Source organism: Streptomyces sp. P9-A4, from assembly GCF_036634195.1.
GTDB lineage: Bacteria > Actinomycetota > Actinomycetes > Streptomycetales > Streptomycetaceae > Streptomyces.
Genome location: NZ_JAZIFY010000001.1, coordinates 1343914 through 1399027, shown reverse-complemented (window position 1 = coordinate 1399027; position 55114 = coordinate 1343914). Strand labels below are relative to the sequence as shown.

At 72.9% G+C, this 55114-nt stretch carries 54 protein-coding genes and 2 pseudogenes (2 of these 56 running past the window's edge); 23 read left to right on the top strand and 33 right to left on the bottom strand.

The window, feature by feature from the left end:
• Positions 1-55, bottom strand: partial view of a response regulator gene (locus tag V4Y03_RS06255; protein ID WP_332434274.1) — the start only. Its footprint begins 614 nt before the window's first position; only the first 55 of its 669 coding nucleotides appear in the window; the start codon lies at positions 53-55; its stop codon lies beyond the left edge, outside the window.
• Between the two features lie 134 nt (positions 56-189).
• Between V4Y03_RS06255 and V4Y03_RS06250 the strand changes: the two genes are divergently transcribed.
• From V4Y03_RS06250 to V4Y03_RS06235, 4 genes are all read left to right on the top strand, one after another.
• On the top strand, positions 190-1173 hold the full coding sequence (locus V4Y03_RS06250) for a Bug family tripartite tricarboxylate transporter substrate binding protein (protein WP_332434273.1): 984 nt from the start codon (positions 190-192) through the stop codon (positions 1171-1173).
• Entirely contained in the window at positions 1170-1676 is a 507-nt protein-coding gene (locus tag V4Y03_RS06245; protein WP_332434272.1) for a tripartite tricarboxylate transporter TctB family protein, read from the top strand. The genes V4Y03_RS06250 and V4Y03_RS06245 overlap by 4 nt, the downstream gene beginning before the upstream one ends.
• A gap of 3 nt (positions 1677-1679) precedes the next feature.
• Positions 1680-3170, top strand: coding sequence for a tripartite tricarboxylate transporter permease (locus tag V4Y03_RS06240; RefSeq protein WP_332434271.1), 1491 nt, complete (start codon positions 1680-1682; stop codon positions 3168-3170).
• A 204-nt stretch (positions 3171-3374) separates the two neighbouring features.
• Positions 3375-3794 (top strand): DUF6299 family protein, encoded by a 420-nt coding sequence (locus V4Y03_RS06235; RefSeq protein WP_317875990.1) that lies wholly within the window; start codon positions 3375-3377, stop codon positions 3792-3794.
• A gap of 10 nt (positions 3795-3804) precedes the next feature.
• Here the strand turns inward: V4Y03_RS06235 and V4Y03_RS06230 are convergent, their stop codons facing one another.
• Positions 3805-4284 carry a DUF402 domain-containing protein gene (locus V4Y03_RS06230; protein WP_332434270.1) on the bottom strand — a complete coding sequence of 160 codons (480 nt, stop codon included), beginning with the start codon at positions 4282-4284 and terminating at the stop codon, positions 3805-3807.
• Positions 4265-5188 carry a GNAT family N-acetyltransferase gene (locus V4Y03_RS06225; protein ID WP_332434269.1) on the bottom strand — a complete coding sequence of 308 codons (924 nt, stop codon included), beginning with the start codon at positions 5186-5188 and terminating at the stop codon, positions 4265-4267. Before V4Y03_RS06225 ends, V4Y03_RS06230 begins: the two co-directional genes overlap by 20 nt.
• 74 nt (positions 5189-5262) lie before the next feature.
• Between V4Y03_RS06225 and V4Y03_RS06220 the strand changes: the two genes are divergently transcribed.
• Positions 5263-5637, top strand: coding sequence for a GntR family transcriptional regulator (locus tag V4Y03_RS06220; RefSeq protein WP_056566107.1), 375 nt, complete (start codon positions 5263-5265; stop codon positions 5635-5637).
• An 84-nt stretch (positions 5638-5721) separates the two neighbouring features.
• Here the strand turns inward: V4Y03_RS06220 and V4Y03_RS06215 are convergent, their stop codons facing one another.
• The 4 genes and pseudogenes from V4Y03_RS06215 to V4Y03_RS06200 all read right to left on the bottom strand — a co-directional run bounded on the left by V4Y03_RS06215 (position 5722) and on the right by V4Y03_RS06200 (position 9772).
• Positions 5722-6840 (bottom strand): DUF5925 domain-containing protein, encoded by a 1119-nt coding sequence (locus V4Y03_RS06215; RefSeq protein WP_332434268.1) that lies wholly within the window; start codon positions 6838-6840, stop codon positions 5722-5724.
• Between the two features lie 84 nt (positions 6841-6924).
• The gene (locus V4Y03_RS06210; RefSeq protein ID WP_332437117.1) at positions 6925-7689 is read right to left on the bottom strand and encodes a polysaccharide deacetylase family protein; all 765 of its coding nucleotides are present in this window, start codon (positions 7687-7689) and stop codon (positions 6925-6927) included.
• A 248-nt stretch (positions 7690-7937) separates the two neighbouring features.
• Positions 7938-8945 (bottom strand): annotated as a pseudogene (locus V4Y03_RS06205) (glycosyltransferase family 2 protein); the annotation flags it as partial.
• Entirely contained in the window at positions 8942-9772 is an 831-nt protein-coding gene (locus tag V4Y03_RS06200; protein ID WP_332434266.1) for a glycosyltransferase family 2 protein, read from the bottom strand. The pseudogene V4Y03_RS06205 and the gene V4Y03_RS06200, both read right to left, overlap by 4 nt.
• Before the next feature lie 639 nt (positions 9773-10411).
• Between V4Y03_RS06200 and V4Y03_RS06195 the strand changes: the two genes are divergently transcribed.
• Positions 10412-11218 (top strand): SGNH/GDSL hydrolase family protein, encoded by an 807-nt coding sequence (locus tag V4Y03_RS06195; protein WP_332434265.1) that lies wholly within the window; start codon positions 10412-10414, stop codon positions 11216-11218.
• On the opposite strand, the gene V4Y03_RS06190 is transcribed toward V4Y03_RS06195, so the two are convergent.
• Positions 11202-12275: a protein kinase domain-containing protein gene (locus V4Y03_RS06190; protein WP_332434264.1), complete on the bottom strand. Its 1074-nt coding sequence runs from the start codon at positions 12273-12275 to the stop codon at positions 11202-11204. The genes V4Y03_RS06195 and V4Y03_RS06190 overlap by 17 nt on opposite strands.
• A 314-nt stretch (positions 12276-12589) precedes the next feature.
• Here V4Y03_RS06190 and V4Y03_RS06185 point away from each other — a divergent pair, with 314 nt between their 5' ends.
• Positions 12590-12862 (top strand): hypothetical protein, encoded by a 273-nt coding sequence (locus V4Y03_RS06185; RefSeq protein ID WP_030212846.1) that lies wholly within the window; start codon positions 12590-12592, stop codon positions 12860-12862.
• A gap of 259 nt (positions 12863-13121) precedes the next feature.
• Here the strand turns inward: V4Y03_RS06185 and V4Y03_RS06180 are convergent, their stop codons facing one another.
• The 3 genes from V4Y03_RS06180 to V4Y03_RS06170 form a co-directional block, all read right to left on the bottom strand.
• Complete coding sequence (locus V4Y03_RS06180) at positions 13122-14318, bottom strand: CaiB/BaiF CoA transferase family protein (protein ID WP_332434263.1); 1197 nt, start codon at positions 14316-14318, stop codon at positions 13122-13124.
• Positions 14319-14468: 150 nt separating this feature from the next.
• Entirely contained in the window at positions 14469-15248 is a 780-nt protein-coding gene (locus V4Y03_RS06175; RefSeq protein ID WP_332434262.1) for an ABC transporter permease, read from the bottom strand.
• Positions 15245-16183 carry an ATP-binding cassette domain-containing protein gene (locus V4Y03_RS06170; protein ID WP_317878511.1) on the bottom strand — a complete coding sequence of 313 codons (939 nt, stop codon included), beginning with the start codon at positions 16181-16183 and terminating at the stop codon, positions 15245-15247. The genes V4Y03_RS06175 and V4Y03_RS06170 overlap by 4 nt, the downstream gene beginning before the upstream one ends.
• Positions 16184-16245: 62 nt before the next feature.
• On the opposite strand from V4Y03_RS06170, the gene V4Y03_RS06165 reads away from it, so the two are divergent.
• A complete protein-coding gene (locus V4Y03_RS06165; RefSeq protein WP_332434261.1) occupies positions 16246-17010 on the top strand; it encodes a TetR/AcrR family transcriptional regulator in 765 nt (254 codons plus the stop codon).
• On the opposite strand, the gene V4Y03_RS06160 is transcribed toward V4Y03_RS06165, so the two are convergent.
• The 3 genes from V4Y03_RS06160 to hmgA form a co-directional block, all read right to left on the bottom strand.
• Positions 16997-18229 (bottom strand): type ISP restriction/modification enzyme, encoded by a 1233-nt coding sequence (locus V4Y03_RS06160; protein ID WP_332434260.1) that lies wholly within the window; start codon positions 18227-18229, stop codon positions 16997-16999. The two genes, V4Y03_RS06165 and V4Y03_RS06160, sit on opposite strands and share 14 nt — an antisense overlap.
• A gap of 76 nt (positions 18230-18305) precedes the next feature.
• Positions 18306-19055 (bottom strand): GntR family transcriptional regulator, encoded by a 750-nt coding sequence (locus V4Y03_RS06155; protein ID WP_317876363.1) that lies wholly within the window; start codon positions 19053-19055, stop codon positions 18306-18308.
• Between the two features lie 40 nt (positions 19056-19095).
• A complete protein-coding gene (gene hmgA, locus V4Y03_RS06150) occupies positions 19096-20418 on the bottom strand; it encodes a homogentisate 1,2-dioxygenase (protein ID WP_332434259.1) in 1323 nt (440 codons plus the stop codon).
• Between the two features lie 176 nt (positions 20419-20594).
• On the opposite strand from hmgA, the gene V4Y03_RS06145 reads away from it, so the two are divergent.
• The 10 genes from V4Y03_RS06145 (at position 20595) to V4Y03_RS06100 (ending at position 34241) form a co-directional block, all read left to right on the top strand.
• Positions 20595-22805 carry a right-handed parallel beta-helix repeat-containing protein gene (locus tag V4Y03_RS06145; protein WP_332434258.1) on the top strand — a complete coding sequence of 737 codons (2211 nt, stop codon included), beginning with the start codon at positions 20595-20597 and terminating at the stop codon, positions 22803-22805.
• Complete coding sequence (locus V4Y03_RS06140; protein ID WP_443079750.1) at positions 22802-23668, top strand: hypothetical protein; 867 nt, start codon at positions 22802-22804, stop codon at positions 23666-23668. The genes V4Y03_RS06145 and V4Y03_RS06140 overlap by 4 nt, the downstream gene beginning before the upstream one ends.
• Complete coding sequence (locus V4Y03_RS06135; protein ID WP_443079749.1) at positions 23665-25005, top strand: hypothetical protein; 1341 nt, start codon at positions 23665-23667, stop codon at positions 25003-25005. The genes V4Y03_RS06140 and V4Y03_RS06135 overlap by 4 nt, the downstream gene beginning before the upstream one ends.
• 41 nt (positions 25006-25046) lie before the next feature.
• Positions 25047-25799 (top strand): TetR/AcrR family transcriptional regulator, encoded by a 753-nt coding sequence (locus tag V4Y03_RS06130; protein ID WP_332437115.1) that lies wholly within the window; start codon positions 25047-25049, stop codon positions 25797-25799.
• Positions 25800-25877: 78 nt separating this feature from the next.
• On the top strand, positions 25878-28100 hold the full coding sequence (locus tag V4Y03_RS06125; RefSeq protein ID WP_332434257.1) for a molybdopterin oxidoreductase family protein: 2223 nt from the start codon (positions 25878-25880) through the stop codon (positions 28098-28100).
• A 233-nt stretch (positions 28101-28333) separates the two neighbouring features.
• Complete coding sequence (locus V4Y03_RS06120; protein WP_332437114.1) at positions 28334-29779, top strand: CitMHS family transporter; 1446 nt, start codon at positions 28334-28336, stop codon at positions 29777-29779.
• 151 nt (positions 29780-29930) lie between these two features.
• Entirely contained in the window at positions 29931-30581 is a 651-nt protein-coding gene (locus tag V4Y03_RS06115) for a hypothetical protein (protein WP_332434256.1), read from the top strand.
• A 43-nt stretch (positions 30582-30624) separates the two neighbouring features.
• Complete coding sequence (locus V4Y03_RS06110) at positions 30625-31410, top strand: class F sortase (protein WP_332434255.1); 786 nt, start codon at positions 30625-30627, stop codon at positions 31408-31410.
• Positions 31411-31741: 331 nt separating this feature from the next.
• Positions 31742-33133, top strand: a complete 1392-nt coding sequence (locus tag V4Y03_RS06105; RefSeq protein WP_332434254.1) for an aldehyde dehydrogenase family protein — start codon at positions 31742-31744, stop codon at positions 33131-33133.
• Between the two features lie 19 nt (positions 33134-33152).
• On the top strand, positions 33153-34241 hold the full coding sequence (locus tag V4Y03_RS06100) for a Zn-dependent alcohol dehydrogenase (protein ID WP_317875324.1): 1089 nt from the start codon (positions 33153-33155) through the stop codon (positions 34239-34241).
• A gap of 150 nt (positions 34242-34391) precedes the next feature.
• Here the strand turns inward: V4Y03_RS06100 and V4Y03_RS06095 are convergent, their stop codons facing one another.
• The 10 genes from V4Y03_RS06095 to V4Y03_RS06050 all read right to left on the bottom strand — a co-directional run bounded on the left by V4Y03_RS06095 (position 34392) and on the right by V4Y03_RS06050 (position 43376).
• Positions 34392-35336 (bottom strand): PDR/VanB family oxidoreductase, encoded by a 945-nt coding sequence (locus tag V4Y03_RS06095; RefSeq protein ID WP_332434253.1) that lies wholly within the window; start codon positions 35334-35336, stop codon positions 34392-34394.
• Positions 35337-35340: 4 nt separating this feature from the next.
• On the bottom strand, positions 35341-36792 hold the full coding sequence (locus V4Y03_RS06090) for a purine-cytosine permease family protein (RefSeq protein ID WP_332434252.1): 1452 nt from the start codon (positions 36790-36792) through the stop codon (positions 35341-35343).
• Complete coding sequence (locus V4Y03_RS06085; protein ID WP_317875321.1) at positions 36789-37106, bottom strand: Rieske (2Fe-2S) protein; 318 nt, start codon at positions 37104-37106, stop codon at positions 36789-36791. Before V4Y03_RS06085 ends, V4Y03_RS06090 begins: the two co-directional genes overlap by 4 nt.
• Entirely contained in the window at positions 37103-38017 is a 915-nt protein-coding gene (locus V4Y03_RS06080) for an iron-containing redox enzyme family protein (RefSeq protein WP_332434251.1), read from the bottom strand. The genes V4Y03_RS06085 and V4Y03_RS06080 overlap by 4 nt, the downstream gene beginning before the upstream one ends.
• A complete protein-coding gene (locus V4Y03_RS06075) occupies positions 38014-38820 on the bottom strand; it encodes a dihydrodipicolinate synthase family protein (RefSeq protein WP_317875319.1) in 807 nt (268 codons plus the stop codon). The genes V4Y03_RS06080 and V4Y03_RS06075 overlap by 4 nt, the downstream gene beginning before the upstream one ends.
• Positions 38821-38845: 25 nt before the next feature.
• Positions 38846-39403, bottom strand: coding sequence for a DUF6190 family protein (locus V4Y03_RS06070; protein ID WP_317875318.1), 558 nt, complete (start codon positions 39401-39403; stop codon positions 38846-38848).
• Entirely contained in the window at positions 39393-40571 is a 1179-nt protein-coding gene (locus V4Y03_RS06065) for an aminotransferase class I/II-fold pyridoxal phosphate-dependent enzyme (protein ID WP_317875317.1), read from the bottom strand. Before V4Y03_RS06065 ends, V4Y03_RS06070 begins: the two co-directional genes overlap by 11 nt.
• A 220-nt stretch (positions 40572-40791) precedes the next feature.
• Positions 40792-41493: a DsbA family oxidoreductase gene (locus tag V4Y03_RS06060; protein ID WP_332434250.1), complete on the bottom strand. Its 702-nt coding sequence runs from the start codon at positions 41491-41493 to the stop codon at positions 40792-40794.
• Positions 41494-41564: 71 nt separating this feature from the next.
• The gene (locus tag V4Y03_RS06055) at positions 41565-42365 is read right to left on the bottom strand and encodes an MBL fold metallo-hydrolase (protein ID WP_332434249.1); all 801 of its coding nucleotides are present in this window, start codon (positions 42363-42365) and stop codon (positions 41565-41567) included.
• Positions 42366-42437: 72 nt separating this feature from the next.
• Positions 42438-43376: a DMT family transporter gene (locus V4Y03_RS06050; protein ID WP_317875314.1), complete on the bottom strand. Its 939-nt coding sequence runs from the start codon at positions 43374-43376 to the stop codon at positions 42438-42440.
• 123 nt (positions 43377-43499) lie between these two features.
• Here V4Y03_RS06050 and V4Y03_RS06045 point away from each other — a divergent pair, with 123 nt between their 5' ends.
• Positions 43500-44162, top strand: coding sequence for a TetR/AcrR family transcriptional regulator (locus V4Y03_RS06045; RefSeq protein WP_317875313.1), 663 nt, complete (start codon positions 43500-43502; stop codon positions 44160-44162).
• Between the two features lie 42 nt (positions 44163-44204).
• Here the strand turns inward: V4Y03_RS06045 and V4Y03_RS06040 are convergent, their stop codons facing one another.
• From V4Y03_RS06040 to V4Y03_RS06025, 4 genes and pseudogenes are all read right to left on the bottom strand, one after another.
• Entirely contained in the window at positions 44205-44954 is a 750-nt protein-coding gene (locus V4Y03_RS06040; protein ID WP_332434248.1) for a TetR family transcriptional regulator, read from the bottom strand.
• Between the two features lie 213 nt (positions 44955-45167).
• Positions 45168-46082, bottom strand: a complete 915-nt coding sequence (locus tag V4Y03_RS06035) for a DMT family transporter (RefSeq protein ID WP_332434247.1) — start codon at positions 46080-46082, stop codon at positions 45168-45170.
• Between the two features lie 113 nt (positions 46083-46195).
• Entirely contained in the window at positions 46196-46891 is a 696-nt protein-coding gene (locus V4Y03_RS06030) for an ArsR/SmtB family transcription factor (protein ID WP_332434246.1), read from the bottom strand.
• Between the two features lie 260 nt (positions 46892-47151).
• Positions 47152-47788 (bottom strand): annotated as a pseudogene (locus tag V4Y03_RS06025) (TetR/AcrR family transcriptional regulator); the annotation flags it as partial.
• A 70-nt stretch (positions 47789-47858) separates the two neighbouring features.
• Here V4Y03_RS06025 and V4Y03_RS06020 point away from each other — a divergent pair.
• The 3 genes from V4Y03_RS06020 (at position 47859) to V4Y03_RS06010 (ending at position 50103) form a co-directional block, all read left to right on the top strand.
• Positions 47859-49010, top strand: coding sequence for an acyl-CoA dehydrogenase family protein (locus tag V4Y03_RS06020; protein ID WP_317877619.1), 1152 nt, complete (start codon positions 47859-47861; stop codon positions 49008-49010).
• A gap of 71 nt (positions 49011-49081) precedes the next feature.
• On the top strand, positions 49082-49369 hold the full coding sequence (locus tag V4Y03_RS06015) for a YiaA/YiaB family inner membrane protein (protein ID WP_317877618.1): 288 nt from the start codon (positions 49082-49084) through the stop codon (positions 49367-49369).
• A gap of 107 nt (positions 49370-49476) precedes the next feature.
• Positions 49477-50103: a TetR/AcrR family transcriptional regulator gene (locus V4Y03_RS06010; protein WP_317877617.1), complete on the top strand. Its 627-nt coding sequence runs from the start codon at positions 49477-49479 to the stop codon at positions 50101-50103.
• On the opposite strand, the gene V4Y03_RS06005 is transcribed toward V4Y03_RS06010, so the two are convergent.
• The gene (locus tag V4Y03_RS06005) at positions 50094-50555 is read right to left on the bottom strand and encodes a MaoC family dehydratase (protein WP_317877616.1); all 462 of its coding nucleotides are present in this window, start codon (positions 50553-50555) and stop codon (positions 50094-50096) included. The genes V4Y03_RS06010 and V4Y03_RS06005 overlap by 10 nt on opposite strands.
• 127 nt (positions 50556-50682) lie before the next feature.
• Here V4Y03_RS06005 and soxR point away from each other — a divergent pair, with 127 nt between their 5' ends.
• A complete protein-coding gene (soxR, locus tag V4Y03_RS06000; RefSeq protein ID WP_317877615.1) occupies positions 50683-51162 on the top strand; it encodes a redox-sensitive transcriptional activator SoxR in 480 nt (159 codons plus the stop codon).
• A 7-nt stretch (positions 51163-51169) separates the two neighbouring features.
• On the opposite strand, the gene V4Y03_RS05995 is transcribed toward soxR, so the two are convergent.
• The 4 genes from V4Y03_RS05995 to V4Y03_RS05980 all read right to left on the bottom strand — a co-directional run.
• Positions 51170-51784, bottom strand: a complete 615-nt coding sequence (locus V4Y03_RS05995; protein WP_317877614.1) for a hypothetical protein — start codon at positions 51782-51784, stop codon at positions 51170-51172.
• A 149-nt stretch (positions 51785-51933) separates the two neighbouring features.
• Complete coding sequence (locus V4Y03_RS05990) at positions 51934-53199, bottom strand: serine-threonine protein kinase (protein ID WP_332437113.1); 1266 nt, start codon at positions 53197-53199, stop codon at positions 51934-51936.
• A gap of 159 nt (positions 53200-53358) precedes the next feature.
• Positions 53359-54702, bottom strand: coding sequence for an erythromycin esterase family protein (locus tag V4Y03_RS05985; RefSeq protein WP_332434245.1), 1344 nt, complete (start codon positions 54700-54702; stop codon positions 53359-53361).
• Between the two features lie 331 nt (positions 54703-55033).
• Positions 55034-55114, bottom strand: partial view of an exo-beta-N-acetylmuramidase NamZ family protein gene (locus V4Y03_RS05980; protein ID WP_332434244.1) — the end only. It continues 1170 nt past the right edge of the window; only the last 81 of its 1251 coding nucleotides appear in the window; its start codon lies off the right edge, out of view; the stop codon is at positions 55034-55036.

Below are 55114 nucleotides of genomic sequence, written 5' to 3'. Positions count from 1 at the left end.
GGCAGTGCAGTCTGGCGACCATGAAGTCGTCGTCCACCACCAGCACGTTCGTCACGCCGACCCACGCTAGGTCCCGACCACAACGACCACAACGTCCGTTGGTTGCGGAAGAGAGACAGCTTCTTAACGCGCGGGCAACATGTGGGCCACCTCACACCCCCGTTCCCTACTGCCTGAGAGGCGGCACACGTGCGGTTGCGCACCCCCTTCGCCCTCCTCGGGGCCGCTCTGCTCGTCCTGGTGGGTCCTCCGCTGCTCAGTACCGGCAGCGGCTCCGACTCCGGTACGCAGATACCCGGCCTGCGCTTCATGGTCCCCAACACCCCCGGCGGCGGCTACGACATCACCGCCCGAACCGCCGCCAAGAACGCCGAGGAGGCGGGCCTCACCGGAGACATCGAGGTCTTCAACCTGCCCGGCGCGGGCGGCACCGTCGGCCTCACCCGGCTCGTCGGCGAACGGGGCAACGGCCGTCTCGCCATGTCCATGGGCCTCGGCGTCGTCGGCGCCGTCCACACCAACGAGACCCCCAGAACCCTCGCCGACACCACCCCGATCGCCCGGCTCACCGAGGAGCAGGACATCGTCGTGGTCGGCAAGGACTCCCCGTACAGGACGATCCACGAGCTGCTCGCGGCCTGGAAGAAGGACCCCGGCAAGCTGCCCGTCGGCGGCGGCTCCTCGCCCGGCGGCCCCGACCACCTCGCCCCGATGCTGATGGCCCAGGCCGCCGGCATCGCCCCGAAGGACGTCAACTACGTCCCCTTCGACGGCGGCGGCGAACTCCTCGCCTCCATCCTCGGCAACAAGGTCGGCTTCGGCGTCTCGGGCGTCGGCGAGTACCTCGACCAGATCAAGGCCGGCGAACTGCGCCTCCTCGCCGTCACCGGCCCGAAGCGCGTCCCCGGCCTCGACGCCCCCACCCTCCGCGAGGCCGGCCTCGACACCGAGTTCACCAACTGGCGCGGCATCGTCGCCCCGCCCGGCCTCTCCGACGCCGAGCGCGAGAAGCTCGTGGCGCTGGTGACCGAACTGCACGACTCCCCGCAGTGGCGCGAGTCGCTGAAGACCCACGGCTGGAACGACGCCTTCCTGCCGGGCGAGGAGTTCGGCATCTTCCTCACCGAGCAGGACCGCCGCGTCGGTTCCGTCCTCAAGGAGCTCGGCCTGTGAAACCGACCCTGCCCTCCTGGCTCCGCGGCCGCTCCGAACTCGGCGTCGGCGTCCTGCTGTTCGCCCTCGGCGTCCTCGTCCTCACCGACGCCCTCACCCTCGACACCGACCTCACCGGCCGAGGTCCCGTCGGCCCCGCCACCGTCCCCCTCGTCGTCGGCTGCGGCCTCCTCGTCGTCGCCGTCCTCCTCTCCGTCGACGTCCTGCGCGGCGGACGCGGCGAGGCCGAGGCAGGCGAGGACGTCGACCTGACGGAGCCCGCCGACTGGCGCACCGTCCTCCTCCTCGCCGGAGTCTTCCTCGCCTTCGCCGTCCTCATCGGACCCGCCGGCTTCCCCGTCTCCGGTGCCCTGCTCTTCTGGGGTTCGGCCTACGCCCTCGGCAGCCGCCACTTCCACCGCGACCCGCTGATCGCGGCCTGCCTCTCGCTCCTCACCTACGTCGTCTTCGACATGCTGCTCGGCGTCCCGCTGCCCGGCGGTCCGCTGATGGGAGTGATCTGACCCATGGATTCCCTGAACTCCCTCATCGACGGCTTCGGGACCGCCCTCACCCCGATGAACCTGCTGTGGGCCGCCATCGGCGTGCTCCTCGGCACCGCCATCGGCGTCCTGCCCGGCATCGGCCCCGCGATGGCCGTGGCCCTGCTGCTCCCGGTCACCTACGGGCTCGAACCGACCGGCGCGTTCATCATGTTCGCGGGCATCTACTACGGGGCCATGTTCGGCGGCTCCACCACCTCCATCCTCCTCAACACCCCGGGGGAGAGCGCGGCCGTCGTCGCCGCCATCGAGGGCAACCCGATGGCCAAGGCGGGCCGCGGCGCGCAGGCGCTCGCCGCCGCCGCCGTCGGGCACTTCGCCGGCGGCATGATCGGCACGGTCCTGCTCGTCGTCCTCGCCCCCACGGTCGCCGCGCTCGCCGTCGGCATCGGCGCCCCCGACTACCTGGCCCTGATGGTCCTCGCCTTCATCGCGGTGACCTCGGTCCTCGGCTCCTCCCGCATCCGGGGCCTCGCCTCGCTGCTCATCGGCCTCACCATCGGCCTGGTCGGCCTGGACCAGATGACCGGGCAGCAGCGCCTCACCTTCGGTTCGCTCCAGCTCGCCGACGGCGTCGACGTCGTCATCGTCGCGGTCGGTCTCTTCGCCATCGGCGAGGCCCTGTGGGTCGCCGCGCACCTGCGCCGCTCGACCGGCGAGGCCATCCCGGTCGGCCGCCCCTGGCTGGGCAGGGGCGATGTGAAGCGCACCTGGAAGTCCTGGCTGCGCGGCCCCCTCATCGGCTTCCCGTTCGGCGCGATCCCGGCCGGCGGCGCGGAGATCCCGACGTTCCTCTCGTACGTCACGGAGAAGCGCCTCTCCAAGCACAAGGAGGAGTTCGGCAAGGGTGCCATCGAGGGCGTGGCGGGTCCGGAGTCGGCGGCCTCGGCCTCGGCTGCCGGGACGCTCGTCTCCATGCTGACCCTGGGACTGCCGACGACGGCGGTCGCCGCCGTGATGCTGGCCGCGTTCCAGCAGTACGGCATCCAGCCCGGCCCGCTGCTGTTCGAGCGGGAACCCGAGCTGGTGTGGGGGCTCATCGCCTCGCTGTTCGTCGGCATGGTGCTGCTGCTCGCGCTCAACCTGCCGCTCGCGCCCGTCTGGGCCAAGCTGCTGCGCATCCCCCGCCCGTACCTCTACGCCGGCATCCTCTTCTTCGCCGCCGTCGGCGCGTACGCGGTGGGCGGCGAGGCGCTGGACCTGGTCATCCTGCTGGTCATCGGCCTGATCGGGCTCGGGATGCGGCGGTACGGGCTGCCGGTGCTGCCGGCCGTCATCGGGGTCATCCTCGGCCCGGCCGCCGAACAGCAGCTGCGCCGCGCCCTGCAGATCAGCGACGGCTCCCTGGCGGGCCTGGTGAACACGCCGTTCTCGATCACCGTGTACACGGTCGTCGCGCTGCTGCTCGCCTGGCCACTGCTGAGGAAGGTGACCACGGGTCGCGCAGGGCGGTGACCGTACGGGTCGTGGGGCGCGGTTGCCGTACGGGGACGGGTCGCGAGGTTGCCGGTACGGGCCTCGGCAGGCGTGACCGTACGACGATATGCACGGCGGTTTCGCCCAACTCGCCCCCGATAGGGTGAGTTTCGGCCGGGCGGCGGCCGAATCCGGTATTCCTGGCGGGCAGCGCCATCCCCCACCCCGAAGGGACCCCCGCACATGCGCGTCCGACTCGCCCTCGCCGCAGGCGCCCTGCTGGCCGCCACCGCCACGGCCGTCGCCCCCCTCGCCCACGCGGGAGGGGGCGACGGCCTCTCCGTCTACGGATACGGCACCATCGGCGAGGACGGCACGGTGACCCTCTCCGGCACCTACCACTGCCTCGACGACAGTGCGGGACCCGTCTTCGTCAGCTCCGCCCTCGTCCAGGGGAATCGTTCCGCCGGGATCGGCGGCACCCAGGCCGTCTGCGACGGACACCTCCACGAATGGGTCAACACCGCCGTCGTGAAGGATCCCGCCTACCGGCCCGGCGCGGCCACGGTGCGGGCCGCGCTCACGCAGCTCACCACCGGCGACAGCGGCCGTCCCGAACCCGGCACCCTCGCCGCCGAGGACGCGGCCGTCGAAATGAGCTGACAGGAGCGCGCTAGCGCAACAGCTCCACCAGGCCCTCGCGGCCCAGGACCTCCAGCTCGTCCAGGGCCACCACGGCACACGCCGCCGCCTCCGGGTCGGAGGCGGCGAGCCCGCTCGCCGCGAACTCGTCCTCGTCGAGCCGCAGCACCTCGCTCCCGTCCGCCGACACCCACAGGTCCAGGTCCAGGTCCTCGACCACCACCCCCGAGCCGTCGATCACGGCCGGCCGGGTGATGTCGCAGTACCAGCCCTTGAGGGAGCCTTCGGCGGACCACACCTCCTTGACCGTGAACCAGCGGTCGCGCCAGTAGTGCTCCACGAAGACATCGCCCGGCTCGAACCGTACGAAGCCGAAGTCCCGCACCCCCTCGGCCGCCCACGGGGCACGCACCGAGAGCCGGGCGCCGTCCTCCGCGAGCACCTCGGCCGGGTAGCGGATCTTCGTCCGGCCCGCCTTCGTCAGGGTGACCTCAACCGATCGTCCGGACATGCCGTACCTCCCGCGCGCAGACCTCGTAACCGAACCACTTGTTGATCGCGAGCATCGGCTCGTTCCCGGTGTCGTTCCCGGTGAACGCCTCCGCGCAGCCCGCGGCGCGCGCCCGGTGCAGCGACGCGTTCTTGGCGAGCTTCGCGAGCCCACGCCCCCGGAACGACGGGGCCGTGCCCGTCATCCCCGAGTTGTACCGGCCCAGACCGTCCGTCTGCGCCGCGCTGAACGCGGCCGGTACGCCGTCCACGACCGCGACCGTCGTCAGCGCCCGGTCGAACAGCGGGTGGTTCCAGGTGGTCGCCAGCCAGTGCTCGTAATCGTCCAGCTCCGCCCCCACGTCACCCGGCTCGTCGGCGGTCGTCACCGCGTCCAGCTCGAACAGCGGTCGCGGATCGGCCGCGAAGTCCTCGGCCGTACACAGCTCCACACCGACGGGCGGCGCCTGGAGCGGCGGCAGTCCGGCCGCGGCCAGGTCGAGCCGGAGGAAGTACGCGGAACGGCTGGGGGAGTACCCGCGCCGACCGGCCCAGGCCACGTTCTCGGGGGCGTCCAGGACCCAGCTGTACAGGGTCCGCGCACCCCGCTCGGCGAGGTGCTCCTCGGCGGCGCGCAGCAGCAGCGTCCCGGCACCACGACCGAGGTGCGCCGGGTCCACGTACACGTTCACCGAGCCGATCCCGGGCTCCGGGGCGTCATGGGCGATCCGCTGCTGCGCCGTCCCGATGACCTCGCCGTCCTCCGTGACGGCGACGAGCGGACGTTCGTGGCTCTCCGGATGGGCGTGCGCCCAGTCGAACGCGCACTGCTCGGCGCTCGCGAGCATGAAGGGGATGGCCGCACGGCGGACCCGGGCGAAATCCGCGGCGTCCTCGGCCCGTACATCACGGACGATCACTGTCATGTGGTCGCACGCTACGGGCCGGGCACGCTCCGCCGCCTCCCATTTTCCGGTGGGGTGGGGGCAGAATCGGCGGGGTGACACTCACCATCGCCGTGGACCACGAATCCACCACCGCTCCGTACGAACAGCTGCGTGCCCAGATCTCGGAGCGGGCCCGGTCGGGCAGACTGCCGGTCGGATACAAGCTGCCGACGGTACGAGGGCTCGCGGAACAGCTGGGCCTCGCCGCGAACACGGTCGCCAAGGCGTACAAGGCGCTGGAGGCGGACGGGGTGATCGAGACGCGCGGGCGGCACGGCACCTTCGTCGCCGCCGCGGGGGACGCGGCGACCCGCCGGGCCGCCACCGCCGCCGCCCAGTACGCCGAGGAGGCCCGCCGCCTCGGCCTCAGCCGCGAGGCGGCCGAGGCGGCACTGAACGAGGCGCTGCGCGCGGCCTACGACAACTGAGCCCCTGAGGCGAAGGACCCGAGGCGAAGGACCTGAGGCGAAGGCCTGAGGACGGGACCCGCGGGCACGACCTGTGGCCCGGGTCTACAGATACAGGCCCGCCCCCGCCGTGCGGGGTTCCGGGAGCTCCGTCGAGGGCGTGCCGCGGCGCAGGGCGAACAGCTCCGCCAGCGTCGCGCCCTCACGCGGCACGTCCTCCGAGCGCCCCAGCCACTCCACCGACTCGGACCGGCTCAGCGGCCCGACCTCGATCCGGGCCAGACAGCGGCCCGGCCGGACCACGGCCGGGTGGAGCCGCTCCAGGTCCTCGTTGGTGGTGACCCCGACCAGGACGTTGCGCCCCTGGCCGAGCAGGCCGTCCGTCAGGTTCAGCAGCCGGGACAGGGCCTGCCCCGCCGTGTGCTTCGCCTCGCCCCGGATCAGCTCGTCGCAGTCCTCCAGGAGCAGCAGCCGCCAGCGGCCCTTGGCCGTGCCCTCGTCCTCGCCGATGGCGATGTCCATGAGGTAGCCGACGTCGTTGAAGAGCCGCTCCGGATCGAGCACGCAGTCCACCTGGCACCAGTCCCGCCAGGACCGGGCCAGGGTCCGCAGCGCGGACGTCTTGCCGGTGCCCGGCGGGCCGTGCAGCAGCAGGAGACGGCCGGCGATGGAGTCGGGCGTCACCTTCATCAGCCGGTCCATGGACTCGGCCACCGGCGCGGAGTAGTTGGGCCGGACCTCGTCCCACGTGCCCGCGCTGATCTGCCGGGTCGTCCGGTGCGGGCCGCGCCGGGGCGACACGTACCAGAACCCCATCGTCACGTTCTCCGGCTGGGGCTCCGGCTCGTCCTTCGCCCCTTCGGTGGCCTCCTTCAGGACCCGCTGCGCGAGGTCCGCGTCGGTGGCCGTCACGGTGACGTCCGCACCCCGGTTCCAGCGGGAGACCAGCAGCGTCCAGCCCTCGCCCTCGGAGAGCTGCGCGCTGCGGTCGTCGTCCTTCGCCGCCCGCAGCACCGTGGCTCCGGCCGGGAGCAGCGTCGCGTCGGGCTTGACCCGGTCCAGGGTGGTGCTGTGCGAGTGCGGCTGCTCCCCGGTCGCGAAGCGGCCGAGGAACAGCGCGTCGACGACGTCCGAAGGGGAGTCGCTGTCGTCGATGTTCAGCCGGATCGGCAGCGAGCGCTGCGGCTCGGACGGTGCCGGTGGGGTGTCAGCCATGGCGCCCATGATCCGGCAACCGGACAGGGCGCGCACCGGGTTTTGGCCGGGACGCCGCCCCGGCCCTGCGCGTCCCGCCGCCCGACCGGGGCTTCAGATCCAGTGGCCCCGGACCGCGCCCCGGGCGCGTCGGGCGAGCGCGTACCCCTTCGTCATGGCCCGGTCGGCGGCGAAGTTCCACGCGACCGACCGGCCCTCGACGAGCCGGGTGAACTCCGCGAGGCCGGTGGACCGGCGCACCGTCACCCGCTCCAGGGCGTACGGGCCCTGGCAGCGCCTGGCCAGCGCGTTGCCGACGGCGAGCGCCTGGGTGAAACCCGCCTCCCGGACGGTACGGCGGACCCGGCGGCTGGAGTAGCCGTAGGGGTACGCGAACGAGGCGGGCGCGGTGCCGACTTCCTCGGCCACGATCTCCCGGCAGCGCAGCGTCTCGAACCGGAGCCGGCGCGCGTCGAGCTGGTCGAGCTGCGGGTGGGTGTGGCTGTGCCCGCCGATCTCGGTCCGCGCGTCGGCGAGTTCGCGCACCTGCGCCCAGTCGAGCATGGTGTCGAGGGCGCCACCGGTCCCGTGCTTTCCGGGCAGCCAGCCGGTGGAGACGAAGACGGTGCTCGCGAAGGAGTGCGCGGCGAGCACCGGCAGGGCGTACCGGTGCACGCCCTCGTACCCGTCGTCGAAGGTGACGAGCAGCGGGCGCGCGGGCAACGGCGCCCCGGAACGCCAGGCGGCGGCGAGCCCGGCGGTGGTCAGCGGGGTGAACCCGCGCTCGGCGACGACCCCCATCTGCGCGGCGAAGGCCTCGGGGGTGACGGAGAGCCCGAGGGCGGCGGGCGCGGGGTCGAGGGAGACGGCGTGGTACATGAGGACCGGGACGGGGGGACTGGGGGCCGCGCACTCGGTCACGGACGAACTCCGGAGGTCCGGCCTGCGGCTTCGGTCCCGACCCGGGACCCGGCTTCGGTCCCGGCCTCGCCCCCGGCTTCGGTCCCAGCCCTGGCCTCGCCCCCGGCTTCCGTCCCGGCCTGGGGCCCGATCCCAGCTCCGGCCCCGGCCCCCGCTTCGGTCCCGGCTTCGGTCCCGGCCTCAGCGGCGTCGGTCGGGGCGCCCCCCGCCCCCTCGATCGGCCCCCACGAGAACCTGGTGCCGCCGTGTCTCGTCCGTAGTGTGCCCAGTGCGTAGCCGCCCGCCGCCAGTGTCACGCCCGTGACGATCGCCCCGGCCCGGCCCGCGCCGCCCTCGCGTCCGCGCAGTGCGTCGCGTACCCCGCGCAGGACTCCGGCGGGCAACACCCGTGTCGTATAGCGCCGTTCGGACTCCAGGCCCTTCTGCGCGCCGACGCTCCGCGCGACCAGCGCCTTGGACAGGCCCTCGGCGTAGACCCGGGTGCGGAAGTAGCCGAAGCGTTCGCGGGCGGTGGGCACCTTGTGGTGGATGACCGCCCGGTCGTCGATGAGGAGGATCGCCTCGGGCAACGCCTTGGAGAGCCGGATGCACAGTTCGGTCTCCTCGCAGCCGAGGGGCCGCCGGCTGCCGTCCCGCCCGATGCCGGTGGCGAAGCCGCCCGCCGCGTCGAAGGCCGTACGGCGGAAGGAGGCGTTGCCGCCGAGGACGTTGCGCACGGGGACCCGGCCCGGGGGCAGGCCCCGGTAGGTGCAGCCGACGACCCAGTCGAACTCCTCGGGGAACCAGTCCGGCCGGCGGCCCGACGCCCAGGCGGGCAGGGTCCGGCCGCCGACGGCCATGACGCGCGGGTCGTCGTAGGCGGCGGAGAAGTGGTGGAGCCAGTCCCGCTCGGCGACGGCGTCGTCGTCGAGGAAGGCCACGAACGCGCCGTGGGCGGCGGCGATCCCGGTGTTGCGGCCGGCGGACAGGCCGCGGGGGCCCGCGTTGGGGAGCACCCGCACCTCCGCACCGGACGCGGGGGACGGCCGGTCCGCGTACTCCTCGGTGAGCCGGGAGAGCAGCCGCTCGTTGTGGTCGACCACGAGCAGCGTCTCGCGGGCCGGCAGGGACTGCTTCCGTACGGAGTCGACGGCGGCGAGGATGTCCTCCCAGCGATCCTCCGTGTAGACGCAGATCACCACCGAGAAGCCGTACGGGGAGGTGCCGTCGCTCAAGACGCCTCTCCCCGGGGGACGTTCACCGAGAACGGCGCGGGCCGGCGGCGGGCCGCCTTGCTGATGGCCTTCTCCTTGAGGATGACCTTGAGGACCCGGATGCCGTCACGGACGGCGTTGAGGTTGCTGACGCCGTGGATGCGGTTGTACTCGTGGCTGGGCACCTCCTGCACCTTGAGGCCCGCGGTGACGACCCGGATGTTGATGAGGGTCTCGATCTCGAACCCGGTGCAGTCGAGGGTGATCTTGTCGAGGCAGTGGCGCCAGAAGGCGTTGTAGCCGTAGCAGAGGTCGGTGTACCGGGCGCCGAACTTCCGGTTGACGAGGGTGCAGAGAGCCCAGTTGCCCAGTCGGCGGATGGTCGTCATGTCGTCCGTACCGCCGCCGTTGGCGAACCGGGAGCCCTTGGCGAAGTCGGCGCCGCCGACGAGGGCGGAGACATAGGAGACGATCTCCTGGCCGTCGGCGGAGCCGTCCGCGTCGACCATGACGATGATGTCGCCGGTGCAGGCGGCGAATCCGCTGATCAGCGCGTCGCCCTTGCCCTTGCCGACCTGCTTGACGACCTTCACGTCGGGCCGGAGTTCACGGGCGACGTCGACCGTGGCATCGGTGGAATTTCCGTCGACGAGGACGACTTCGTGTATCCATTCCGGCAGCGTCTTGAAGACGTACGGAAGATTTTCGGCCTCGTTCATCGCGGGAATGACGACGCTCACCGGCGGAGTGATCGCCAAATGCGAGGTGATCGCGCGGTACTGGGCGGCTATTCGGCTCGGCTCGGTCAATTCTTGGCCCGTGGCGGTCGGGCGCAGGAACGAGCTCATGGATCCGGTTTCCCTCTCGTCCGGTGGGCCGCCCACCCCTTGGGCGGTCCGATGGTGTGTCCGGTTCGAAAGGGGGGTTCTCGCCCCACCCGCACAGAAGCGATCTCCTTGCGGGACAGGTGAGTTGGCATGTCTGGCCGCGCGGCACCCGCGACTCGGCGCACGTTCGAGCACCGAGCACGGCACCCCCCTACCGCGCCCCGCCCCGGGACCACCAGCGACGCTAGAGCCCTCCCCTGAGCCGCTTTTGCGTGACGGACCGGTGCGAGTGAGGTCTACGACGGTATTGATGAAGGGGACTGTATGGCAAGTCCCTCATCTTCGGCCTGGTTTTCGGCAGTTTGGCGAAGGTTCGACGGTCGGATGTCTAAACGACCGGTCGGATTCGATCAATCCGTCCGCATGCGGGGAACGGTGATTCAAGACCACGCCGCTGTGCATTGCTGTGTGAATGTGTCGCGTTCTCGTCCGACCGCTTCGGTGGGACCGGAGGCTCCGGTTCCTCTCGTGGCCGGATCTCGACGGTCCCTGACGGAGGATCGGAAGACGTTCACCCCCAGTTTTGACATGAACACTTCCGGCGAGGCGGATCCGATGCTACTACCTGGTAACGCAGAGATCCTGCTACAGGGAGGTTCCATGAGACTGCCCCGCTTTACCGCCCTTTCCTCCGCGCTCCTGCTCGGAGCCGTCCTCGCCCTCACCGGGGCGGGCGCCGCTCAGGCCGCCGGGACCGCCGCACTCGACTACGTGGCCCTGGGGGACTCGTACTCCTCCGGTGTCGGCTCGGGGAGTTACGACAGCGCCAGCGGCGACTGCAAGCGCTCCACGAAGGCGTACCCGGTGCTGTGGAAGAACGCGAACGCCCCCTCCTCGTTCGCCTTCACCGCCTGCTCGGGCGCCCGAACGGGTGATGTGACCGCGAATCAGCTCGGCCCCCTCTCGGCCGCCACAGACCTGGTCTCCATCACGATCGGGGGAAATGACGCCGGTTTCGCCGACGTCATGACGACCTGTGTGCTTCAGTCCGAGGCCACCTGTATCGACCGTGTGAATCAGGCCAGGAGTTACGTGGACAGCACGCTCCCCGGGAAGCTCGACGCCGTCTACACCGCGATCCGGAACAAGGCGCCCTCCGCCCATGTCGTCGTCCTCGGCTACCCGCGCTTCTACCAGCTGGGCGGCAGCTGCATCGCCGGCCTGAGCGAGAATGAGCGCACCGCCATCAACGGCGCCTCCGACTACCTCAACGCCGCCGTCGCCAAGCGCGCCGCCAACCACGGCTACACCTACTCCAGCGTGGTCCCGGCCTTCACCGGCCACGAGATCTGCTCCAGCTCCTCGTGGCTGCACAGCGTCAACTGGCTCAACATCGGGGAGTCCTACCACCCGACCGCGGCCGGACAGTCCGGCGGCTACCTGCCGAGCTTCAGGAACGCGGTGTAGCGGTACCGCCGCCCACGCCGTCAGTGGCGCCGGGACCGGCCGGAGCGGTGCTCGTCACACCGCCCGGACCGGGCCCGGTGCCGGGGCCGTCGTCGTCCACCACCAGGTGATACGTCAGGGCCCCCGCGATCAGCAGTGCGCCGAGCAGCCCGGCGACGAGCACGGGCCCCCGGCGGGGCGCGCCGGTCACGCGGGACGCCGCCGCACCCGCCTCCGGCGTCGAGGCCTTGCCGCCCCCACCCGCCCGGCCTCCGCCGTCCCCCTCGTCGCCGTCCCGCGCCCGGCGCCCGTTCCCGCCGCCGTCGGCCGAGGTGCCGGCCCCGCCCTCCGCCGCGTACGGCTCCGCCCGTGCGACCCGGGCCCCGCCCGCCGCCACCCGGCGCAGCTCCCGCTCGACATGGTCCGCCGTCAGAGGGTGTCCGGTGTCGGGGCGCCGCAGTCCCTCCATCACGGCACCGAGTGCTTCGCGCTCGTCGTCCGCCGGGGTCCGGCGGGCCGGGCCGCCCGACGGCGGTGCCCCGGCCGCCGCGTCGAGGAGTTCCCCCAGGGCGCGCAGGTCCCCCTCCGGCCCCGGTTCGTCCTCGGGGGCGGTGCCGAAGCCGGTCACCACGATCCGCCCGTCGTTGGCGAGGAGGACGTGCCCCGGCCCCACGCCCCGGTGCGCCACACCCGCCTCGCGCGCCGCCCGCAGGGCTCCGAGCACCTCCGCGCCGACGCGTGCGGCCTCGCGCGGGGACAGCGGGCCGGCCGCCTCCAGCGTCTCGGCGAGGGTGAGTCCCCGCACCAGCTCCGTCACGACCCACGGCCGGCCGTCCTCGGTGGCCACACCGAGGGTCCGTACGACGGAGGGGTGGGAGATCCGGGCGGCGGCCCGCGCCGCGCGCTCCCGCCGAGCGAACAGCAGGGGTGCCTCGTCGGCGGGGAGCCCGTCCGGGGCCCGGAACTCCTTGAGGGCCACCTCGTGGCCGTCCGTCTCGTCCAGGGCGCGCCAGACGGTGCCGGTCACCCCCTCGGCGAGGACGTCCAGAAGCCGGTAACGACCCGCGATCACCGTCATGGATCCACGGTAGCCGAGGAGGGTCCTCCGGGCGCCGGTCCTTCGGCCCGGAACCGCTCGGACGATCTTGGTGGCGGAGATCACACCGACCCGGGTGTCCGTCGGTGACCACCCTGGGGGCAGGATGGTTCATGACGGTTCGGCAGGTGTTCGATGCCTGTCCAACTCGCCCTGGAATCAGATGGATTCGGACGGTGACCGTCAACCCCCGTACGAGTGCGACGAATCCCGCCGCCGGGATACACGGGTGTCACGGCGGGGCGATAGGGTTAACCTGCCCTGGGTCGGGTGCCCTTGTACGGGTGGGGAGTGACATGGAACAGATAGCAATGCGCAGCAGGCCGCGAGTGCCTGCCATCACCTGCGGGAGCAGTGCGACCAGTTCGCGGCTCGACCGCCATCTCGCGGTGCTCGGCGGACCCGCCGTGCCCCAGCGCGAGGCGGCCGAGGCGACGCTGCTGATGCGGGAACTGACGACGCGTACGCACGAGGCGCCGGTGCACGGTCACCGCAGCCGCAGCGCGCGGGTCTCGCTCTTCGCCCCGCTCCGCAGACTCCGCCGCTCGCTCTTCGGCACGCGCCGCTGACGGTCGGGCGCGCCGGGCCGTCGCGTACCCGCGAGGTTCCCGCCCGCCCCTGCCCGGCAGAGCGAAAGCGCGGCGCCAGTGAAAGCGCCGGACGTGTCCCCGCCCGTCCGGCGCTCCTTCGTGCCCGCTGACGGTCGGTTCGCACCCGAGGGAAGACCCGTTCGCGCCCCCGACCGGTGCGCACCCGAAGGCCGGCCCGACCGGGCCCGTCGTCCTGCCGACCGGCCCTTCGTACCCGCCGTCGTGACTCCCCCCGGTCTCAGGCGATCACCCCCACACTCCTCAGCTCCTCCACCTCCGTCTCCGGCACACCCAGCTCGGCGAGTACCCCGTCCGTGTCCTGCCCGAGTGCCGGGATCCGGTCCATCCGTGGTTCCGGCGCGTCCGGGAACACGATCGGCGGCAGCAGCGCGCGCAGCGGCCCGGCCGGTGACTCCACCTCCCGCCAGCGGTCACGGGCCGTCAGCTGCGGGTGGTCCGCCAGCTCCGCGACCGAGTTGAGCCGGGCGCAGGCGATGCCCGCCGCGTCCAGGCGCGCCAGCGCCTCGGGTGCCGTCAGCGGGGCCAGGGCCTCCGCGACCACCGCGTCCGTCGCCGCGCGCCCGGCCACCCGCGCCGTGTTCGTCGCGAAGTCCGGGGCGTCGGCCAGCTCCGGCCGGCCGAGGACCTGTTCGGCGAGCCGCCGCCACTCCCGGTCGTTCTGCACGGAGAGCAGCACCAGACCGCCGTCGGCCGTCGGATAGGCGTCGTACGGGGCGATCACCGCGTGCGCGAGCCCCGTGCGCGCCGGGGGCGTACCCCCATGCATCCCGTGGTGCAACGGGTGCCCCATCCACTCCGCGAGCGAGTCGAGCAGCGAGATCTCCACCGGACCGCCCCGCCCGGTGGTGCCGCGCCGTACGAGCGCGGCGAGGACGCCCGAGAAGGCGTACATGCCGGCCGCGATGTCGGCCGCCGGGATCCCGGACTTGACCGGCTGCTCCGGCGTCCCGGTCACCGAAACGAGGCCGGCCTCGCACTGCACGAGCATGTCGTACGCCCGCTTGAGCGCGTACGGTCCCTCCGCCCCGTACCCGGAGACGTCCACCGCGATCAGCCTCGGGTGCGCGGCGCACAGGGTGGCGGCGTCGAGGCCCAGCCGGGCCGCCGCGCCCTGGGCGAGGTTCTGCACGAAGACGTCCGCGCCGGCCACCAGCCGCCGGACGATCGCCAGGCCCCGGGGGTCCTTGAGGTCGACCGCCACGGACTCCTTGCCGCGGTTGCACCACACGAAGTGCGAGGCGAGACCCCGGGCGGCGGTGTCGTACCCCCGGGCGAAGTCCCCGCCGTCGGGCCGTTCGACCTTGACGACGCGGGCGCCGAGGTCGGCGAGCTGCCGGGTGGCGAAGGGGGCGGCGACGGCCTGCTCGACGGCGACGACCGTGATGCCTTCGAGGGGGAGTGGCTGAGTGCTCATGGAAGCCCTGCCTACCCTGCGGGGGCGGTGCTTGTCATCAGGGGGTATCTCACCGGTGGGCCCGGCCCGCTTCCCGCCCGGTGCGGCGGGAGCGCATGCCAGGCGTCGTGGGGCAGGCGGGAGTCTGACGACAGGCCCTGGGCCGGTCCGTCAGCCCCGGGCGTAGCGGCGTACCGCGAGCGGGGCGAAGACGGCGATCAGGCCCAGGGACCAGAGGAGCGCCCCGGCGACCGGGTGGGTCACCGGCCAGGCCCCGTCGGCGGGGACCGGCGCGTTGCCGAGGAGGGTCCGGACCGCCGTGGTGACCGCCGAGATCGGGTTCCACTCGGCGACCGTCCGCAGCCAGCCCGGCAGGTTGTCCGTCGGGATGTACGCGTTGGACAGCAGCGGCAGCATGAAGGTGGCGCTGCCGAGCTGCCCGGCGGCCTCCTCGCTCTTGGACGCCAGCCCGAGCAGGATGCCCACCCAGGTCGTCGCGAACCGGAAGAGCAGCAGCAGACCGAGGGCGGCCAGGGCCTCCGCCGCCGTCCCCTCGATCCGCCAGCCCATGGCGAGCCCGACCAGGACCAGCGGGACCGTGCCGACCGCACTGGCCACCAGGTCGGCCAGTGCCTGCCCGAGGGGGACGGCGGCCCGGCTCACCGGCATGGTCCTGAAGCGGTCCATGACACCCCGGTGCGCGTCCTGGGCGGACTGGAACATGCCGGTCATGAGCCCGCCCGCCGCCGTCGCCACCAGCAGACCGGGCACCAGCTGGGACCGGTACTCCGCGCCGGGCAGGGCGAGCGCGCTGCCGAACACGTACCCGAAGAAGAGCAGGAACACGATCGGCATCGTCTGCGTCATCACGGTGATCGCGGGTACGTGCAGGACACGGCGGAGATGGCGGCCGAGGACGGCCGTCCCGTCGTGGACGAGGGCGGTGCTCACGCGGCGAGCTCCTTCCGGTCGGTGAGGCGCAGGAACACCTCGTCGAGGGTGGGCGGACGCAGCGACGCGTCGACGATGAGCACCCCGGCCGCGTCGATCTCGCGGACGATCCGGGGGAGGGTGAGCGTGGTGTCCGTGGTCACCGCGCCGACCGTGCGGCGCTCCGGGTCCAGGGCCGGCGCCGAACCGGTCAGCTGGTCGAGGACGGCCGCGGCGGCTTCGAGCGGGGAGGCGGGGGCGACGACGACCTCGGCGTAGCTGCCGACGAGGGCCTTGAGTTCGGCCGGGGTGCCGCGCTGGGCGACCCGCCCCTCGTCGATCAGGACGATGTCGTCGGCGAGCTGGTCGGCCTCCTCCAGGTACTGCGTGGTCAGCAGCACGGTCGTGCCCTCGGACGCCAACTCCCTTACGGCGTCCCAGATGTCGTTGCGGCTGTGCGGATCGAGCCCGGTGGTGGGCTCGTCGAGGAAGAGGACCCGGGGCGGTACGAGCAGACTCGCCGCCAGGTCGAGCCTGCGCCGCATACCGCCGGAGTACGTGCGGGCGGGCCGCCCGGCGGCCGCGGTCAGGCCGAACCGCTCCAGGAGTTCATCGGCGCGGGAGCGCGGCGCGCGCAGCAGCCGGGCGAAGAGGCGCAGGTTCTCGGCGCCGGTCAGGTCGCCGTCGACCGAGGCGTACTGCCCGGTCACCGCGATCCGCTTCCGTACCCCCGCCGGGTCGCGCACCACGTCGTGGCCCGCGACCCGCGCACTTCCCGCGTCGGGCCTGGCGAGGGTGGTGAGGACGCGGACGGCGGTGGTCTTGCCGGCGCCGTTGGGTCCGAGGACGCCGCAGACGGAGCCCTCGGGGACGGCGAGGTCGAGGCCGCGGAGGGCGTGGACCTCGCCGTACCGCTTCTGCAGACCTTCACTAAGTACAGCGTACGTAGTCGTCATGGCGCGACCCTACCTCACTGCGTACGGCGTACGTAACTACGATGGAGGCGAGGTGATGATCCATGGCGGGCCGAGCGGCCGAACCGGAAGTGATCTGGGCGCGGCCCGAGCGCGCGGGCCGAGGCCCCAAACCGGCGTACAGCCGACGGGACATCGTGGACGCGGCCGTCCGCATCGCCGACGCGGACGGGATCGACGCGGTGTCCATGCGTCGCATCGCCGCCGAACTCGGCTGCGGCACCATGTCGCTCTACAACTACGTCCCCCGCAAGGAGGACCTGTACGAGCTGATGGTCGACGCCGTCAGCGGCGAGTACCAGCTGCCCGAGGAGCCCAGCGGCGACTGGCGAGCCGACATGACCGGCATCGCCCGCCAGGGCCGCGCGATCATGTACCGGCACCCCTGGCTGCCCCGGATCATGACCACCGCCTACGGGTTCAGCCCGAACGCCCTGGCCTTCCTGGAGTGGTGCCTGGCCTGCCTGACCCCCCTCGGCATCCCCGCCGGGCTGAAGATGCAGCTGATCGCCATGGTCAACGGCACGGTCATGGCCACCGTCGCCAACGAGCACGCCATCGCCGAGCGGGCCCGGGGGCTGCCCTGGTCCGAGGCGGAGGAGCAGGCGGTGCGCGGCGCCTACCTCGGGAGTCAGCTGGCGAGCGGACGGTACCCGCACCTCGCGGGGCTCTTCGCCGAGGCACCCGCCCCGATCGACGCGGACGCGGTCTTCACGCTGACGATCACGCGCCTCCTGGACTCGTTCGATCCTGAGGTGGGTGCGGCAGGCGGCTCGGCCGAATCGGCGGGTTCCGTCACAGGAGCATGAACTGCCCCTCCGGGCCTTCCTCCTGATGGTCCAGTACGGACGCGGGGCGGCGGGCCCGGCCGGGCGGGGGCAGGATCCCGGCCGCCCGCAGCTCCTCCCGGGTCGCGCTTCCCGCCGTTCCCGCCGTTCCCGTCGTGAACGCGGCGCGCTCCGGCTCCCGCGCGCCGAGCAGTGCGAGCACGGTGATCAGTTCCAGCAGCTCCGAGGTCCACTCCTGCGGCCAGGCCGCCGGCCCGATCGCCTCCAGCGAGCCCGGCTCCGCCGCGGCGGTCCGGTGCGCGAACCACTGCTCAAGGACCCGCATCCCGCCGACCCGGAACTCCCAGGCCTCCGCCGGTACGGGGGAGATCCGGCCCTCGTCGAGGCACAGCGCCTCGTCCCCCTCGTCGTACGTCACCGTCCTGGGGCGCGCCGGGACCGCCGCTCGCACGTACGGGCGGCGTCCGCCCGGCAGCCGCGGCCTCGTCCCGCTGAGGGCGCCGCGCGCCTGGACGTCGACGAGGTCCCGGCCGAGCGCCACGCCCGCCGCCCAGACCTCCGGGTCCTCGGGGAGCGGCACCCGGCACCCGGCGGGGGAGGGGCGGGCCGCCGCCACCGTCCACGCCAGCCACGCGTGGGCGTCGACCTCGTGCCCGTACCGCTCCCCGAGGAACGCGAGGAGACCCGGCGCGAGATTGGGCTCGTGGCCACCGGGGCGCCGGAAGAGCGGCCGGATGCGGCCCGGCCGGCCGGCGGGGGAGCGGCCCTCCGGCAGCGCGGCCGTCACGAGGAGCGCGGGGCCGGCGGCGCCCGGCACGTACCCCTGCTCGACCGCGAAGAGCTGCGGTGCGCCGGCGACCCGCCACAGCTCGGGGCGGGCGGTGTCGATCAGTCGGTGGTCGGGCAGCAGCCACTGCTCCTCGTACGGCCCCCGGGCGATCCGTACGGGCTCGGGGCAGGGGCCCGGCTCGCGGGCCCACCGGGCGGTCCCGGTCCGCTGCCCGGGCAGTGCGGCGACCGCGCTCGCCGGGGTCCGCGCCCGGCTGGGCCGGAACAGGGCATCCCGCTCGTCCCCCTCGGCGGCGGCGAGCCGGTCCCAGCGGGCGCGCAGCGTCCGTACGTCCGGCGCCGCGATCCACGAGCGGCCGAAGCGCAGCGGCGCGACGGACCACGGCATGAGGTTGTCGAGGAGGGGCGGGTCGGCGTCGTGCGCTCCGGGAGCTTCCGTCACGCCCCGCATGCTAACGAGGGCGCTCAGTGGGCTTCCAGCGTCGGCGGGATTCTGCCGCCGGCCCACGATCCGGGACTCCCGCCCGTCAGTGCGCCTCCACCGTGACCGTGAAGGAGAAGCGGTCGCCCCGGTAGCGGATGCGGGCCACGTCGACGACCCTGCCGTCCTCGTCGTAGGTCACGCCGGTGTAGTGGAGGATCGGCGACAGCAGCGGGACCTGGAGCAGGGCGGCGGTCTCCGGGTCGGCGAGCCGGGCCTCGACCGTGTCGGTGATGCGGCTGATCCGTACCCCGACGACGTCCCTCAGAACCTTCGTCATCGGCCAGCGCTCCAGATCGGCCGGGTCGATCGCGGCGGCCAGCTCGGGACGCACGGCGTTCTCCGCCCAGTTGGTCGGCTCCCCGCTCTCGCCGTCGCGCCGCAGCCGCCGGTACGCCACGATCTCCGTCAGACCGGGGAAGTGCTCCGCGAGCTCACCCGGCACCGGGGCGGCGCCATGGCCGAGAACCGTCGTCAGCTCGCCCGACTGCTGGGCCACGATCGCGTCGATCGAGCCGAGCAGCCGGCGCGGGGTGGAGCGCCGGGCGCCCGGCTCGATGAAGGTCCCGCGCCGCCGGTGCCGGCTGATCAGGCCCTCCTCCTCCAGCTCCTTGAGGGCCTGGCGCATGGTCAGCACGCTCACGCCGTAGTGGGCCGCGAGCTGCTCCTCGGTGGGCAGCCGCAGCGAGGCGTCGGGCGTGCGGCCCAGTATCGAGGCGCGCAGCGACTGCGAGACCTGGTACCAGAGCGGCAGCTTGCGGTTCAGGACCAGCGAGTCGGGTGCGAAGGCGGTCACGGGTTCTCCGTACGAAGGCTACGGGCTTACGGCCGAGACACTACGGCCGAAAGTGGCGCTCAAGACCCTGCCATACGTCGTCGTACCCCTGCTGCAGATGGTCGGCCTCCGCCGCCTGCGGGGTCGTGGTCACCGGCCAGCGGGTCTCGAACATGAAGGCGAGGCCGTCGTCGATCTTCTGCGGCCGCAGCTCGGCGGCGCTGGCCCGGTCGAAGGTCTCCTGGTCGGGGCCATGCGCCGACATCATGTTGTGCAGCGAGCCGCCGCCGGGCACGAAACCTCCCTTTCCGGCCGTCTTCGCGTCGTACGCGCCCTCGATCAGGCCCATGTACTCGCTCATCACGTTCCGGTGGAAGTACGGCGGACGGAACGTGTCCTCGCCGACCAGCCAGCGCGGCGCGAAGACCACGAAGTCCACGCCCGCGAGTCCCGGGGTGTCGGAGGGCGAGGTGAGGACGGTGAAGATCGACGGATCGGGGTGGTCGTACGAGATCGTCCCGATGACATTGAAACGATGCAGGTCGTAGACGTACGGGGTGTGGTTGCCGTGCCAGGCGACGACATCCAGCGGGGAGTGGCCGTACGTCGCCGACCAGAGGTTGCCGCAGTACTTGTTGACCACCTCCACCGGACCCTCGACGTCCTCGTACGCGGCGACCGGGGCCCGGAAGTCACGGGCGTTGGCGAGGCCGTTGGCGCCGATCGGGCCGAGGTCGGGGAGCTGGAACGGTGCCCCGAAGTTCTCGCAGACATAGCCGCGGGCGGTCTCGTCGAGCAGCTCGACGCGGAAGCGGACCCCGCGCGGGATCAGTGCGACCTCGCCGGGGTGGGCGGCGAGCAGGCCGAGTTCGGTACGGAGGAGCAGGCCGCCGCGCTCCGGGACGATCAGCAGCTCGCCGTCCGCGTCGCCGAAGACCCGCTCCATGGCGGCGTTGGCGTGGTAGAGGTGGACGGCCATGCCGGTGCGCTGGGTCGCGTCGCCGTTGCCGCCGAGGGTCCACAGGCCGGCCAGCCAGTCGGTGCCGGGCACCGGCTCGGGCAGCGGGTCCCAGCGCAGCCGGTTGGGGTCGGGCACGGTCTCGGTGAACGGCGTGCCGCGCAGCGTGCCGTTGTCGATCCGGGTGAACGGCGGGTGCGCGGCCGAGGGGCGGATCCGGTAGAGCCAGGAACGGCGGTTGTGCGCCCTCGGCTCGGTGAAGGCGCTGCCGCTGAGCTGCTCGGCGTAGAGCCCGAGCGGCGCGCGCTGCGGGGAGTTGCGGCCGTGCGGCAGTGCGCCGGGGATCGCCTCCGAGCTGTGCTCGTTGCCGAAACCGGTGCTGTATCCGAGCGTCTCGGCCGTCTTCCTGGCCTGCTCCGTGGTCATCGCCCGCTCCTGTCCTGAGCCCACAAGGGAATCCTATGCGTGACCGTAGGATTCCGCGCGCCTTCCGTCAACGGGGCGGCCGACGTGGATGGTCGTCGGGTGGCCGTCGAGTGCGCGGAAATCAGGTGCCGCACAGGGGGGTCAAAAAAGATGAACAATGCTCTACTCTCACGCGCATGTCCTGGACCCGAAGGTTCGTCCTCGCGCTCACCGCGGTGCTCGCGGCACTCGCCGCGGCCCTGCTCACCGCACCCGGGGCCCAGGCCCACGAGGAGCGGCCCGTCACCTTCCCCGACGGCTCCGGCAGCGTGCCGAAGCTCCGCACCGGGGAACCCGACCTCCTCGTCTGCAAGACCGACCGGACCGACTTCGCGCGTCGCGTCTCCGGCTTCCCCGCCACCCTCAAGGCCCGCAACCTCGCCCTCTTCGAACGCTGCGCCCGCAGCGGCTACCGCCACCTCCAGCAGGCCGTGGACGCCGTCGACCGGCCCGGCCTCACCATCGCGATCCTCCCCGGCCTCTACGAGGAGGAGCCCTCCCTGCCGCCGCCGGCCGGAGCCTGCGCCACCCTCAAGGCCCCCAACTCCGCCCTCGGCTACCAGATCCTCAGCTACGAGCAGCAGCGGCAGTGCCCGCACAACCAGAACCTCGTCGCCATCCTCGGCAAGAAGGACCTCCAGATCGAGGGCACCGGCGCCTCCCGGCTCGACGTCGTCATCGACGCCAAGTACCGCAAGCTCAACGCCGTGCGCGCCGACGGCACCGACGGCGTCTACTTCCGCAACTTCACCGCCCAGCGCACCACGTTCAACTCGCTCTACGTGCTCGCCGCCGACGGCTTCGTCATCGACGACGTCCTCACCCGCTGGAACGACGAGTACGGCTTCCTCACCTTCGCCTCCGACCACGGCCTCTACAAGAACTGCGAGTCCTACGGCAACGGCGACTCCGGCATCTACCCCGGCTCGGCCTCCAACATCAACAACGGCCGCGGCTACGACGTCCCCCGCTACTCCATCGAGATCACCGGCTGCCGCAGCCACCACAACATGGTCGGCTACTCCGGCACCGCCGGAGACTCCGTCTGGGTCCACGACAACGAGTTCGACCACAACATGGGCGGCGCCTCCATGGACTCCGCCTTCCCCGGACACCCCGGACTGCCCCAGAACCACGCCCACTTCGAGCGCAACCTGATCCACGACAACAACTCGAACTACTACCCCTACGTCGCCGACGGAACCTGCGCCAAGCCGCCCGTCGACCGCGGCTACGAACAGGGCGTCGTCTGCCCGCAGATCTCCATGCCCCCCGGCACCGGCATCATCACCGCCGGCGGAAACTGGAACCTCTACGAGAACAACTGGGTCTACGGCCACCAGCGCGCCGCCTTCTTCCTCAACGCCGTCCCCGCCTTCATCCGCGGCGAGTCCGCCTGGGGCAAGCAGACCGACACCTCCCACCACAACCGCTACGCGGACAACCACCTCGGCGTCGACAAGTCCGGCAACTCCCGCCCCAACCGCAGTGACGTCTGGTGGGACGGCCAGGGCGGCGGCAACTGCTGGCAGACCGACGCCGGAGCCGCCACCCCCGGCGCCCTGCCCGGCTGCGGCGCCCGCCGCGGCGAGGTCTCCGGCAACACCGACCGGCTCGTCGGCGAACCCGTCAAACTCGCCCAGCTCCTCGTCTGCGCCGACTACAACGTCCAGGCCCGCCGCCTCCCCGCCGGCTGCGACTGGTACGGCGCCCGGGGCATCCAGCGCGTCGAGACCCAACTCGCCCTCGGCAGCGCCCTCGTCCTCGCCCTGGCCGGCTTCGCCCTCTGGTGGCGCCGCCTCCGCGGCAGCAGGCTCGCCACCGTCGCCTCCCTCCTCGGCCTGGCAGGCCTGGCCCTCGACGTGGCCGGCTCGACCCTCGCCCTCACCCCGACCGTCGTCCCGGCCCTCGCACTGCTCCTCACCGGCATGTGGTGGACCCTCCTGGGCCTCGCCCTCCGTCCCACCCGCCCGGTCCTCGCCTGGACCACCGTGGCCCTCGGCGCCCTCACCCTCCTCGACGCCTTCGACAAGGCGGTCCTGATGGTCCCGGGCATCCCCGTGAGCCCGGCCTGGCTCCGCCTGCTCCTCGGCGTGGTGTGGGTCCTGTGGGCCGTGGTCGCCGCCGGCGCCCGCACCCCGAACCCGTCACCCGAAAACCCGCCCACCCCCGAAGCCGAACTGGCAGCCGTGCCGGGGTCCGGCTCCGCACCCGAGGGCTCCCGGTCCGGCTCCCCGTCCGGCTCCGACTCCGGCTCCGATTCCCGAAGCGGCTCCGGCTCCGGTCGTGCTCCCGCCCCCGGTTCCGCGCCCTCCGAGGCCCGGCCGCACGAGGAGGGGACGGCGTGACCCGCACGCGGCGGGCCACGCCCCGCCTCCCCCTCGCGCCGCTGGCGCTCGTCCTCGCCGCCGCCGTGACCCTGGTGGGCTGCGGCGGCCGGGCCACCACCCACCACAAGCCCGGAACCAGCCACCAGGAGGACACCGGAAGCAGCGGCACCCTGCTCCCGGCCCGGGACGAGGCCGGGCACCGGCTCAGGGAACTGCCCACGACGGACGCGCCCACCGTCCGCGCCGACGCCCTTCCCGACAGCGAGGGCGGCTGGAACGTCCACCTCGTCGTGGAGAGGTTCCGCTTCACCCCCGAGAGCACCGGCGGCGCGGCCCTCCCGGGCCGCGGCCACGCCCGCCTCCTCGTCGACGGCAAGGAGACCGCCCGCCTCTACGGCCCCTGGGGGTACGTACCGCCCGGCGCCCACACCCTGACCGTCCGGCTCCACGCCGACGACCACACGGTCTGGGCCGTCGCCGGCGCCCCCGTCCAGGCCACCCTCCGCCTGGGCGCCGGCCCCACCACCTCGGGCCCCGGCCAGGCCACCTCCCCTCCCGTCGCCTCTCCCTCCGCCACCTCGCCGAGCCCCCGCCCGACCGCTTCCCCCGTGCCCGAACCCGGCCGCACCGTCACCCTCACCATCACCGGCAAGACCGTCGCGCCACCCCCTTCCCGCATCGAGCTCAAGAAGGGCGAACGCCTCACCCTCCGGGTGACCGGCGACCGCGCCGACACCGTCCACGTCCACGGCTACGACCGTGAACTGCCCCTCACCCCCGGCACACCCGCGACCCTCACCTTCACGGTCGACCGCACCGGTCTCTTCGAGGTGGAGACCCACGAGTCCGGACTCGTGCTCACCCAACTCGTCGTCCGATGACCGGACCCCTCACCCAGGCGGCCGCCCAGGCCGCCTGGGGCGCCGGGGCCGCCCAGGCCCCCGCCCCCGTGGTCGGGATACCGCTCGCCCACGGCATCGGCTCACAACACGACCTCCCCCTCTCGCCGTTCTACGCCTACGCGGGCGCCTTCGCCGCGCTCCTCATCTCCTTCCTCGCCCTCGGCCTGCTCTGGTCCACCTCCCGCTTCCGCGGCGACCGGTCGGGCCGCCCGCTCCCCGCCGCCCTCCAACGGGTGGCCGACGCCCCCGCCACCCGTACCGCCCTCCGTCTCCTCGGCGCCGCCGGCGCCCTCGTCGTCCTCCTCCACCTCCTCTTCGGCCCCGACGACCCGGACCGCAACCCCGCCCCCGGCGCCCTCTACGTCCTCCTCTGGGTCGGACTCGTCCCCGCCTCCCTCCTCCTCGGCCCCGTCTGGCGCCTCCTCAACCCCCTGCGCGCCCTCCACTCCCTTCACCCGCCGCGAACTCCCCGCCCCCTCCCCGCCGCCCTCGGCATCCGCCCCGCCGCCGCCGGACTCCTCCTCTTCACCTGGCTCGAACTCGTCGTCCCCGACAACACCTCCACGGTCACCCTCCTCGTCGCCCTCGGCATCCACACCTCCGTCCAGCTCCTCGGCGCCGCCCGCTACGGCGCCACCTGGTTCGCCCACGCCGACCCCTTCGAGGTCTACTCCTCCCTTCTCGCCCGGCTCTCCCCGCTGGGCCGTCGGGCCGACGGCCGGCTGGTCGTCCGCTCCCCCTTCCACGGCCTCGACGCCACCCCGCAGACGCCCGGCCTCGTCGCCACCGTCTGTGTCCTCCTCGGCTCCACCGCCTACGACGGCCTCTCCGACAATCCCCGCTGGATCACCACCCTCCAGACCTCACCCCTCGGACCCGCCCCCACGGCCACCCTCGGCCTCCTCGCCGCCGTCGCCCTCGCCGCCGCCTGCTACGGACTCTGCGCGGGCGCCCTGCGCCTCGTGAACCGCACCGTCACCAACCCGCTCACCTCCTTCGCCCACTCGCTCCTGCCCATCGCCCTCGGCTATCTCGTCGCCCACTACTTCTCGCTCTTCGTCACCGAAGGGCCACGCACGGTCATCTTGGCAGGGGGCACTGACAACGCCCTCGCACCCGCCCCGCCACTGGGCCCCGGCGGCCTCGCGACGCTCCAGGTCTCGGCGATCGTCACCGGTCACGTCCTCGGTGTGATCGCCGCCCACGACCGGTCGGTCCGCCTGTTCCCGCCCGACCGCGCCGTCGCCGGACAACTCCCGCTGTTCGTGCTGATGATCGCGTACACCCTCGGCGGCATCGGCCTGCTGATCGCCTGAAGCCGATGCCCGCCGTCCGACCGCCCGACGGGAGCGGCATCATGGTCCCCGTGCCCCAGACGCGAACCCAGACCCCGCCCGTGCTCCGCCGCGCCCCCGTACAGCAGCGCAGTGCCGAGCGGCTCGCCCGGATCCTCGACGCCTGCGCCGTCCTGCTCGACGAGACCGGGTACGAGCAGCTGAGTACCCGTGCCGTCGCCGGCCGCGCCGGAGTCCCCATCGGCTCCGTCTACCGCTTCTTCGGCAACAAGCGGGCGATGGTGGCCGCCCTCGCCCACCGCAACCTGGACGAGTACGCCCGGCGGATCTCGGACCGGTTCGCCGAGGCGCCGTTCCTCGACGCGCACGGGGCCATCGACGGCGTCCTGGACGAGTTCATCGCGATGAAGCGGACCGTCCCCGGCTTCGCGCTCATCGACTTCGGGGTGCCCGCCGCCGCGCCCGGGGAAGGCGCGGGCGGACGCGACGAGGCGCGCGGCGGTCCTGCGGGGCGCGACCGCGAGGAGGCCTCCGGAGGCGAAGGCGACGACCGGGCCGGAGGCGAAGGCGGGAGTGCGGCCGGAATCGACGTCGAGGATCCCAACCGGCTGGTCGCCGAGCGGATCTGCGCGCTGATCGCCACCCATCTGCACCGGCCCGCCGACGACGACCTGCGGCGGAAGGTCCTGGTCGGCGTCGAGACCGCCGACGCCCTCGTCAGGCTCGCCTTCCGTACCGACCCGGCCGGCGATCCGGCGCTCGTCGACGAGACCCGCCAGCTGCTCTACGCCTATCTGGTGCCCTCGCTCTCGTAACCTCCCGCAGACCCCTCCCTGTACGTGCCTACCGGTCGGTATGCTCGGCGTCACCCGACGCCGCCCCAGGGAGACTCCATGTCCACCGCCCTGCGCATCTGTCCCCTCTGCGAAGCGACCTGCGGACTCGCCCTGACGATCGAGGGGACCCGTGTCACCGGCGCCCGCGGCGACCGTGACGACGTCTTCAGCCGGGGCTTCGTCTGCCCGAAAGGCGCCGCCTTCCCCGAGATCGACGCCGACCCGGACCGGCTGCGCGGCCCGCTGGTCCGCGAGGACGGCCGGCTCCGCGAGGCCACCTGGGAAGAAGCCTTCGACACGATCGCCGCCAGAATCCGACCGCTGATGGAGGAATACGGCCCGGACGCCGTGGGTATCGTCCTGGGCAACCCCAATGCGCACACGATCGCCGGCTCGCTCTACCCGCCCCTGCTGATCGGCGCGCTGCGCACCCGGAACCTCTTCACGGCGTCCACGCTCGACCAGATGCCCAAGCACGTGTCCAGCGGCCTGTTGTTCGGAGACCCCTTCGCCGTCCCCGTGCCGGACCTGGACCGCACCGATCACCTGCTGATCCTCGGAGCCAACCCGCTGGACTCCAACGGCAGCCTGTGCACGGCCCCCGACTTCCCCGGCAGGCTCAAGGCGCTGCGCCGGCGCGGCGGCACCCTCACCGTCGTCGACCCCCGGCGCACCCGCACCGCCCGGCTCGCCGACCGGCACGTCCCGATCCGCCCCGGCACCGACGCGCTCCTCCTCGCCGCCCTCGCCCACACCCTCTTCGAGGAGGGACTCACCGGCCTCGGCCCGCTCGCCGCCCATGTGGAGGGGGTCGAGGAGGTACGGGCGGCGATGCGGGAGTTCACCCCCGAGGCGGTCGCCGACGCCTGCGACGTGGACGCGGACACCATCCGCGCCCTCGCCCGGGAACTGGCCGCCGCGCCCACCGCCGCCGTCTACGGGCGGATGGGCAGCTCCACCGTGGAGCACGGCGCCCTCGCCAACTGGCTCGTCGACGTCCTCAACATCCTCACCGGCAACCTCGACCGGCCCGGCGGCGCCCTCTTCCCCCTCTCCGCCACCGCGCCCGCCCCGCGCCCCGCCGCACCCGGGAAGGGATTCGCCCTCGGCCGCCGGCACAGCAGGGTCTCGCACCACCCCGAGGTCAAGGGGGAGTTGCCGCTCGTCGCGCTGGCCGAGGAGATCGAGACACCGGGGGAGGGGCGAATCCGGGCGCTGATCACCGTCGCCGCCAACCCCGTCCTGTCCGCCCCCGACGGCGACCGCCTGGACGCGGCCCTCGCCACCCTCGACCTGATGGTCGCCGTCGACCCCTACCTCAACGAGACCACCCGCCACGCCGACGTCCTGCTGCCGCCGCCCCCGCCGTCCCGGAGCGCCCACTTCGACTACGCCTTCAACAACTTCGCCGTACGGAACCAGGTCCGCTACACCCCCGCCGCCCTGCCCCTCGAAGCGGACCGCATGGACGAGTGCGAGATCCACGCCCGGCTGATCCTCGCCGTGTCGGGGATGCACGGCGCCCCGCCGTCCGCCGTCGACCAGCTCGCGATCGACACCACCCTGGCCAAGGCCGTGACTCAGGAGCACTCGCCCGCCCACGGCGTGGACCCACGGGAGTTCGCGGCGGGGCTGACCGGGGAGACCGGGCCCGAGCGCCGGCTCGACCTCATGCTCCGCCTCGGGGCGTACGGGCTCACCCTCGACGAGCTGCGGGCGCACCCGCACGGCCTGGACCTCGGCCCCTTGAAGCCGCGCGTGCCCCAGCTGCTCAAGACCCGCAGCGGCCGGATCGAACTGTTCCCCGCGCCGCTGGCCGCCGACCTGCCCCGGCTGCGCGCCGCGCTGCACGCCGTACCCGACCCGGGCACCCTCCGGCTCGTCGGGCGCCGCCATCTGCGCTCCAACAACAGCTGGCTGCACAACACCCCGGCGCTCGAGGGCGGTTCGAACCGGTGCACCCTCCAGGTGCACCCCGAGGACGCGGCCCGGCTGCGGCTGACCGACGGCGGCCTCGCCCGGGTGAAGGGCGAGGGCGGTGAGCTTGAGGTGCCCGTCGAGGTGAGCGAGGGGATGCGGCCGGGGGTGGTGAGCATCCCGCACGGCTGGGGTCACGACCGGACCGGCGCCCGGCTCTCGGTGGCGTCCACGCGCCCCGGGGTCAACGTCAACCAGTTGCTGGACGGCTCCCGGATCGACCCCCTGTCGGGCACCGCCGTGCTGAACGGCTTCCCCGTACAGGTGTCACCTGTGCTGCCGGCCCCGCAGCCGGACCACTAGCCGGCCCCACCAGCCGGCCCCGCGACCGGCCCCGCCGGGGGACGCCGACCGGCCCCGCCCGGGGCACGCCAGTCTGCCCCGTCCGAGGTGCTGCCCTGAGCGCCACCGCCTTGACCTGGGGTTTTGCTCGTATTGCTCACGCGTCAACATCTTGTTAACAGCGGAAGAGGACACCTACCGTCATGCGGACCGCCGCTCGGCGGCAGTTCAACGGTGAACGTGAGGTGTCCTCCATGCTGACCGTCCTCGGCTTCGCCATGATCGCGACCTTCCTGGTCCTGATCATGATGAAAAAGATGTCGCCGATCGCGGCGCTCGTACTCATTCCCGCGCTCTTCTGCGTCGCGGTCGGACAGGGGGCCCAGCTCGGCGACTACGTCATCGAAGGCGTCGGCAAGCTGGCGCCGACGGCCGCCATGCTGATGTTCGCCATCGTCTACTTCGGCGTGATGATCGACGTCGGCCTCTTCGACCCGATCGTCCGGGGCATCCTGCGCTTCTGCAAGGCCGACCCGGTGCGGGTCGTCGTGGGTACGGCGGTGCTCGCCGCGATCGTCTCGCTGGACGGCGACGGCTCTACCACGTTCATGATCACCGTCTCGGCGATGTATCCGCTGTACAAGCGGCTCGGGATGAGCCTGGTGGTCATGACGGGTGTCGCCGCGACCGCGAACGGCGTCATGAACACGCTGCCCTGGGGCGGTCCCACGGCCCGCGCCGCGACCGCCCTCAAGCTGGACGCCGCCGACATCTTCGTCCCGATGATCCCGGCGCTCGGTGTCGGCCTGCTCTTCGTCTTCGTCCTCGCGTACGTCCTCGGCCGCCGTGAGCGCAAGCGCATCGGCTACCTCACGCTGGACGAGGCCCTGGTGCCGGAGAGCGAGACCGTGCTGGTCGGCGCGGGTGGCGGCGCCGACGGTACGGGCACGTCGGCGAAGCCGGCCGCGGGTGCGGGTGCGGGTGCAGGTGCTGGTGCCGATACGGGTACGGGTGCGGCCGGTGTCGATGGAGGCGACGGCGCGCGGGGTGACGAGGGCTTTCAGGGGCTCGACCCGAAGCGGGCGACGCTGCGGCCCAAGCTGTACTGGTTCAACGCCGGTCTGACGGTCGCGCTGCTCGCCGCGATGATCCTCGAACTCATGCCGATCCCGGTGCTGTTCCTCCTCGGCGCGGCCCTCGCGCTGACCGTGAACTACCCGAACATGACCGAGCAGAAGGCGCGTATCGCCGCTCACGCCGACAACGTCCTCAACGTCTCCGGCATGGTGTTCGCCGCCGCCGTCTTCACCGGTGTGCTCACCGGCACGGGCATGGTCAAGCACATGGCCGACTGGCTGGTCGACGCCATCCCCGCCGGCATGGGTCCGCACATGGCGCTGGTGACCGGTGTGCTGAGCCTCCCGCTCACGTACTTCATGTCGAACGACGGCTTCTACTTCGGTGTGCTGCCGGTTCTCGCCGAGGCGGGTGCGGCGCACGGTGTCTCGCCGCTGGAGATCGCGCGGGCCTCGCTGGTCGGCCAGGCGCTGCACATGTCGAGCCCGCTGGTGCCCGCCGTCTACGTCCTCGTCGGCATGGCGAAGGTGGAGTTCGGCGACCACACCAAGTTCACGGTGAAGTGGGCCGCGCTGACCTCGCTGGTCGTTCTCGCGGCGGGAATCCTCTTCGGGATCATCTGACCCGGGTCCGGTTCGGGCCCCGGTCGGGGTCTGAGCCGGACGGGCGACTTCGGAGGGTGGCGTGGGCAAGTCGCCACCCTTCGTGCCGCTGTCGTCACAGATAGTCCGATTATCGGCTCATCTCTGACGATGCCCCTCCGGAGGCCCCCGCATGACCGCTCGTACCACCCGTCCCCTCGCCATGACCGCCACGGCCGCCGTGCTCGCGCTCGGCGGCCTCTCGCTCGCCGCCGCCCCGGCCGCCTTCGCCGCCCCCGGCGACAACGGTGATGTGAAGATCCACAAGGTGGGTACGCCCGCCGACTCCCAGAACGACGAGCCGAAGGTCTGCAAGTTCTACCTGGCGGCCTTCAACTTCGACAATCTGCAAGAGGTCGACTGGGAGATCAGCCCGCAGCCACCCAAGGCCGACGGCCCGCAGCTCAGCGGCCACATCACCCTCGGCGGCATCGGCAAGGGCAATACCCGCCCGCTGTCGCTGCCCAATGGCCAGTACAAGCTCGTCTGGACCTTCGAGGGCGAGAACGGGGCCGGCAAGCACAAGGTCTTCAAGGTCGACTGCCCCGGTGACGTCACGACCGGCGGCAACGGCAACGGCGGCCCCGGTGGCGGCCCCGGCGGACACGGTCCCGGCAAGCCCCCGCACGGTCCGGTCGGCGCGGGTGGCGGCGGCAGCGCGGACATCGCGGCCCAGGACTCCTCCGCGTTCGGCGTCGGGGCGGCCGTCGCGGCCGGACTCGCCGGTACGGCCGGACTGGTCCTGATCCGCCGCTCGCGCCGCCGCGACGATGGCGTCGCGTAGGGCTTCGGCGACGCGTACGGCATCGGCCACGCGCAGGGCGCCGGTGACGCGCGGGGCATCGGCGCCGCACGGCCCGTCCCGCCTCTCGCGCAGGCGCCGGCGCCTGTTCCGGCTCGCCAGGACCGTGACGGTGACCGTGGTCCTGGTGGCCGGGGGCGTCTGGTGGGCCGGAGGCGAGGAACCGGCCGACGGACCGCTCGCCGTCGCCCCGGTCGCGCCCGGCGCGACCGGGGCACGGGCGGCGGCCGGAGCGCCGGCCGGGCTGGACCGCAAGGCCAAGGCCCGGGAGGGTGCGGCGAACCGGCCTCCGGCCTCGCCCCGGCCGAAGGCCGCCCCCCGGCCCGTACCGCCGCCCTCGCCGCTGTCCCGTTCGCGTCCCACCGCCGTCGCCGTCCCGGCCATCACCATCGAGGCGCCGGTGACCGAACTCGGCCTGGACGCGGCGGGGCGGCTCGCGACGCCGCCCGTCGACAACCCCCGGGTCGTCGGCTGGTACGGGAAGGGGGTGACCCCGGGGGAGCGTGGAACCGCCGTCGTCGTCGGCCACCGCGACACCCGTACCGGGCCGGCCGTCTTCCTCAACCTCGACTCGCTCAGCCCCGGCAACACCGTCCGGGTCGCCCGCGCGGACGGCAGGGTCGCCGTCTTCACGGTCGACCGCGTCCGGACGTACGCCAAGGCCGACTTCCCCGACAAGGAGGTGTACGGCGCCACCGGGCGGCCCGAACTGCGGCTGCTGACCTGCGGAGGCGCCTTCGACCGCAGGACGGGCTACGAGGCGAACATCGTCGTCTTCGCCCACCTCACCGACATCGCCCGGAAGATCTGACCGGCGGACCCCAGCCGCGTCCGTCGTTCTCCCCGCCCCGGCGGGCCCGCGCCAACCGGCGTGCGCGCCCGCCGGGGCGCGGCGGTTCCTCCGCCAGGGCCACTGCCCGGCCGAAGCCCGGCACGATGAGCCGGGCCGCGGAGAGCTTGGGCCACGGAGAGCCCCGGCCGCGGCGACCCCCGGCCGCGGCGACCCCCGGCCGCGGCGACCCCCGGCCGCGGAGACCCGGCCCACCCCCGAAGCTCTGGCGCGTGAAAACTAACAGCGCTAGTTTGGTGCGGACGGTGAACCGGTCGCCGACGCACCCGTCGGCAGCGTGAGGAGAGAGCGGATGAAGGCGCACGACGCGATGTACATCGGCGGGGAGTGGCGCCCCGCCGCGGGCTCCGACACGATCGCCGTGGTCAACCCGGCGGACGAGCAGGTCATCGGCCACGTCCCGGCCGGCACCGCCGAGGACGTCGACGCCGCCGTACGGGCCGCCCGCGCCGCCCTGCCCGGCTGGGCCGCGACCCCGCCCGCCGAGCGCGGAGCCCGTATCGCCGCCCTGCGCGACGCCCTCGCCGCCCGCGCGGAGGAGATCGCCGCCACCGTCACCGCCGAACTCGGCGCCCCGCCGCAGCTCGCCGCCGCCGTCCACGCCGGACTGCCGATCGCCGTGGCCGGCTCGTACGCGGAACTGGCCGCCACCCACCCCTTCGAGGAGAAGGTCGGCAACTCCACCGTCTACGCGGAGCCGGTCGGCGTCGTCGGCGCCATCACCCCCTGGAACTACCCGCTCCACCAGGTCGTCGCCAAGGTCGCCCCGGCCCTCGCCGCCGGCTGCACGACCGTCCTCAAGCCCGCCGAAGACACCCCGCTCACCGCCCAGCTCTTCGCCGAGGCCGTCCACGAGGCCGGGCTGCCCGCCGGAGTGTTCAACCTGGTCACCGGGCTCGGCCCGGTCGCGGGCCAGGCGCTCGCCGAGCATCCGGACGTCGACCTCGTCTCCTTCACCGGCTCCACCGCCGTCGGCCGCCGCATCGGCGCCCTCGCGGGCGGCGCCGTCAAGCGGGTCGCCCTCGAACTCGGCGGCAAGTCCGCCAACGTGATCCTGCCGAGCGCCGACCTCCCCAAGGCCGTCGCCGTCGGCATCGCGAACGTCATGTCCAACTCCGGCCAGACGTGCAGCGCCTGGACCCGGATGCTGATCCCCGCCGACCGGTACGAGGAGGCGGTGGCGCTCGCCGCCGAGGCCGTCGCCAAGTACGTCCCCGGCGAGCGCGTCGGCCCGTTGGTCAACGCCAAGCAGCAGCGGCGCGTCCTCGGCTACATCGAGAAGGGCGTCGAGGAGGGCGCCCGGCTCGTGGCCGGCGGCCCCGAGGCCCCGCGCGAGACCGGCTACTACGTCTCCCCGACCGTCTTCGCCGACGTCACCCCCGAGATGACCATCGCCCAGGAGGAGATCTTCGGCCCCGTCGTCTCGCTCCTCCGGTACGAGGACGAGGACGAGGCCCTGGCCATCGCCAACGGCACCGTCTACGGCCTCGCCGGGGCCGTCTGGGGCGAGCCCGAGGCGGCCGTCGCCTTCGCCCGCCGCATGGAGACGGGCCAGGTCGACATCAACGGCGGCCGGTTCAACCCGCTGGCCCCCTTCGGCGGCTACAAGCAGTCGGGCGTCGGCCGCGAACTCGGCGCGCACGGCCTCGCCGAGTACCTCCAGACCAAGTCCCTCCAGTTCTGAGCCCCGAGGAGCCGTCCACGTGAGCACGATCCGCGCCGCCGTCCTGCCCGCCGTAGGCTCGCCGCTGGAGATCACCGACATCGAGCTTCCCGAGCCCGGCCCCGGCCAGGTCAGGGTCCGGCTCGCCGCCGCCGGGGTCTGCCACTCCGACCTGTCCCTCTCCGACGGCACCATGCGCCTGCCGGTCCCGGCCGTCCTCGGCCACGAGGGCGCCGGCACCGTGGTCTCCGTCGGCGAGGGCGTCACCCATGTCGCCCCCGGCGACGGGGTCGTCCTCAACTGGGCGCCGTCCTGCGGCGTCTGCCACCCCTGCTCGCTGGGCGAGGTCTGGCTCTGCGCCGACGCCCTGACCGGCGCGGCGAACGTCCACGCCCACACCGTGGACGGCACCCCGCTCCACCCCGGTCTCAACGTCGCCGCCTTCGCCGAGGAGACCGTCGTCGCGGCGCGCTGCGTCCTTCCGGCTCCCGACGGAGTGCCGCTCACCGACGCCGCGCTGCTGGGCTGCGCCGTCCTCACCGGCTGGGGCGCGGTCCACCACTCGGCCCGGGTCCGGGCGGGCGAGTCCGTCGCGGTGTTCGGCGTCGGCGGCGTGGGCCTCGCCACCCTCCAGGCCGCCCGGATCGCCGGGGCCTCGACGATCGTCGCCGTGGACGTCTCCCCGGAGAAGGAGGAGCTGGCGCGGGCGGCGGGGGCCACCGAGTACGTCGTCGCCTCCGCGACCACGGCCAAGGACATCCGGAAGCTGACGGGGGGCCACGGCGTCGACGTGGCCGTCGAGTGCGTCGGCCGCGCCGTGACCATCCGCACCGCCTGGGAGTCCACCCGGCGCGGCGGCCGGACCACGGTCGTCGGCATCGGCGGCAAGGACCAGCAAGTCACCTTCAATGCCCTGGAGATCTTCCACTGGGGCCGTACCCTCGCCGGATGCGTCTACGGCAACTCCGACCCGGCCGCGGACCTGCCGGTGCTCGCCGAGCACATCAGGGCGGGCCGGTTCGACCTCGGCGCCCTCGTCACCGAGCGGATCACCCTGGAGGGCATCCCGGGCGCCTTCGACAACATGCTCGCGGGCAAGGGCGGCCGAGCGCTGGTCGTCTTCCCCTGACCCCTGACCCCTGACCCTTGACCCTTGACCCTTGACCCTTGACCCCTGACCCCTGACCCCTGACCTGACCTGACCCCCGACCCCTGCCCCCTGACGACGTGCGGGAGCCCGTACCGGTCGATCCCGCCGGTACGGGCTCCCGCACGTCGATCAGATGTCGAGCACCAGACGGTCGCCGCGGGCGCGGCCGACGCAGATCATCATCGTCGTCCCCGAGGCCTTCTCGTCCTCGCCGAGGACGGAGTCGTGGTGCTCGGGTGTCCCGGCGAGCACCTTCGTCTCGCAGGTGCCGCACCAGCCCTCCTCGCAGGAGTACGCGACACCCGGCACCGCCTCGCGCACGGTGTCGAGCAGGGTCCGGCCGGGCTCCACGCGCAGGGTCAGACCGCTCCGGCGCAGCTCCACCTCGAAGCCGCCCGACGCGGTGGCCCCAGCGATGACCTCCGCCTCGGCCCCCGCGTCCGGCGCCGCCCCGAACCGCTCCGTGTGCAGCGGCCCCGCCCACCGTTCCTCCACCGCCCGCAGCAGCCCCTCCGGGCCGCAGCAGTACACCGCCGTGTCCGCCGGCAGCCCGGCGAGGACACCGTCCAGGTCGGGCAGCCCCGCCGTGTCCCGCGGGACGAGCGTGACCCCGGGGAGTCCGGCGAGTTCCTCGCGGTACGCCATGGAGGCCAGGCTCCGGCCGCCGTACAGCAGGGACCAGGACCCCGGCGGCAGCGAGCGGATCATCGGCAGCAGAGGGGTGATGCCGATGCCGCCCGCGAGGAACAGATAGCGCTCGGCGGGCACCAGCGGGAAGCGGTTGAACGGGCCGCGCACCCCGAGGACCGTGCCCTCCCCGACCGAGGTGTGGATCTCCTCGGAGCCGCCCCGGCCCGCCGGTTCGCGCAGCACCCCGAGCCGGTACGTGCTCCGGTCCGCCGGGTCGCCGCAGAGCGAGTAGTGCCGGACCGCCCCGGACGGCAGGGTCACCTCCAGATGGGCGCCCGGCTCCCACGGGGCGAGAGCGGCCCCCGTGGGGTCGGCGAGCAGCAGCCCGAGGACGCCCTCGGCCTCCCGGAGCACCGAGCGGACCGTCAGCCGGACCATGGACATGGCATCACCTCGAAGCTCGGGACGGCGGCAGCAGCGGCTCGGGCCACACCCGGCAGAGCACCCCGTACAGCACGGCGGCGACCGTGAAGGAGGCCGGCAGGCTCAGGTCGACCCCGCCGGTGAGGTCGGTCAACGGCCCGGTGTACAGCGGGTTGTTGACCCACAGGATCCCGACGCCCGAGCCCAGGGCGAAGGCCGTGACCGCACGCGGGTTGACCCCGCCGGTGTACCAGTACCGCCCGCCGCCACCCGTGGTGAAGGTGCGCAGCGCCTCGGCGTCGTACCGGCCCCGGTGCAGCACGTAGCCGACGGAGAGTACCGCCGCCCAGGGGGCGACGACCGTGAGCAGCAGTGTCACGAACGCCGACATCGCGTCCATGGCGTCGTACACCACCGCACCGAGGTACAGCACGGCCGCGGCGAGCAGCGCGACCACCGTGGTCACGGCGGCCCGGGAGGAGCGCCAGAACACGGAGTTGGCGGAGAGCCCGGCCGCGTACAGACAGAGCCCGGCCTGCGGCAGGGTGCCCGCGAAGCCGAACACGACGACCGCCACCGCGAACCAGCCGGGCACCGCGTCCGTCAGGCCCTGGAGCCATGGATCGTCGGGGACCGGGAACAGCGTCGTCACGTACGCGCCGGTGAGCAGCGCGGCGAGACTGCTCAGGAACATGGAGATCCCGCTGGCCCGCACCACCCGGCCGGTGGGCGTCGAGGCCGGCATGAAGCGGGTGTAGTCGCCCTGGAAGGTGGCGTACGAGAGGGGCACGGTCGCGGACGCGGTCGCCGCCAGCAGCCAGGTGTGCAGTGCGCTGTCCAGCGCGAGCGGTCCGCCGGCGTACCCCGGGTCGAAGTCGGGGGCGAGGACGAGCGCGGTGCCGAGCAGGACCGCGCCGCCGGTGACCGCGGTGACCTTGTAGGTACGGACGAGGGTCTCGTGGCCGCGTACGGCGACCAGCGCGACCGCCGCCGCCGTCACGAACATCGCGGCGGTCAGCGCGCCGGGGCCGGTGGGGGTGGAGAACAGCCGGTGCCCGGCGACCATGACGGCCGTGCCGCCGGTCCACACGGCGATGGCGAAGAAGCCGAGCGCGGTCACCACCGTGAGGAGGTTGCCGACGACCCTGCCCCGCACGCCGAAGTGCGCCCCGCTCGCCACCGGATCGTTGGTGCCGGTGCGGACGCCGAACCGGGCGAGCGGCGCGAGCAGCGCCGTGCCGACGGCGACGCCCACCGCGATGGCGCTCGCCGACGCCCACCAGCCGAGACCGAAGACGACGGGCAGCGCGCCGAGGACGACGGTGCCGAAGGAGAACTGGGCGGACGGCCAGATCCAGCCGAAGTCGCCCGGTGTCGAGGTGCGTTCGGCCTCGGGCACCGGAGCGATGCCGTCGTGGTCGACCGCCGCGCGGGGCGACGTCACGGTGGACGCCGCCCCGGTCGGTGTGGTGGTCATGAGGCGCCCCCGGCCGGGGCCGCCCCGGGCGCGTCCTCGCCGGGCAGCACGTCGACCACCCGGAGGGCCGCGCAGCGCGCGCCCGAGGTGCGCTCGCCGCTGGTCAGGTCGAAGGTCGTGTGGTGCAGGGGGCAGGTGATGCGGAGTCTGTCCCCGTCGACCCGGGCGTACTTGAGCCTGCCCCCGCGGTGCGGGCAGACGGCGGCCGCGAGGACCTTGCGGCCGGCGACCTCGACCAGGATCAGTTCCTCGGTCACCTGGCGGACGGCGGGTTCGTCGGACTCCCGCCGCCGCCCGGCGGGCACGGCCGTCATGCGACGGTCTCCCGGGCTCGCGCGATCGCCGTCTCGGTGGCCGTGCCGACGATGTCGGAGGCCAGTCGCACCCCCGCCCAGATCTTGGCCAGGTCGGGTTCGTCGAGGGCGCGGATCGCCGTACGCATATGGCTGCTGTGGTAGGAGTCGATGTACAGGTGCTCGGTGTAGTAGGCGTCGTGGACGATCCCGAGGCGCCGCGCCGCACGGGCGAAGCTCTGGAAGGCGTACAGGACGCTGGTCTCGAAGTAGGCGTACGCGCCCAGGAAGTACTGGGGGGAGGACGCCCGGCTCGCCAGCCAGTGGAACATGTTGACGTAGGCGAAGCACTCCGGGGTGGTCTCGTCGAGGTAGTCGTCGAGGTCCAGGCTCATGCCGAGCTCGGTGAGCAGGTCGCGGTAGAGCTGCGAGTGCGCCTTCTCCTCGTTGCCGCAGCCGAGTTCGTCGATGAGGACCCGGAAGACCGCCATCGCCGAGCGGTACGGCAGCCGGGGGACGACCGGCAGCAGCGACTCGGACTCGGTGAGGCCGTCGAGGGCGAACTGCCGCACCACGACCTTGAACTGTTCGAGCGTCGCGTGCTCGGCGAGGAAGGTGGCGCTCTCGGGGATCGAGGCCTCCTCCTCGGAGAGGAACTCCTTGAGCGCCTGGAGCAGTTCGCCGGCCGAGCCGAAGCGGGGCGCCGAGGTCTCGTACGCCTTCGCCCTGGGCAGGATCCACCGCTCCTCGATCGCGGCCATCGACCCGTAGTCGCCGAGGTTGGGGACGCGCCGGTAGAGGCCGTGCAGCTCGCGCTGGGCGGTCGCGGCCGGGGCCGTGATCGAGTGCGCGACGACCGGCACGGGGGAACCGGCGGCGGTCGAGGCCGGGGACGTGGGGGTGGTGGTGGTGGAGGCGGGGGTGGTGCTCATGCCGCCTTCGCCTCCTCGTGCACGGTCGGGGAGCTGATCACGCCGCGCCGGTGCAGCTCCTTCTTGACCCAGCGGTACCAGTCGTCGAGGAACACGCCGTACCGCTCGCAGACGGTGTTGATCTCCGTCTGGCGGTCCGGGGTGGGGTCGACCAGCATCGCGTTGCACAGACCGGGTTCGAGGTTGGCCAGCGGGCCGATGAAGCCGTCGATGCCGCGGGCGTCGACGAGCAGGTTCTCCCAGCCCTCGAAGACCGGGATGCCGGTGCCGGCCTCGGCCATCTTCCGGGTGAAGGCGGCGTCGCCGCTGGACTCCTTGATGCCGACGATCCCCGGGATCTCCTCGCAGATCCGGATCAGGGTGTCGAACTCGATGCGGTTGCCCGAGAGGGCCTCCTCGTTGTAGAGGAAGATCGGGATGTCGAGGGCCGCGCGGATCGCCTTGTAGTGCTCGACGATCTGGTCCTGCGTCACCTCGGCGCCGAACGGGGTGGTGACGACGATCGCGTCGGCCCCGATCTCGGCGGCCTCACGGGCCCGGTCGATCACGGCCGCGGTGTCGGGGAGCTGGATGCCGGCCAGGACGGGCAGTCCGCCCGCGTGCCGCACGGTGTACGTGACGACGTCCCGCCACTGCGCCGCGTCGAGCTTCCAGCCCTCGCCGGAGGTCAGCGCCGGCATGAGGCCGTTGACCTCGGCGCGGATGTGGTCCAGGAGACGGACCACGCTCTGCTCGTCGACGGTGCCGTGCTCGTCGAGGGGGGTGATCAGCGGGACGACGGTCCCGGAGTAGGTGCCAGGCATGAGTGGGGCGCCCTTCGGAATGTCTTCAGAGGTTGGCGGAGTCGACCGTCAGCACCAGCGAGCGCTGGTAGAGGTCCTCCAGATACGCGGGGAACGAGGGCTCCGCGCCGGTGCCGATCGGTACGACGGGCAGCCCGGTCGCCTTGAGGAGCCGGGGGCTCGCCGTGTGCAGGACGCCGCCGCGGCCGATGACCTGGGCGAGCAGCAGCCGCTCGTGCGCGGGCAGGCCGTCGAGCTCGGGCGTGGTGAACGCCCGGCGGACGTCGTCCTCGTCGTACGGGACCCGGTCGATCGCCAGGTCGGTGTGGAGGACGTCCATGAACGGGTAGTACTCGTCCTGGAGGCCGCGCTCGTACCCCCAGACGAGGTCGTCGCAGCGGCCCACCTGCTCCCAGCTCATGACGACCCGGCCCGCGTCCCCGGCGGCCAGCCGGCCGGCGAAGAAGGCCTTGGCGCCGACACGGACGGCGTCGTCCTCGCTGTGCATGCCCATGAAGAGCGTGGCGTCGATGAACACCGTGGGGGCGTGCTCGCTCGCTTCGGGGGTGTGGCCGGTCACTTCCGGGTTCGCTTCAGGCCGCATAGCGCTCGAGCACCTTCCGCATCCGCTCCATGGCGCCGGCGAACACCTCGGGCTCGCGGGCCAGGGCCAGGCGGAGGAAGCGCTCGCCCTTCTCCTTGGTGTTCCAGTAGAAGAAGGTGCCCGGCAGGACGTACACCTCCTCGTCGAAGAGGACGGCCTGCAGCTGGGTGGCGGTCAGGTGCTCCGGCTTGATGCGGAACCAGGCGACGCTGGTGCCGACGACCGGCTCCTGGAACTCCAGGATGGTGCCGTGCAGCGCGGCGCGGGCGGCGTCGCCGTTGGTCTTGATGATGTCGCGGACGGAGGCGAAGCCGTCGGTGATGGAGTCCTCGATGTACTGCGTGACCATGTTGAGGACGAACGGCGAGACGTTCAGCAGGACGCTGGTGTGGAGGTTGTAGACCTCCTCCTGGATGTTCCGGCTGGCCGTGATCATGGCGCACTTGGCGTCCTGGATCGGCCAGGTCTTGCCGGTGTCCTCCATCACCATGTACGTGACGCCGGACTCCTCGAGGAGCTGGTAGATGTCCACCCGGCCGACGCCCTCGTCGCAGAGCGCGAAGGACGCGAAGCAGAAGTCCATCACCAGGACCTTGTCGTGGTCCACGCAGTAGCGGACGACCTCGCGGAAGCCCTCCAGCTTCTCGGCGAGCAGGGTGAACCCGGTGGGGTTGTTGGGGTCGACGAGGTAGATGGCGTCGGCGTCGACCTGCTCGACGAGCCGCTCGTAGATGGCGTCCTTCTCGTGCAGCGCCGACTCGGCGAGCGGGGAGATCGGCACCTGCATGTTGCGGAGCAGGTCGACCAGGTTGTCGAAGCAGGGCTCGACCAGCTGGACCGACATCCCGCGCTGCTTGAGGAACATGCCGGCGACCATCGTCGACACGCTGGCGGAGTAGGAAAGGAGGGTGCGGTCCATCGCACGGGCGGTGGGCTGCTGGTGCAGACGGAAGAAGGCGTCGATGAACTGGCGCTCGAAGTGTGCCTGCTGCTTCGACTCGGACTCGTGCCAGAGCTCGGGAAGCCGCGAGACGATCCGCTCCTGGGAAGCGGACTGACGCTGGTGGGTGTGCGCGTCGGCCAGGTTGAACCGGGTCTTCAGGGCTTCGATCTCGTGCTGGGTGAGGTCGACGAACGTGCTGACGTCTGCCTTGTCGGTCAACGACATGAAGAACTCCCGCTGTCGATACGAATCTCCGTCCGGAAATCCGGCGGCGTGAATGACTGTAGGAGCTTCGAGTGCCCTTGCGAATAACGGCCGGGTCACGCAATTAATAATCACCGCGATGTTCTGCCGGCGAAAAAAAGGAACGACGGCCAGGCATTCCTCGAATAGGAATGCCTGACCGTCGTTCCCGTTGTCCGGCCGCGTTCCGCGGCTTGTTCAACTATTCAGTGGCGGCCTTCAGCAGGATGTCCTCGTATACCTTCGGGTCGTCCGAGGCGATCACCGGCCAGCCGATGCCGTACGCCCCCTCCCAGCCCACGTCGATGCCGGGGTTGGCGTGCTCGGAGCCGTCGGGCAGGAACAGGTGAGGGCTGCAGTTCACACGGTCGCTCTTGGACAGTGCGGCCTGGTCGGAGAGGGTACGGCGGGCCCGGCCGTCGTCCAGCGCCTCGGTGAGCGCGTCGACGTCGACGGCGCCCGTCTCGGCGGCCACGTCCAGGATCACCTTGCGGTGGCTGATGCAGCGGGACTCGGCCCAGAAGGCCCGGCGCAGCCCGAGGTCGAGCTGCTCCGAGGCGTTCAGGCTCTGCTCCTTCGCGGCGAGCACCGCCTCGAGGGCGGGCAGCGTCGTCGACGGGTAGAGCCAGTCCTTGGCCTGCCACAGCTGCCAGCCGGCGGCCGGCTCCAGGCTGGCCATCCGGGCGACCTCGCTGTCCGTGCCGGGGCGGGGGCTCGGGGCGTCGTTCAGCAGTTCCAGCGGGAAGGCGCGCAGGTCGAAGGAGACCTGCTCCTCCAGGCCGAGGCGGGCCCGGGTGGCGTGCAGCCGGTGGATGGCGATGTGCGCGAAGGAACACCAGATGTCGGAGAAGACGGTGACGACTCCGCGCGGCGGGGTCAGGTCGGCGGTGGTCGGGTCGGACATGGTTCTCCTCGGTTCGTGCGGCCGGCGGGGCGGAGGCCCGGCCGGCGTTCGTGCGCGGGCGGAGCGGGGGCTCAGCCGGCGGGGGATTCGACGGCGTCCAGCGCCGCTTCGAGGTCGAGGTCGGCGCCCGGCAGCCAGGCGGGCAGGGCGGGGATGCGGGCCATGGCCTCGAAGAGCCGCGGCACGGCGTCCTCGTGGACGGTCGGCCCGTGCGCGCTCAGCAGCTTCGCGGGGCGCAGGGCGGCGAGCTCGTGCACCGGCCGGAGGAATTTCGCCTCGTCGACCAGCGCGGTCCAGGGGGCTATCGCGCGGTTCAGTACCTCGAAGCCGTGGAAGAATTCCTCCTCGGACAGCTCGCCGAACTCCTGGGTTATTTCCTCGACCACGGTACCGAAACTGTCGGAGCTGTACAGCGTTCCATCGGAGTGGTCGAACACGGCGAGAGTTCCGGGTGAATCGAAAGTGGGCGGCCGGTGAAAACTCAGCTCACGGTCTCCGACTTTCACACGACTTCCCGGGTTCGCAGTGACCACCCGTTCCTGCGGAATGCTGAACTCCTCCGATATTCGCGTCAGTGATATCGCGTTCGCAAGCACCTTCGCGTTCGGCGCGGCCTGAAGGATCCGGGCGAGGGCGCCGGTGTGGTCGCGGTCGTCGTGGGTGACGACGACCCAGCGCAGATCCGCCGGCTCGATGAGCGACCAGAGGGAGTCCAGGAAGCCTTCGCGGTCGACGGGCATGCCCGTGTCCACGAGCAGCGGTTCACCGGACTTCAGCAGGAAGGCGTTCACCGGCTGGTCGCCGAGGCCCGGGATGGGCAGTACCGAGGGGAGGACGTGGAGGTCCGGCCCGGCGGTGTAGGACGGTTTCATGACACACCTTTCATGACGCACCGAGCGGGCCGTGGCCCCCGGGCGAGGGCCCGGGGGCGGACGCGGCCCCGGTCAGACGAGCTGGATGGTGAGCGAGCCGGCGATCAGCAGGGCGAGGCCGAGGGCGCGCTCCTTGGTGAGCGAGCGCTGCGGGAGCTTGAACAGGCCCTTGTGGTCGATCAGCGCCGAGGTCAGCTGCTGACCGGTGACGGTCAGGGCGATGGTCACCGCCGCGCCGATGGTGGGGATGAGGAGGAAGGTGCCGGTGACGTACGCGGCGGCGCAGGCGCCACCGAGCCAGCCCCACCAGGGCATCTTCTTCAGCGGGGCGATCTTGGGCTTCGGGGTCTTCCGGGTCGCGTAGAGCACGAGCAGGACGACGGCGATGGTGAAGGTCGCCACGGCGAAGCTGATCACGGCGACGGTGATGGGCTCCTTGAGCTGGGCGCGCAGCTGGGCGTTGACCGCGCCCTGTACGGGGAGCACGCCACCGGCGATGACACCGAGGGCGAGCCAGCCGGCCCGGCCGGCGCTCGACATCTTGGGGGCGCCGGGAGGGGCGGCGGCCTTCATGCCCCGGATGATCACGACGATGCCGGCGAGGACGGCCACGGCGCCGACGACGATGCCGATGCTCAGGTCCTTCTGCTCGAGACCGAGGAGACCGAAGAGGTCGAGCGCGAGCGAGGCGAACATCTGGCCGGTGACGAAGAGCCCGACGGCGGCGAGGGCGCCGAGCCGTGGGAAGAGCAGGATGCCGCTGGTGATGTAGAGCGGACTTGCCAGTCCGCCCAGCAGCTGCCAGGGCTCGACATCGGGCAGTTTGCCGAGCGCGCCGAGGGCTCCGGCCGCGATCGCGAGCACGGTCAGCAGACCGGTGGCGACGCCGAGCTGGATGGTCGAGGCGCCGTACGGGGTGCCGACGGCCGAGTTGAGCTGGAGGTTCACCGAGGCCTGGACGGCCAGGAGGCAGCCGACCAGCAGGGCCGCGGCGAGTAGCGCGGTGTGCATCTTGATCTCCCTGGGGCGGGGATGGCGAGCGGGTAAGTGGACACTGAGTCCGTTTAGCATGCCACGAGAGATGGCAAACGGACAAGGTGTCCACTTAGCCCCGAGGGAAGTAAGGTCTGGTCCATGAGCGACGACGAGCAGCGCGGACGTGGAGCCGCCTCCGTGCACCGGGTCGGCGGGCTCCTTGGTGATCTCCAGGCGGCGGACGAACAGCCGGTCGCCCCGCGCCGACGGGCGGACGCGGAGCGCAACCGCGCCCTGATCCTGGCCGCGGCGGAACAGCTCTTCGCGGAGCAGGACCCGCGCTCCGTCACCATGGACCGGATCGCCAAGGCCGCCGGGGTGGGCCGCGCCACGCTCTACCGGAGCTTCCCCGACCCCTCGTCGGTCGCCGTGGCTCTGCTCGACGAGCACGAGCGCCGGCTCCAGGGGCAGCTCATCTACGGCCCGCCGCCGCTGGGTCCCGGCGCGCCCGCCGGAGAGCGCCTGGCCGCGTTCTACCTCGCGATGCTCGATCTGCTCGAACGTCATCTGCCGCTGGCGCTGGGGGCGGAGACCGGCCCCGCGCGCTTCCGGACCGGTGCCTACGGCTTCTGGCGCGTGCACGTCCGCACGCTGCTCGTCGGCCACGGCGTCCAGGACCCGGACCCGCTGATCGACATCGCGCTCAGCCCGCTGTCACCCGAGCTGTTCCAGTTCCAGCGGCACGAACTCGGCCTGTCGACCGAGCGCATCGGCCGCTCGCTCGCGGACTTCGCCCGGCAGCTGCTGCGCTCGGGGGAGTGAGGGGGCCCGGGTGGTGGCCCGGGCCGGCCCGGTGGGCGGGGGTCAGGGCCGTGGTGCCGTGGTGTCGGCGTCAGGCGCCGCCGTGCCGTGATGCCGGGGACGGGGGCGGGGGCCGCGGTTCCGGGTGGTCGGGTGCACCAGGCCCGGCAGGATCAACTCCCAGATGCGGGCGAGCCGTTGTTCGGCCGGCCCGTGCAGGGCGCCGCTCTCGGCGGACGGCCGGGGCCCCCGGGGCTCCTCGGCCGGCCAGGTCTCGTCGGCCGGCGTGCCGGGGGCGCGCATCTCCAGCTCGACCCCGGTGATCACGTACCCGATGAGCGCCGCGACCGCCGTCGCGTCCACACCGGGCCGCAGCGCGTCCTCCGCCGCCGCGAAGCGCGCGAGGCGGGCCACCTCGCGCCGCCAGGGGCAGTCCCGGGACAGCCCGGGGCCAGGTAACTGGAGCTCGCGCGACAGGCGTTCACCGGCCCGCGCCGTCGGGTCCGTCTCGAAGAGCCGGATCAGCGCGTGCGTCGCGATCACCAGCTTGTCGATGGCCGTGCCGCCCACGCCCTCCGTGGACAGGCAGGCCGACTCGACCGTGATGCGGGTGACCGCGCGGGCCCGCACCCGTACCTCCGTCGCCAGATCCGCCTTGGTCGCGAAGTGGAAGACGAGCGCGCCGGTGGTCACCCGCGCCTCGCCCGCGATCCGGGCCAACGACGCCCGTTCGTATCCCATCCCGTCGAAGACCCGTGCGGCCGCCGACAGGATTTCCCGTCTTGTCCGCTCCGCCCGCTGCTGAATCGCCATGAGCTCCCCCGTCGGCTTACGAGAACTGCCGGAGCGATACGTTCCGGCCTGCGCCTGTGACCGACTCGAAACTATCCGGCCGGGACGCCATGAAACGTGTCCCCTCGGCCGCCGGGCCGAAAGTCGTGCTTGACAGGGGTTTGCCCCCCTGGTGGGGGGAGGTTCCCCGCCAGGGAGGGGCCGCGAAGTGTCCGGAACCGGGGGTATGCCCTGTCAGGTGGATTCAGCCGTTCCGGCGCTCCCGGAAGCCCGCGCGCGGGAGCGGGAAACAGCCACCCCGGCCAGGCACAGCGCGCCCCCGGCGAGGGTGAGCGGCCCCGGCAGCTCACCCAGGAACACCCAGGCCATCAGGACGACCAGGGCGGGTACGGCGTAGGTCGTCGCGCCCATCCGTCCCGCCGTCGTACGGGCCAGCGCATAGGCCCAGGTGGTGAACGCGAGCGCGGTCGGGAAGACCCCCAGATAGACCATGTTCAGCGTCGCCGACAGCGGCGCCGAACCCACCTCCTCGACCAGCTGCCCGGCGAACGGCAGACACGCCACCGCCCCCACCAGGCACCCGAAGGTCGTCACCTGGAGCGCGCCGGCGTGCGCGAGCGCGGGCTTCTGCGCCACGACCCCGCCCGCGTACGCCACCGCGGCCAGGAGGCAGAGCAGCACCCCGAGCACGGAGGCGTGGCCGCCGGAGGACGCGCGGGACATCGAGAGGCCCACGGTCACCGCGCCCGCGAAGGACACCGCCATGCCCGCGAGCAGCCGGGGCGGCAGCGCCTCCCCCAGGAACCGCGCGCCGAGCAGCGCGATCAGGATCGGCCCGATGTTCACCACCATCGCCGCCGTCCCGGCGTCGACCTCCTGCTCGCCCCAGTTGAGCACCACCATGTAGACCCCGAACCAGAGCAGGCCCGACACCAGGATCCCCGGCAGGGCGGCCCGTGGCGGCAGCCCCTCCCGCCGGATCAGGAGGACGGTCCCGAGGACCAGGGACCCGGCGAGCAGGCGCCCGAGCGCCAGCGCGCCGGGGGAGTAGGCGGCCCCGGCGCTGCGGATGGAGACGAAGGCGGAGGCCCAGAGGACGACGGTGACCCCGGCGGCGCCGAGGGCGAGCCGGGAGGATTGCTTCTGCATGCCCCGACGGTAGGGCGCGGACGGTTCGGCGCTCACCGCAATATCGCGGGCCCGCGTGGGAGCCGGTGGGGCGCCGGCTCCCTACCCGCCGCGCGCGGGGCCCGCCCTCGGGGCTACCGAAGGTCCGCCGACGCGATGCCCAGGGACGCGTGCAGCGCCCGCTCGCCCTCCTCGGTCACCCGTACCGCCCGCTCGGACCCGATCCGCTCGCACCATCCGCTGTCCAGCGCGTGTGCGCAGAGCGCGGCGCCCGCGAGTCCGGCGAGGTGCGGCCGGCGCTCGGTCCAGTCGAGGCAGCCGCGCGCGACGGGCCGCCGCCCCCGGCGTACGAGCGGGATGCCGAGCCCCTCGAACCAGGCGAGACCCCGGTCCGTGAGGGCGAAACCGGTGTCCTGGCGGAGCAGCCCGCGGCCGGTCATCGCCTCCGTGATCGTGATGCCGAGCCGCCCGGCGAGATGGTCGTAACAGGTCCGGCCCCGCGCCATCGCCCGCCCGGCGTTCGCGGCCCGCAGGGAGCGGGGCGGCGCGGCCACGGGCGGCTCGGACCGGGTGGCGAGGTCCTCCACCAGGTGAGCGATCCCGGGGTCGGCGAGGCGGACGTACCGGTGGCGGCCCTGCCGTTCCTCGGTGAGCACCCCGCCGGTGACGAGCTTGCCGAGGTGCTCGCTGGTGGTGGAGGGCGCCACGCCCGCGTGCCGGGCGAGTTCGCCGGCGGTCCAGGCTCGCCCGTCGAGCAGGGCGAGCAGGAACGCGGCACGGGTCTCGTCCGCGAAGAGCGCCGCGAGCGCGGCGAGGTCACTGGCTGCCATGTGCCGAGCCTCCCGCACTCACGCTTCGGCGACGGCCGAAGTGTGGTGCCGGGCGGCGGCGGCCGGGTCGCCGGACCCCGACGCCGGACCGCCGGGCCCGGCAGTCGATGTGCCGGGCCTCGTGACCGGCGAGCCGGGCGCCGAGGCCTGCCCGCCGGGCCCTGCGGCCGGGTCGCCGGGCCCCGAGGCCGGGCCGCTGAGCCCCGCAGCCGGGCCGCCGGGCCCCGCGCCCGTACCACCCGTTGACTCCGCCGTCCGTCGCGCCAGGCCCTCGTACTGGAGGCGCAGTCCGTCGAGCAGGGCCCGCAGACCCGTGCCGAAGGCGCCCTCGTCGACCTTCTGGCGGTGTTCCGCGAGCAGGTGGGCCTGTCCGAGGTGGGGGTAGGCGGCGGGGTCGTAGGCCGTCTCGTCGTCGACGAAGCCGCGGGCGAAGGAGCCGAGCGCGGAGCCGGTGACGAAGTACCGCATCAGCGCGCCGATGGAGGTGGCCTGCGCCGGGGGCCACCCGGCACGGACCATCGCGCCGAAGACGGCGTCCGCGACCCGCAGCCCCGCCGGGCGGCGGCCGGGCCCCTGGGCGAGGACCGGGACGATCTGCGGGTGGTCGGCGAGCGCGGCGCGGTAGGAGACCGCCCAGTCGTGCAGCGCCGTCAGCCAGTCGCGGCCGTCGGCCTCCTCGAACATCGACAGGTCGACCTTCGCGCTCACCGCGTCGGCGACGGCGTCGAGGATCTCGTCCTTCGTGCGGAAGTGGTTGTAGAGCGAGGGGCCGCTCACCCCGAGCTCGGCCGCCAGGCGACGGGTGGAGAGCGCGGCGAGGCCCTCCGCGTCCACGAGCGCGCCCGCCGTCTCGACGATGCGGTCTCGGCTGAGCAGGGGCTTGCGCGGTCGGGCCATGGCGCACATAGTAGGCCCGCGCACCAGAAACTAGCAGTGGTAATTAACGGGACGGGTGAGGTGGGGCAGGGTGGATCTGGCACTCAGTGAGGAACAGGAAGCCGTGCGGCGGCTCGCCGAGGACTTCGTCGCACGCGAGGTCACCCCGCACGCCGTCGCGTGGGACCGCGCCGAGGAGGTGGACCGGGCGATCGTGAAGAAGCTCGGCGCCGTCGGCTTCCTCGGACTCACGATCCCGGAGGAGTACGGCGGCTCCGGCGGCGACCACCTCGCCTACTGTCTCGTCACCGAGGAGCTCGGACGCGGCGACTCCTCCGTGCGCGGCATCGTCTCCGTCTCCCTCGGTCTGGTCGCCAAGACCGTCGCCGCCTGGGGCGACGAGGCGCAGAAGCGGGAGTGGCTGCCCCGGCTCGCCTCCGGCGAGGCGCTCGGCTGCTTCGGCCTCACCGAACCCGGCACCGGCTCCGACGCCGGGAACCTCGCCACCCGGGCCGTGCGCGACGGCGACGACTACCTCGTCAGCGGCAGCAAGATGTTCATCACCAACGGCACCTGGGCCGATGTCGTCCTGCTCTTCGCCCGCACCAACGACACCCCGGGCCACAAGGGCGTCTCCGCCTTCCTCGTCCCCGCCGACACCCCCGGCCTCACCCGCCGCGCCGTGCACGGCAAGCTCGGGCTGCGCGGCCAGGCCACCGCCGAACTGGTCCTCGAGGACGTCCGCGTCCCCGCGTCCGCGATGCTCGGACCCGAGGGCAAGGGCTTCGCCGTCGCCATGTCCGCCCTCGCCAAGGGCCGTATGTCGGTCGCGGCGGGCTGTGTCGGCATCGCGCAGGCCGCCCTCGACGCGGCCGTGCGGTACGCGGGGGAGCGCGAGCAGTTCGGCAAGCCGATCGCCTCGTACCAGCTGGTGCAGGAACTCATCAGCGACATCGCCGTCGACGTGGACGCGGCGCGGCTGCTGACCTGGCGGGTCGCCGATCTGATCGACCGGGGCCAGGACTTCGCCACCGCCGCCTCCCAGGCCAAGCTGTACGCCTCCGAGGCCGCCGTCCGCGCCGCGAACAACGCCCTCCAGGTCTTCGGCGGTTACGGCTACATCGACGAGTACCCGGTCGGGAAGCTCCTGCGCGACGCACGCGTCATGACCCTGTACGAGGGCACCAGCCAGATCCAGAAGCTCATCATCGGACGGGCCCTGACCGGAGTCTCGGCCTTCTGAGTAGCGCGCGGCACGCGTCTGAGTACGCGGACGGATGTGGCCCCGGCCGCATCCGTCCGATGCTGTCCGGCATGAGCGACACACCGGTCAAGCAGCAGAACACCGCCGCCTACTACCTGCAGGCCGTCATTTCCTTCGGGATCGCGATCGCGGCCGTGGCCGTCGGCGTCTACCAGCTCGACGCCAGCGCCTGGGTCCGCGCCTTCCTCGCCATCTCGGTCCTCTATCTGACGACCTCGGCCTTCACGCTCGCCAAGGTCGTCCGCGACCGGCAGGAGGCCGGCCAGATCGTCAGCCGCGTCGACCAGGCCCGCCTGGAGAAGCTCCTCGCCGAACACGACCCCTTCCAGAAGCTCTGAACCGGCTCCTAGGCCCTGGACCGGCTCCGCACCCGCCCGCTCGCTAAGCGCTTGCTCACCCACGTTGTATGGTGTTCGTCCTGGCAGGGTCCGAGAGGGAGTGTGGGATGAGCGCGGCGGAGGAGACGCCCGGGGGCGAGGACATGTCCTGGGGCGAGGTCACGCCCGAGGCGGCCCGACGGCTGCTCGTGGCCGCGGTCGAGGCGTTCGCCGAGCGCGGCTACCACGCGACCACCACCCGGGACATCGCCGGCCGCGCCGGGATGAGCCCGGCCGCGCTCTACATCCACTACAAGACCAAGGAAGAGCTGCTCCACCGGATCAGCCGCATCGGCCACGACAAGGCCCTGGAGATCCTCCGGGCCGCCGCCGACGGCGAGGGCACCGCCGCCGAGCGCCTCGCCGACGCCGTGCGCTCCTTCGTCCGCTGGCACGCCGAGCGGCACACCACCGCGCGGGTCGTCCAGTACGAACTCGACGCCCTCGGCCCCGAGCACCGCGCCGAGATCGTGGAGCTGCGCCGCGAGTCCGACGCGACGGTGCGCCGTGTCATCGACGAGGGCGTGGCGACGGGCGAGTTCGACGTGCCGGACGTGCCCGGCACCACGGTCGCCGTGCTCTCGCTCTGCATCGACGTCTCGCGCTGGTTCAACACCCAGGGCCGCCACACGGCGGACGAGGTCGGCGCGCTCTACGCCGACCTCGTCCTCAGGATGGTCGGCGCTCAGAAGTAGTAGCGCGAGACCGACTCGGCGACGCAGACCGGCTTCTCCGAGCCCTCGCGCTCCACGGTCACCGCCGCCGTCACCTGCACGCCGCCACCCGCCTCCTCGACCTTCGTCAGGACGGCCGTGGCACGCAGCCGCGAGCCGACCGGGACCGGGGCGGGGAAACGCACCTTCTCCGTGCCGTAGTTGATGCCCATCTTCATGCCCTGGACCGACAGGACCTGCGGGACGAAGGTCGGCAGCAGGGAGAGCGTCAGATAGCCGTGCGCGATGGTCGTGCCGAACGGCCCGGCGGCGGCGCGCTCGGGGTCGACGTGGATCCACTGGTGATCGCCGGTGGCATCGGCGAAGAGGTCGATGCGCTTCTGGTCGATCTCCAGCCAGTCGCTGTGCCCCAGCTGCTCGCCGACCCCCGCGCGCAGCTCCTCGGCGGAGTTGAAGATCCTCGGCTCGGCCATGTCCCTGCTTCCTCTCGTCACGCTCTCCCCGGCGCCCCGGTGCAGGCCTCCGGTCGCGCTGTCTAAGCGCTTGCTCAGCATGTGGGGGCGAAGGGCGCGCTGTCAACGGACCAGTAGGGTTCCCCGGGTGCCGCAGATTCCAGAGAAGATCCACGAGCTCACCGTCGGCCAGCTCTCCGCCCGTAGCGGGGCCGCCGTCTCCGCCCTCCACTTCTACGAGGCGAAGGGGCTCATCAGCAGCCGCCGTACCACCGGCAACCAGCGCCGCTACGGCCGCGACACCCTGCGCCGGGTCGCCTTCGTCCGCGCCGCGCAGCGGGTCGGCATCCCCCTCGCCACGATCCGCGAGGCACTCGCCCAGCTTCCTGAGGAGCGGACCCCCACCAACGAGGACTGGGCCAGGCTCTCGGCCGCCTGGCGCACCGAGCTCGACGAGCGCATCAAGCAACTGGGGCGGCTCCGCGACCATCTGACGGACTGCATCGGCTGCGGCTGTCTGTCCCTGGAGACCTGCGTCCTGTCCAACCCCGACGACGCCTTCGGCGAACGCATGGCGGGCTCCCGCCTGCTGCCGGTCCGCCGCCCGGCTCCGGAGGACACGCCCTGACGCCGGCTCACGCCGCCGACGCCAGCGAGCTGCCCCGCTCTGCCCGGGCGCGCGCCAGCGCACCCGAGGTGAGCACCGCCCGGGGCACGCCCACACCGCAGTCACCGCACACCGGGCCGAGCCACGGTTCGTACGGGTCGCCGGGGCCTGCCCACTCGATGCGCGGCCCCGCGCACACCGGGCACCCCTCGCCCGGTCCGCTCTCCAGTGCCGATATCAGCCGCCGCAGCACCTCGGGCAGGGGATCCGACGGGTGCACCGCCGGATCGCCGCACCTGACCACGCCGTTGCCGCCCCAGACGCGCCGGTGCCAGTCGTCGAGCGCGCCGAGCCCGCGCAGCCCTTCCTGCTTCTCGCGCCGCCGACGGGCGGCGAACTCCTCCTCGTACGCGAGCCACACGGCCCGCGCCTCCTCCAGCTCGTCGAGCGCGGCCACCAGCCGCCCAGGGTCGAGCTCCCGGTCCTCGGGCCCGAAGCTGTGCCTGCGGCACAGGTGGTCCCATGTGGCCCGGTGCCCGTACGGCGCGAACCGCTCCAAACACTTGCGCAGCGAGTACCTGCGCAGCGCCGTGTCGTACCCCGGATCGCGCACCTGTCTCGCGAGACTCCGGAAACCGGCCATCTCTCGCCACCTCCGCCGCTGGTCCTTCCGCGATATCAGAGGGACGAACGAGAGGCCCCGCGTGTTCCATCGAAATTCGGATGGCAACCATCAGTGGGACGGGAGGGACGGCTGAGAAGGGCCGGAACGAAAGCCTCCGGCAAGCCCGCCTACCTCCCCGTCCCCGCCGCCGACACCACCACCCTGGCCAGTTCCTCGTGGCAGATGTCGCTGTGCGAGCGGACCACCTCCGCCGCGTCCACGCTCACGCAGCCCGAGCCCGGCACCCCCTCGCGCAGCACCGCCGCCAGAGTGCGGGCCGCCGTTCCCGGTACGGCCTGGACCCCGTCGTGCCCGATCGCCCCCCAGCGAGGGTCGTCCGCCCCCAGCAGACCGGCCGCCGCCCCCAGGGACCCCGCCCCGTCGAAGGACTCGGACTCGCCCGCGAGCCGGGAGGCCAGCGGGTACATCACCCCGAGCGCCGTGTCGTACCGCGAGTAGCAGGCCACCACGGGCCCCCGTACCCGCAGCTGCGCGTCCCGCAGCGAACCGGACCGCCCGGGGTCGTGCGGAAGCCGGGCCGCGAAGGCGTAGTGCGAGAACGCGCCCTGGAGGAGGGTGACGGAGGCGACCGGCCTGGCCCCCGACGGCAGCCCCCGCAGCGCGTACGCGACGAGCCGGGCGCCCATGCTGTGGCCGACGAGGTGCACACGGAGACCGGGCGCGGTGCGGGCGACCTCGCCGAGCAGCGGCCCGAGACCGGTCTCACCGACCAGCCCCGCCCGCTTCTTCATGACGTAGTACGTGGTCTGCCGCAGCGCCTCGCGGGCGCCCTTCCAGTACCGCTTCAGCCCCTCCCCGAACCCTTCCGGAGGCACGGACCCGACGTCCTCCGCCGGCCCGGGCGGCGGCGGCCCCGCTTCCAGCGCCGCCGTGAACAGGGCGCACACCTCCACCGGGTCCCCGACCAGGAACTCCGGCACCGGCTCCCAGGGCCCGGCCGTCGGGCCCTCCCGGCCGCCCTCGGGGCCCACCTCGGCCAGCTCCCGCAGCAGCGCCCCGAACTCGGCGAACGCGGTCTCCTCGGGCGGCGCCGTCACGAGGAGTTCCGTGATCCGGTCGAGGACGGGTTCCTTCTCGGGGAGGACCGTCACGAGGGCCCGGTAGTCGGGCACCGGCTCGCCGGAGAACATCATCGAAGGCCAGATCACGCCCGCGTAGGCGGCCTCCACCCCGGGGGCGAGCAGCCCGGGGAACGGCGCGAAGAAGTCGGAGCAGAGACGGGTGGCGCCGGACGGGGAGTTGTTCCACCCGTGCGCGAAGACCACCAGGTCGGTGACCCCCTGCCGGGCCGGCGCGGCGAGGCGCCCGGCCTGCCCCGCGGGCCCGTCGCCGTCCTTGTCGAAGGTGATCTCGCTGTACGGCTCCACACTCATCCCGGTCACGGCCGGACCGTCCCTCCGCGTCGAGGTGGCCGTCGCGCCCGGGGCGCACGGTGCGCGGGCGGCGGCTCCAGGACCAGGATGCCCGCGACGGGCCCCGGCCAGACCTAGGAGGTGCCGTGGCCGGGACCCGTGCTGACGCTGCCAGGGCGGTCAGCGCGGCCGCGCCGCCGTGACCCGGGGGAAATGGACCAGCAGGTCGTACGAGCTGGCGAGGCGCACCTGCGCCAGATCGCCCGCCCAGGGGTACGCGGTCCCGATGTTCCGGGTCGGCCGGGGCACGGAGAGCCAGTCGTGTGCCGCGGGCGTCGTCCGCCGGAGGTCCAGGTAGAAGGCGCCGGGCGACACCCGGTCCAGGGTGTGGGTGTTGCTGTCGGGGCCGAGCGGGCCCACGGTGAAGGACCGCAGCGGTTCGCCCGGGGCCTCCGTGTCGTGGGCGTTGAAGGACCCCTGTCCGAAGCTCGCGCCGACGCTCACGTAGTCCCGGCCGAGGGCGTCCCGCAGGAAGGCGCCCTGGAGCCGCGGGTACTGGTCCGGGCGGGTGGTCTCGTAGCCGACGTGGCCGTTGTGCGCGGAGAGCACGATCCGGTCGCCGGTCCGTCGCTGCCACCACACGGTGTTCTCGGCCATGATCCGGTCGCGGTAGAGCATCGCCTCGGCGATCCCCGCGTCCGTCGCCATGTCGTGGGCGTACTCGGTGCCGACCTGGGCGATGGCCCGCGCGTGCTGCACCGCCCACGCGGCGGCCTCCCGCGCCCGGGGGTCCCGGGCGGGGCGCTGCTCCTCCAGGAGGGCGAGGGCCCCGTTCACCTCGGCGGCCATCCGCCGGCGTTCGGGGAGCGGCTTGGCCAGGTACCCCTTCATCCAGGTATCGACCTCGCCGGTCGGGCGCGAGGCCCGGTACAGCTCCCGGAAGCGGGGGAGGAGCGCCGGGTGGGTGCGGGCCACGTAGGAGGTGACGGTGTCGAAGAGGTTCGCGCCCGCGTAGCCCAGGTCGTTGCCCATGAAGCGGACCTGGTGCCCGGGGTGGAGCTGGTTGTGCCGCCGCATCCAGCGGAACAGATCGAAGTACTCCTCGGTGTTCCAGAGCCGGTACGACTCCTGGAACTCGTCCCGCATGATCTCCCTGATGTCGCCGGCGCCGGTGCGCACCCACGCGTCGACGAGCAGTCCGGTGGACCAGTTCGCCTCCAGGGCGAAGGTGGTGAAGCCCTGGCGTTCCACCAGGTGTTCGAAGATCCGGTGCTTGGCCTCGAAGAACTCGGCCGAGCTGTGGGTGGCCTCGCCGATGCCGACGACCTTGGCCGAGCCGATCATCCGGTCGAGCGGCCGCAGGTCGGTCAAGGGCTGTGCGGTGCGGGCGAGTTCGCGTGCGGGATCGGGGGCCGCCGGGGCGCCGGCCGCCCCGGCGGCGGGTGCGAGGGTGCCGAGGCAGGCGGCGACCAGCAGCCCGACCAGGGGCAGACGACGGCGTGAGGAGGTACGGGAGAACGTCATGGGGCCAGCGTGGTCGGCGGGATGTCCCCGGGAACATCCCGCGCACCCCCCGGTCGACAGGGGGGACAACCCCCTGTCTCCAGTGGCCCGGTCACGCCCCGTCACCCGAGGCCCGGACCCGCCGTCACCGGCCGACCGGACCCGCCGTCACCGGTGGCCCGGACCCGCCGTCACCGGCCGACCGGACCCGCCGTCACCGGTGGCGCGGACCCGCCGTCACCGGCCGACCGGACCCGCCGTCACCGATGGCGCGGACCCGCCGTCACCGGTGGCCCGGACCTGCCGCGTCACCGGTGGCCCGGACCCCCTCGCCAGCCGACCGGACCCGCCCTCACCGGTACAGCAGGTACCCCCTCCGTACCGCCCGGAAGGCCGACAGGTCCGTCTCCCACGCCCCCACGACCTCGTCGAC

Bases quoted from the DNA above. Each gene is read 5' to 3' on its own strand.
- V4Y03_RS06240 (WP_332434271.1), top strand. From the start codon at position 1,680: ATGGATTCCCTGAACTCCCTCATCGACGGCTTCGGGACCGCCCTCACC.
- V4Y03_RS06235 (WP_317875990.1), top strand. From the start codon at position 3,375: ATGCGCGTCCGACTCGCCCTCGCCGCAGGCGCCCTGCTGGCCGCCACC.
- V4Y03_RS06230 (WP_332434270.1), bottom strand. From the start codon at position 4,284: ATGTCCGGACGATCGGTTGAGGTCACCCTGACGAAGGCGGGCCGGACG.
- V4Y03_RS06225 (WP_332434269.1), bottom strand. From the start codon at position 5,188: ATGACAGTGATCGTCCGTGATGTACGGGCCGAGGACGCCGCGGATTTC.
- V4Y03_RS06215 (WP_332434268.1), bottom strand. From the start codon at position 6,840: ATGGGCGCCATGGCTGACACCCCACCGGCACCGTCCGAGCCGCAGCGC.
- V4Y03_RS06210 (WP_332437117.1), bottom strand. From the start codon at position 7,689: ATGTACCACGCCGTCTCCCTCGACCCCGCGCCCGCCGCCCTCGGGCTC.
- V4Y03_RS06200 (WP_332434266.1), bottom strand. From the start codon at position 9,772: ATGAGCTCGTTCCTGCGCCCGACCGCCACGGGCCAAGAATTGACCGAG.
- V4Y03_RS06195 (WP_332434265.1), top strand. From the start codon at position 10,412: ATGAGACTGCCCCGCTTTACCGCCCTTTCCTCCGCGCTCCTGCTCGGA.
- V4Y03_RS06190 (WP_332434264.1), bottom strand. From the start codon at position 12,275: ATGACGGTGATCGCGGGTCGTTACCGGCTTCTGGACGTCCTCGCCGAG.
- V4Y03_RS06185 (WP_030212846.1), top strand. From the start codon at position 12,590: ATGGAACAGATAGCAATGCGCAGCAGGCCGCGAGTGCCTGCCATCACC.
- V4Y03_RS06180 (WP_332434263.1), bottom strand. From the start codon at position 14,318: ATGAGCACTCAGCCACTCCCCCTCGAAGGCATCACGGTCGTCGCCGTC.
- V4Y03_RS06170 (WP_317878511.1), bottom strand. From the start codon at position 16,183: ATGACGACTACGTACGCTGTACTTAGTGAAGGTCTGCAGAAGCGGTAC.
- V4Y03_RS06165 (WP_332434261.1), top strand. From the start codon at position 16,246: ATGGCGGGCCGAGCGGCCGAACCGGAAGTGATCTGGGCGCGGCCCGAG.
- V4Y03_RS06160 (WP_332434260.1), bottom strand. From the start codon at position 18,229: ATGCGGGGCGTGACGGAAGCTCCCGGAGCGCACGACGCCGACCCGCCC.
- hmgA (WP_332434259.1), bottom strand. From the start codon at position 20,418: ATGACCACGGAGCAGGCCAGGAAGACGGCCGAGACGCTCGGATACAGC.
- V4Y03_RS06145 (WP_332434258.1), top strand. From the start codon at position 20,595: ATGTCCTGGACCCGAAGGTTCGTCCTCGCGCTCACCGCGGTGCTCGCG.
- V4Y03_RS06135 (WP_443079749.1), top strand. From the start codon at position 23,665: ATGACCGGACCCCTCACCCAGGCGGCCGCCCAGGCCGCCTGGGGCGCC.
- V4Y03_RS06130 (WP_332437115.1), top strand. From the start codon at position 25,047: ATGGTCCCCGTGCCCCAGACGCGAACCCAGACCCCGCCCGTGCTCCGC.
- V4Y03_RS06125 (WP_332434257.1), top strand. From the start codon at position 25,878: ATGTCCACCGCCCTGCGCATCTGTCCCCTCTGCGAAGCGACCTGCGGA.
- V4Y03_RS06120 (WP_332437114.1), top strand. From the start codon at position 28,334: ATGCTGACCGTCCTCGGCTTCGCCATGATCGCGACCTTCCTGGTCCTG.
- V4Y03_RS06115 (WP_332434256.1), top strand. From the start codon at position 29,931: ATGACCGCTCGTACCACCCGTCCCCTCGCCATGACCGCCACGGCCGCC.
- V4Y03_RS06105 (WP_332434254.1), top strand. From the start codon at position 31,742: ATGAAGGCGCACGACGCGATGTACATCGGCGGGGAGTGGCGCCCCGCC.
- V4Y03_RS06095 (WP_332434253.1), bottom strand. From the start codon at position 35,336: ATGTCCATGGTCCGGCTGACGGTCCGCTCGGTGCTCCGGGAGGCCGAG.
- V4Y03_RS06090 (WP_332434252.1), bottom strand. From the start codon at position 36,792: ATGACCACCACACCGACCGGGGCGGCGTCCACCGTGACGTCGCCCCGC.
- V4Y03_RS06085 (WP_317875321.1), bottom strand. From the start codon at position 37,106: ATGACGGCCGTGCCCGCCGGGCGGCGGCGGGAGTCCGACGAACCCGCC.
- V4Y03_RS06080 (WP_332434251.1), bottom strand. From the start codon at position 38,017: ATGAGCACCACCCCCGCCTCCACCACCACCACCCCCACGTCCCCGGCC.
- V4Y03_RS06075 (WP_317875319.1), bottom strand. From the start codon at position 38,820: ATGCCTGGCACCTACTCCGGGACCGTCGTCCCGCTGATCACCCCCCTC.
- V4Y03_RS06070 (WP_317875318.1), bottom strand. From the start codon at position 39,403: ATGCGGCCTGAAGCGAACCCGGAAGTGACCGGCCACACCCCCGAAGCG.
- V4Y03_RS06065 (WP_317875317.1), bottom strand. From the start codon at position 40,571: ATGTCGTTGACCGACAAGGCAGACGTCAGCACGTTCGTCGACCTCACC.
- V4Y03_RS06060 (WP_332434250.1), bottom strand. From the start codon at position 41,493: ATGTCCGACCCGACCACCGCCGACCTGACCCCGCCGCGCGGAGTCGTC.
- V4Y03_RS06055 (WP_332434249.1), bottom strand. From the start codon at position 42,365: ATGAAACCGTCCTACACCGCCGGGCCGGACCTCCACGTCCTCCCCTCG.
- V4Y03_RS06050 (WP_317875314.1), bottom strand. From the start codon at position 43,376: ATGCACACCGCGCTACTCGCCGCGGCCCTGCTGGTCGGCTGCCTCCTG.
- V4Y03_RS06045 (WP_317875313.1), top strand. From the start codon at position 43,500: ATGAGCGACGACGAGCAGCGCGGACGTGGAGCCGCCTCCGTGCACCGG.
- V4Y03_RS06040 (WP_332434248.1), bottom strand. From the start codon at position 44,954: ATGGCGATTCAGCAGCGGGCGGAGCGGACAAGACGGGAAATCCTGTCG.
- V4Y03_RS06035 (WP_332434247.1), bottom strand. From the start codon at position 46,082: ATGCAGAAGCAATCCTCCCGGCTCGCCCTCGGCGCCGCCGGGGTCACC.
- V4Y03_RS06030 (WP_332434246.1), bottom strand. From the start codon at position 46,891: ATGGCAGCCAGTGACCTCGCCGCGCTCGCGGCGCTCTTCGCGGACGAG.
- V4Y03_RS06015 (WP_317877618.1), top strand. From the start codon at position 49,082: ATGAGCGACACACCGGTCAAGCAGCAGAACACCGCCGCCTACTACCTG.
- V4Y03_RS06010 (WP_317877617.1), top strand. From the start codon at position 49,477: ATGAGCGCGGCGGAGGAGACGCCCGGGGGCGAGGACATGTCCTGGGGC.
- V4Y03_RS06005 (WP_317877616.1), bottom strand. From the start codon at position 50,555: ATGGCCGAGCCGAGGATCTTCAACTCCGCCGAGGAGCTGCGCGCGGGG.
- V4Y03_RS05995 (WP_317877614.1), bottom strand. From the start codon at position 51,784: ATGGCCGGTTTCCGGAGTCTCGCGAGACAGGTGCGCGATCCGGGGTAC.
- V4Y03_RS05990 (WP_332437113.1), bottom strand. From the start codon at position 53,199: ATGAGTGTGGAGCCGTACAGCGAGATCACCTTCGACAAGGACGGCGAC.
- V4Y03_RS05985 (WP_332434245.1), bottom strand. From the start codon at position 54,702: ATGACGTTCTCCCGTACCTCCTCACGCCGTCGTCTGCCCCTGGTCGGG.